General features: G+C 41.7%; 61 protein-coding genes. 44 read left to right on the top strand and 17 right to left on the bottom strand.

All coding sequences use genetic code 11. The features are described 5' to 3' along the window. Positions 1-215: 215 nt before the first annotated feature. On the top strand, positions 216-1,922 hold the full coding sequence (locus BLS59_RS13625; RefSeq protein WP_091149825.1) for a sodium:solute symporter family transporter: 1,707 nt from the start codon (positions 216-218) through the stop codon (positions 1,920-1,922). A gap of 70 nt (positions 1,923-1,992) precedes the next feature. Here BLS59_RS13625 and BLS59_RS13620 read toward each other — a convergent pair whose 3' ends face one another. The 6 genes from BLS59_RS13620 to BLS59_RS13595 form a co-directional block, all read right to left on the bottom strand. Then, entirely contained in the window at positions 1,993-3,372 is a 1,380-nt protein-coding gene (locus tag BLS59_RS13620) for an alpha-amylase family glycosyl hydrolase (protein ID WP_162842629.1), read from the bottom strand. 53 nt (positions 3,373-3,425) lie between these two features. Next, positions 3,426-5,879 (bottom strand): glycoside hydrolase family 31 protein, encoded by a 2,454-nt coding sequence (locus tag BLS59_RS13615; protein ID WP_091149823.1) that lies wholly within the window; start codon positions 5,877-5,879, stop codon positions 3,426-3,428. 192 nt (positions 5,880-6,071) lie between these two features. After that, entirely contained in the window at positions 6,072-7,193 is a 1,122-nt protein-coding gene (locus tag BLS59_RS13610) for a SusE domain-containing protein (protein ID WP_091149822.1), read from the bottom strand. A 5-nt stretch (positions 7,194-7,198) separates the two neighbouring features. Next, entirely contained in the window at positions 7,199-8,692 is a 1,494-nt protein-coding gene (locus tag BLS59_RS13605; RefSeq protein ID WP_091149821.1) for a RagB/SusD family nutrient uptake outer membrane protein, read from the bottom strand. Positions 8,693-8,700: 8 nt separating this feature from the next. Then, entirely contained in the window at positions 8,701-11,670 is a 2,970-nt protein-coding gene (locus tag BLS59_RS13600) for a SusC/RagA family TonB-linked outer membrane protein (RefSeq protein ID WP_091149820.1), read from the bottom strand. Between the two features lie 214 nt (positions 11,671-11,884). Next, the gene (locus tag BLS59_RS13595; RefSeq protein ID WP_205411261.1) at positions 11,885-13,429 is read right to left on the bottom strand and encodes a DUF6377 domain-containing protein; all 1,545 of its coding nucleotides are present in this window, start codon (positions 13,427-13,429) and stop codon (positions 11,885-11,887) included. Positions 13,430-13,653: 224 nt separating this feature from the next. Between BLS59_RS13595 and BLS59_RS13590 the strand changes: the two genes are divergently transcribed. The 3 genes from BLS59_RS13590 (at position 13,654) to BLS59_RS13580 (ending at position 16,879) form a co-directional block, all read left to right on the top strand. Continuing rightward, positions 13,654-14,247: a Crp/Fnr family transcriptional regulator gene (locus tag BLS59_RS13590; protein ID WP_091149818.1), complete on the top strand. Its 594-nt coding sequence runs from the start codon at positions 13,654-13,656 to the stop codon at positions 14,245-14,247. Positions 14,248-14,309: 62 nt separating this feature from the next. Beyond that, positions 14,310-15,119 carry a sterol desaturase family protein gene (locus BLS59_RS13585; protein WP_091149817.1) on the top strand — a complete coding sequence of 270 codons (810 nt, stop codon included), beginning with the start codon at positions 14,310-14,312 and terminating at the stop codon, positions 15,117-15,119. Between the two features lie 56 nt (positions 15,120-15,175). Then, positions 15,176-16,879, top strand: a complete 1,704-nt coding sequence (locus BLS59_RS13580; protein ID WP_091149816.1) for a fibrobacter succinogenes major paralogous domain-containing protein — start codon at positions 15,176-15,178, stop codon at positions 16,877-16,879. Positions 16,880-16,935: 56 nt separating this feature from the next. On the opposite strand, the gene BLS59_RS13575 is transcribed toward BLS59_RS13580, so the two are convergent. Continuing rightward, positions 16,936-17,559 (bottom strand): hypothetical protein, encoded by a 624-nt coding sequence (locus BLS59_RS13575; protein ID WP_091149815.1) that lies wholly within the window; start codon positions 17,557-17,559, stop codon positions 16,936-16,938. A gap of 118 nt (positions 17,560-17,677) precedes the next feature. Here BLS59_RS13575 and BLS59_RS13570 point away from each other — a divergent pair, with 118 nt between their 5' ends. The 3 genes from BLS59_RS13570 (at position 17,678) to BLS59_RS13560 (ending at position 19,958) form a co-directional block, all read left to right on the top strand. Then, positions 17,678-18,529, top strand: a complete 852-nt coding sequence (locus BLS59_RS13570; RefSeq protein ID WP_091149814.1) for a helix-turn-helix domain-containing protein — start codon at positions 17,678-17,680, stop codon at positions 18,527-18,529. Between the two features lie 74 nt (positions 18,530-18,603). Further along, the gene (locus BLS59_RS13565) at positions 18,604-19,314 is read left to right on the top strand and encodes an SIP domain-containing protein (protein WP_091149813.1); all 711 of its coding nucleotides are present in this window, start codon (positions 18,604-18,606) and stop codon (positions 19,312-19,314) included. A gap of 98 nt (positions 19,315-19,412) precedes the next feature. Further along, positions 19,413-19,958 (top strand): pyridoxamine 5'-phosphate oxidase family protein, encoded by a 546-nt coding sequence (locus tag BLS59_RS13560; protein WP_091149812.1) that lies wholly within the window; start codon positions 19,413-19,415, stop codon positions 19,956-19,958. Between the two features lie 206 nt (positions 19,959-20,164). On the opposite strand, the gene BLS59_RS31605 is transcribed toward BLS59_RS13560, so the two are convergent. Next, positions 20,165-20,311, bottom strand: coding sequence for a hypothetical protein (locus BLS59_RS31605; protein ID WP_162842628.1), 147 nt, complete (start codon positions 20,309-20,311; stop codon positions 20,165-20,167). A 277-nt stretch (positions 20,312-20,588) separates the two neighbouring features. Between BLS59_RS31605 and BLS59_RS13555 the strand changes: the two genes are divergently transcribed. Continuing rightward, positions 20,589-21,884 carry a glucosidase family protein gene (locus BLS59_RS13555; RefSeq protein ID WP_091149811.1) on the top strand — a complete coding sequence of 432 codons (1,296 nt, stop codon included), beginning with the start codon at positions 20,589-20,591 and terminating at the stop codon, positions 21,882-21,884. A gap of 93 nt (positions 21,885-21,977) precedes the next feature. Here the strand turns inward: BLS59_RS13555 and BLS59_RS13550 are convergent, their stop codons facing one another. Then, complete coding sequence (locus BLS59_RS13550) at positions 21,978-24,755, bottom strand: ABC transporter permease (RefSeq protein ID WP_240315234.1); 2,778 nt, start codon at positions 24,753-24,755, stop codon at positions 21,978-21,980. Between the two features lie 261 nt (positions 24,756-25,016). Here BLS59_RS13550 and BLS59_RS13545 point away from each other — a divergent pair, with 261 nt between their 5' ends. The 3 genes from BLS59_RS13545 to BLS59_RS13535 all read left to right on the top strand — a co-directional run bounded on the left by BLS59_RS13545 (position 25,017) and on the right by BLS59_RS13535 (position 27,736). Beyond that, positions 25,017-25,658, top strand: coding sequence for a pentapeptide repeat-containing protein (locus BLS59_RS13545; protein ID WP_091149810.1), 642 nt, complete (start codon positions 25,017-25,019; stop codon positions 25,656-25,658). 94 nt (positions 25,659-25,752) lie between these two features. Then, entirely contained in the window at positions 25,753-26,115 is a 363-nt protein-coding gene (locus BLS59_RS13540) for a hypothetical protein (RefSeq protein WP_091149809.1), read from the top strand. A 160-nt stretch (positions 26,116-26,275) separates the two neighbouring features. Next, a complete protein-coding gene (locus BLS59_RS13535) occupies positions 26,276-27,736 on the top strand; it encodes a glycoside hydrolase family 30 protein (RefSeq protein ID WP_091149808.1) in 1,461 nt (486 codons plus the stop codon). A 147-nt stretch (positions 27,737-27,883) separates the two neighbouring features. Here the strand turns inward: BLS59_RS13535 and BLS59_RS13530 are convergent, their stop codons facing one another. Together BLS59_RS13530 and purU are read right to left on the bottom strand one after the other, a co-directional pair. Further along, positions 27,884-28,762: an endonuclease/exonuclease/phosphatase family protein gene (locus tag BLS59_RS13530; protein WP_091149807.1), complete on the bottom strand. Its 879-nt coding sequence runs from the start codon at positions 28,760-28,762 to the stop codon at positions 27,884-27,886. A gap of 99 nt (positions 28,763-28,861) precedes the next feature. Beyond that, the gene (gene purU / locus BLS59_RS13525; protein WP_091149806.1) at positions 28,862-29,686 is read right to left on the bottom strand and encodes a formyltetrahydrofolate deformylase; all 825 of its coding nucleotides are present in this window, start codon (positions 29,684-29,686) and stop codon (positions 28,862-28,864) included. A gap of 96 nt (positions 29,687-29,782) precedes the next feature. On the opposite strand from purU, the gene BLS59_RS13520 reads away from it, so the two are divergent. The 31 genes from BLS59_RS13520 (at position 29,783) to rplQ (ending at position 45,993) form a co-directional block, all read left to right on the top strand. Next, a complete protein-coding gene (locus BLS59_RS13520) occupies positions 29,783-30,013 on the top strand; it encodes a hypothetical protein (RefSeq protein WP_091149805.1) in 231 nt (76 codons plus the stop codon). After that, the gene (locus BLS59_RS13515; RefSeq protein ID WP_091149804.1) at positions 30,003-30,329 is read left to right on the top strand and encodes a type II toxin-antitoxin system RelE family toxin; all 327 of its coding nucleotides are present in this window, start codon (positions 30,003-30,005) and stop codon (positions 30,327-30,329) included. Before BLS59_RS13520 ends, BLS59_RS13515 begins: the two co-directional genes overlap by 11 nt. Before the next feature lie 366 nt (positions 30,330-30,695). Beyond that, a complete protein-coding gene (gene rplC, locus BLS59_RS13510; RefSeq protein WP_091149803.1) occupies positions 30,696-31,313 on the top strand; it encodes a 50S ribosomal protein L3 in 618 nt (205 codons plus the stop codon). 1 nt (position 31,314) lies between these two features. Next, positions 31,315-31,947, top strand: coding sequence for a 50S ribosomal protein L4 (gene rplD, locus BLS59_RS13505; RefSeq protein WP_091149802.1), 633 nt, complete (start codon positions 31,315-31,317; stop codon positions 31,945-31,947). A 2-nt stretch (positions 31,948-31,949) separates the two neighbouring features. Continuing rightward, positions 31,950-32,240, top strand: coding sequence for a 50S ribosomal protein L23 (rplW, locus tag BLS59_RS13500; protein WP_090643376.1), 291 nt, complete (start codon positions 31,950-31,952; stop codon positions 32,238-32,240). A gap of 7 nt (positions 32,241-32,247) precedes the next feature. Next, positions 32,248-33,075 carry a 50S ribosomal protein L2 gene (gene rplB, locus BLS59_RS13495; protein WP_091149801.1) on the top strand — a complete coding sequence of 276 codons (828 nt, stop codon included), beginning with the start codon at positions 32,248-32,250 and terminating at the stop codon, positions 33,073-33,075. After that, a complete protein-coding gene (gene rpsS, locus BLS59_RS13490) occupies positions 33,075-33,341 on the top strand; it encodes a 30S ribosomal protein S19 (protein ID WP_076377419.1) in 267 nt (88 codons plus the stop codon). The genes rplB and rpsS overlap by 1 nt, the downstream gene beginning before the upstream one ends. Before the next feature lie 6 nt (positions 33,342-33,347). Further along, positions 33,348-33,776, top strand: coding sequence for a 50S ribosomal protein L22 (gene rplV / locus BLS59_RS13485; RefSeq protein WP_091149800.1), 429 nt, complete (start codon positions 33,348-33,350; stop codon positions 33,774-33,776). A 6-nt stretch (positions 33,777-33,782) separates the two neighbouring features. After that, positions 33,783-34,691, top strand: a complete 909-nt coding sequence (gene rpsC, locus BLS59_RS13480; RefSeq protein ID WP_091149799.1) for a 30S ribosomal protein S3 — start codon at positions 33,783-33,785, stop codon at positions 34,689-34,691. A 48-nt stretch (positions 34,692-34,739) separates the two neighbouring features. After that, positions 34,740-35,162, top strand: coding sequence for a 50S ribosomal protein L16 (gene rplP / locus BLS59_RS13475; protein WP_091149798.1), 423 nt, complete (start codon positions 34,740-34,742; stop codon positions 35,160-35,162). An 81-nt stretch (positions 35,163-35,243) separates the two neighbouring features. Beyond that, positions 35,244-35,453 carry a 50S ribosomal protein L29 gene (gene rpmC / locus BLS59_RS13470; protein WP_091149925.1) on the top strand — a complete coding sequence of 70 codons (210 nt, stop codon included), beginning with the start codon at positions 35,244-35,246 and terminating at the stop codon, positions 35,451-35,453. An 18-nt stretch (positions 35,454-35,471) separates the two neighbouring features. Beyond that, a complete protein-coding gene (gene rpsQ, locus BLS59_RS13465) occupies positions 35,472-35,726 on the top strand; it encodes a 30S ribosomal protein S17 (protein ID WP_091149797.1) in 255 nt (84 codons plus the stop codon). A 1-nt stretch (position 35,727) separates the two neighbouring features. Next, positions 35,728-36,096, top strand: a complete 369-nt coding sequence (gene rplN / locus BLS59_RS13460; RefSeq protein WP_067059744.1) for a 50S ribosomal protein L14 — start codon at positions 35,728-35,730, stop codon at positions 36,094-36,096. A gap of 2 nt (positions 36,097-36,098) precedes the next feature. Continuing rightward, positions 36,099-36,443, top strand: a complete 345-nt coding sequence (rplX, locus tag BLS59_RS13455; RefSeq protein ID WP_091149796.1) for a 50S ribosomal protein L24 — start codon at positions 36,099-36,101, stop codon at positions 36,441-36,443. Beyond that, the gene (gene rplE, locus BLS59_RS13450) at positions 36,443-37,006 is read left to right on the top strand and encodes a 50S ribosomal protein L5 (protein ID WP_091149795.1); all 564 of its coding nucleotides are present in this window, start codon (positions 36,443-36,445) and stop codon (positions 37,004-37,006) included. The genes rplX and rplE overlap by 1 nt, the downstream gene beginning before the upstream one ends. Next, entirely contained in the window at positions 36,999-37,268 is a 270-nt protein-coding gene (gene rpsN / locus BLS59_RS13445) for a 30S ribosomal protein S14 (protein WP_090643411.1), read from the top strand. The genes rplE and rpsN overlap by 8 nt, the downstream gene beginning before the upstream one ends. 149 nt (positions 37,269-37,417) lie before the next feature. After that, the gene (rpsH, locus tag BLS59_RS13440; RefSeq protein ID WP_091149794.1) at positions 37,418-37,816 is read left to right on the top strand and encodes a 30S ribosomal protein S8; all 399 of its coding nucleotides are present in this window, start codon (positions 37,418-37,420) and stop codon (positions 37,814-37,816) included. 16 nt (positions 37,817-37,832) lie between these two features. Beyond that, positions 37,833-38,390 carry a 50S ribosomal protein L6 gene (gene rplF / locus BLS59_RS13435; protein WP_091149793.1) on the top strand — a complete coding sequence of 186 codons (558 nt, stop codon included), beginning with the start codon at positions 37,833-37,835 and terminating at the stop codon, positions 38,388-38,390. A 5-nt stretch (positions 38,391-38,395) separates the two neighbouring features. After that, positions 38,396-38,746 (top strand): 50S ribosomal protein L18, encoded by a 351-nt coding sequence (gene rplR, locus BLS59_RS13430; protein WP_091149792.1) that lies wholly within the window; start codon positions 38,396-38,398, stop codon positions 38,744-38,746. A 12-nt stretch (positions 38,747-38,758) separates the two neighbouring features. After that, on the top strand, positions 38,759-39,277 hold the full coding sequence (gene rpsE, locus BLS59_RS13425; RefSeq protein ID WP_091149791.1) for a 30S ribosomal protein S5: 519 nt from the start codon (positions 38,759-38,761) through the stop codon (positions 39,275-39,277). Positions 39,278-39,282: 5 nt separating this feature from the next. Next, positions 39,283-39,462, top strand: a complete 180-nt coding sequence (gene rpmD, locus BLS59_RS13420) for a 50S ribosomal protein L30 (RefSeq protein ID WP_076377393.1) — start codon at positions 39,283-39,285, stop codon at positions 39,460-39,462. Between the two features lie 4 nt (positions 39,463-39,466). Next, positions 39,467-39,913, top strand: coding sequence for a 50S ribosomal protein L15 (rplO, locus tag BLS59_RS13415; RefSeq protein ID WP_091149790.1), 447 nt, complete (start codon positions 39,467-39,469; stop codon positions 39,911-39,913). A gap of 7 nt (positions 39,914-39,920) precedes the next feature. Then, on the top strand, positions 39,921-41,261 hold the full coding sequence (gene secY, locus BLS59_RS13410; protein WP_091149789.1) for a preprotein translocase subunit SecY: 1,341 nt from the start codon (positions 39,921-39,923) through the stop codon (positions 41,259-41,261). Between the two features lie 8 nt (positions 41,262-41,269). Then, positions 41,270-42,061 (top strand): type I methionyl aminopeptidase, encoded by a 792-nt coding sequence (gene map / locus BLS59_RS13405; protein ID WP_091149788.1) that lies wholly within the window; start codon positions 41,270-41,272, stop codon positions 42,059-42,061. 63 nt (positions 42,062-42,124) lie between these two features. After that, positions 42,125-42,343, top strand: a complete 219-nt coding sequence (gene infA, locus BLS59_RS13400) for a translation initiation factor IF-1 (protein WP_090643449.1) — start codon at positions 42,125-42,127, stop codon at positions 42,341-42,343. An 8-nt stretch (positions 42,344-42,351) separates the two neighbouring features. Further along, positions 42,352-42,468 carry a 50S ribosomal protein L36 gene (gene rpmJ / locus BLS59_RS13395; RefSeq protein ID WP_074487407.1) on the top strand — a complete coding sequence of 39 codons (117 nt, stop codon included), beginning with the start codon at positions 42,352-42,354 and terminating at the stop codon, positions 42,466-42,468. 73 nt (positions 42,469-42,541) lie between these two features. Beyond that, on the top strand, positions 42,542-42,919 hold the full coding sequence (rpsM, locus tag BLS59_RS13390; RefSeq protein WP_091149787.1) for a 30S ribosomal protein S13: 378 nt from the start codon (positions 42,542-42,544) through the stop codon (positions 42,917-42,919). 133 nt (positions 42,920-43,052) lie between these two features. Next, positions 43,053-43,442, top strand: a complete 390-nt coding sequence (rpsK, locus tag BLS59_RS13385) for a 30S ribosomal protein S11 (RefSeq protein WP_091149786.1) — start codon at positions 43,053-43,055, stop codon at positions 43,440-43,442. A 65-nt stretch (positions 43,443-43,507) separates the two neighbouring features. Next, positions 43,508-44,116 (top strand): 30S ribosomal protein S4, encoded by a 609-nt coding sequence (gene rpsD / locus BLS59_RS13380; RefSeq protein WP_091149785.1) that lies wholly within the window; start codon positions 43,508-43,510, stop codon positions 44,114-44,116. 95 nt (positions 44,117-44,211) lie between these two features. After that, positions 44,212-45,204 carry a DNA-directed RNA polymerase subunit alpha gene (locus BLS59_RS13375; RefSeq protein WP_091149784.1) on the top strand — a complete coding sequence of 331 codons (993 nt, stop codon included), beginning with the start codon at positions 44,212-44,214 and terminating at the stop codon, positions 45,202-45,204. Between the two features lie 213 nt (positions 45,205-45,417). Continuing rightward, entirely contained in the window at positions 45,418-45,993 is a 576-nt protein-coding gene (gene rplQ, locus BLS59_RS13370; RefSeq protein ID WP_091149783.1) for a 50S ribosomal protein L17, read from the top strand. A gap of 243 nt (positions 45,994-46,236) precedes the next feature. Here the strand turns inward: rplQ and BLS59_RS13365 are convergent, their stop codons facing one another. Beyond that, the gene (locus BLS59_RS13365; protein WP_091149782.1) at positions 46,237-47,532 is read right to left on the bottom strand and encodes a TlpA family protein disulfide reductase; all 1,296 of its coding nucleotides are present in this window, start codon (positions 47,530-47,532) and stop codon (positions 46,237-46,239) included. Between the two features lie 292 nt (positions 47,533-47,824). Between BLS59_RS13365 and dnaK the strand changes: the two genes are divergently transcribed. Continuing rightward, positions 47,825-49,741 carry a molecular chaperone DnaK gene (gene dnaK / locus BLS59_RS13360; RefSeq protein WP_091149781.1) on the top strand — a complete coding sequence of 639 codons (1,917 nt, stop codon included), beginning with the start codon at positions 47,825-47,827 and terminating at the stop codon, positions 49,739-49,741. 573 nt (positions 49,742-50,314) lie between these two features. Here the strand turns inward: dnaK and tnpA are convergent. The 4 genes from tnpA to BLS59_RS13340 form a co-directional block, all read right to left on the bottom strand. Next, entirely contained in the window at positions 50,315-50,599 is a 285-nt protein-coding gene (tnpA, locus tag BLS59_RS32255; protein WP_240315232.1) for an IS200/IS605 family transposase, read from the bottom strand. A gap of 31 nt (positions 50,600-50,630) precedes the next feature. Further along, positions 50,631-52,898, bottom strand: a complete 2,268-nt coding sequence (locus BLS59_RS13350) for a glycoside hydrolase family 31 protein (RefSeq protein ID WP_091149780.1) — start codon at positions 52,896-52,898, stop codon at positions 50,631-50,633. A 301-nt stretch (positions 52,899-53,199) separates the two neighbouring features. Then, positions 53,200-54,102 (bottom strand): nucleotidyltransferase family protein, encoded by a 903-nt coding sequence (locus tag BLS59_RS13345; protein WP_091149779.1) that lies wholly within the window; start codon positions 54,100-54,102, stop codon positions 53,200-53,202. A gap of 87 nt (positions 54,103-54,189) precedes the next feature. Beyond that, entirely contained in the window at positions 54,190-55,305 is a 1,116-nt protein-coding gene (locus BLS59_RS13340) for a M42 family metallopeptidase (protein WP_091149778.1), read from the bottom strand. A 268-nt stretch (positions 55,306-55,573) separates the two neighbouring features. Between BLS59_RS13340 and BLS59_RS13335 the strand changes: the two genes are divergently transcribed. Next, positions 55,574-56,494 (top strand): DUF6340 family protein, encoded by a 921-nt coding sequence (locus tag BLS59_RS13335; RefSeq protein WP_143014127.1) that lies wholly within the window; start codon positions 55,574-55,576, stop codon positions 56,492-56,494. Between the two features lie 94 nt (positions 56,495-56,588). On the opposite strand, the gene BLS59_RS13330 is transcribed toward BLS59_RS13335, so the two are convergent. After that, positions 56,589-57,023, bottom strand: coding sequence for a GNAT family N-acetyltransferase (locus tag BLS59_RS13330; RefSeq protein WP_091149776.1), 435 nt, complete (start codon positions 57,021-57,023; stop codon positions 56,589-56,591). Between the last annotated feature and the right edge of the window lie 106 nt (positions 57,024-57,129).

Raw genomic sequence — 57,129 nt, 5'->3', positions numbered from 1 at the left:
TCCCTGCCTTTGCCCACATCCGGCCGCACCCCTCCCAACGGGAGGGAATTAGATAGTACAAGAAAAGTTAATATTAAACAGGCAACCCACGATGGGATTCCGGTTGCTCGTTTTGAAAAATGAATAGAACCGGCGAAAAACAAGTTAAAAACCGAAAGAAATCAAATAAAAACCAGGTAAAAAACTGATTAAACCAAACTAATTTAAACCCAATTATGAATAAATTTTCAACTATCGATTACGTCATTTTCGTGATCTATTTTATTGTAGTATCCAGCTATGGTTACTGGGTGTACAGCCGCAAAAAGACCAAAGGCGTATCTGATAGTCACGACTTTTTCCTGGCCGAAGGGTCGCTTACATGGTGGGCCATTGGGGCATCGCTTATTGCATCCAATATCTCGGCCGAGCAATTTATTGGTGCCAGCGGACAAGGCTTTGCCGTTGGTTTGGCCGTTGCTGCTTACGAGTGGGTTGCTGCCATCGCACTTATTATAGTTGCGGTGTGGTTTATACCCATCTATCTGAAAAACAAAATTTTTACGATGCCGCAGTTTTTACATACGCGGTATAACGAAACGGTGAGCTTTGTAATGGCGCTGTTCTGGTTGTTTTTGTATGTGTTTGTGAATCTTACGTCGATACTTTTCCTTGGCGCATTGGCACTGAACAACCTATCGGGCGGCGATCAAACTACCATGCACTACATTATTATAGCCTTGGCGGTATTTGCCCTGTTTATTACCCTGGGCGGGATGAAAGTGATTGGCTTTACCGATGTTATACAAGTGTTGGTATTGGTGATTGGCGGATTGGCCACAACATATATTGCCCTAACTTTAGTGAGCGATCATTTTGGGTTAGGCAAAAGCGCCCTTGCTGGTTTTAACGCCATGATGAAGGATGCGCCAGACCACTTTAAAATGATGCTTCCCAAACCAAAACCAGGCGCATCGCAGGTTGAGATCAATAAATATCTTGCGTTGCCGGGTATTGCCATGTATTTTGCCGGCCAGTGGATAGTGAACCTTAACTATTGGGGTTGTAACCAGTACATTACCCAACGCGCGCTTGGTGCCAATCTTAAAACTGCACGTACGGGCATCCTGTTTGCGGGTTTAATGAAACTGGCTATGCCCATAATTGTGGTATTGCCGGGTATTGCGGCTTACGTGTTGTATAAAAATGGTGGCTTACAGCAGGAAATGGTTTCGGGCGGGCATTTTAATTCTGATAATGCTTATTCGGCTGTACTTGGGTTTTTACCTACCGGCTTAAAAGGCCTTTCGGTCGCAGCGCTTACCGCGGCAATTGTAGCCTCGCTTGCGGGTAAGGCTAACAGTATCTCTACCATTTTTACGCTTGATATTTACAAAAAACATATCAATAAGAATGCCGACGAAAAGAAAATGGTTAATGTAGGCAGGCTTACCATTGTAGCTGCCCTCATATTATCTATTATGCTTACCTGGAAAGATCTTTTGGGTATTGGTGGCGAGGGTGGTTTCACCTTTATTCAAAAATATACCGGCTTTATCAGTCCGGGTATATTTGCCATATTTATATTGGGTTTCTTTTGGAAACGTACTACAGGAGCCGCTGCTATTGCTGGTATATTAACGGGCTTTGGTATGTCGGTATTGTTTAACAATTTTGCACCGAGATTATTTGGTCACGAAACTTTCCTGTATACCGCGTTTCCAAAAGGCGACGGTACTTTTGAAATTCCGTTCCTGATATGTATGGGCTTGTCGTTCCTGTTCACCGTTATAGTGATGGTGGCCATTAGCCTTGCCGGACCTAAAGTAAACGCTAAGGCACTGGCTATCGACAGCAGTATGTTTAAGATCGAAAGGTCGACTTTGGCATTAATAGTAGTAACCCTTTTATTACTTACTATGCTTTATGTGAAATTCTGGTAGATGATATAAACCTATAAACAGAAAAAGCGGGCTTGCCCGCTTTTTCTGTTTATAGGTAATCCGGTTTACTTTAATTCTTTTTCAGCAACACATATGCGTAAGGCTGAAGTGTTAGTGTTGTGGTTAATGTGGTGCTGGCGTTGGTAAGGCCGTTTGTCCAGCTGGTATTTTGCAGGGCTGTAGGCAGGTTGTAAGTGCTGATGCTGTTTTTGGTGTTTACCAGTACAACTACATCATCCGTGCCCGATCTTTTCTCGAATGCTACCACATTAACATCGTCATAAGCCGTTAGCGCCCCTACTTTTACCGCCTCGTGAGCTGCGCGGAAGGCAAGGATCTTTTTGTAAGCGGCTATCATATCCGGGTTGGCAGTATAATCAACAGTTACATTATTGAAAAAGTTGATGGGGTTGGGGTAGCCAACTTCCTGGCTGCTGTAAATGAGCGGTATACCGCCCATATTAGCCGCCAGTGTAAATGCTGCCAACGCACCTTGCTTGCCGCCGTATTCGGTAATTGTGCTGCCATCGCTTGAGGCATTGTCATGGTTGGTGATATACCTTAGCTTTATTCCCGGCGATGGCAGGGATGCAATTTCGGTAGTGTTCGTACTGAATAAAGAGGCTGGCGAAGATGAGCCTGAAAATAAACTTTTAAGCGTACCGTAATAACTAAAAGCATAGCTCAATTGAAAACCAGAGGTAATCTCTGCACCTTTGGTACCTTCAGCTAAGTAGATCAATTTGTGAGTGGTAATGGTATTAAGGGTATCAAGCGCCTGTTTCCAGAAATCGGCCGGCACGTTATCGGCAAAATCGCAGCGGTAACCGTCAACATTGGCCGCAAAGATCCAGTATTTCATGGCTTTTATCATGGCTTTGCGCATCGGGGTGCTGTTGTAATTTAATGCCGCAACATCACTATAATTAGTACCCGGCGGAATAATGATATTACCTGAAGCATCCTGCTGATACCATGATTTATTTTCTATCCAGGGGTTATCCCATGCGGTGTGGTTGGCTACCCAATCCAGTATTACAGCCATGCCCAGGGTGTGTGCTTTGGCTACATAGGCGCGTAGATCGTCAAGTGTACCAAAGCTGGCGTTTACCTCGGTATAGTTTTTTACAGCATATGGCGAGCCCGATGCTTTTAGTACGCCGATGGGGTAGGTAGGCATCAGCCATACTACGTTTACACCAAGCGCTTTAATAGAATCTAACCGGGCCATTGCACTACTAAGACCAACAGGCGAATAGGTGCGCAGGTTAACCTCGTACATTACAATATCCTTTGATGACGGTACGCCGCTGTAGGGTGTGCCATATTGTGCAGGATCGTTGCTGGTTACCGGTGGTGGGGTAACTACAGGATCGGGTGTGGAGCCCGACTTTTTGCCGCAGCCCAGTATCGAGCCTATCAGCATAATTAATACTATTAAAGCGTTCATTTGTGATCTTTTATTACTCCTGTTCATACTCACTTTCCTTTATATTATATTATTTAGAAATTTAATTGAATTCTGTTTGCCGCGTTGCCAATGGTAACATATTTAACCGGGCAGGTTTCGGAAGAGGCTGCGCTTCCCTGCGGATCGGTATTGGCGGTCGCGCCTAAAAATGCTATGGCGCTGTCCTGCAGGTTCAACTTATCATTACCGGTTTTTACCGATGCCGATTGCTGAAACCCGTGTAATACTACTCTGATATATTTAAAGTGCGATTTATAATTGCCATCGGCCTTATCAAAGGTAATGGTATGTTTATCGGGATCAAAGGTGATGGCGCGTTTGTAAAAATCGCCTTTTTGGTAACCAAAGCTTTTGCCATCATCTTCATAATATACGTAATGATTGGCCTTGCTGCCGTTGTATACGTGTACCGATAATGTATCCGTAGGCATTTCAGAAGTAGATTGTACCAATGACTGCATTGGGATAATGCTGCCGCCTTTTACGAAAACAGGCAGTTTATCAACTTTTAGGGGGATGGTAACTTCCTGCCCGCCTTTTTGCTCAGTACCGGTGTATAAATCATACCAGTTACCTTCGGGGAAGTAAACTTTACCAAACGCGGCGGTGCTTTCAAAAGGCGCTACCATAATGCCGTTACCAAACTCATACTGGTTTTGGTATGTAGCATCCATCACTTTAGGGTCAAACGTGTAATTGATAGCCAGCGAACGCATCACCGGCATGCCGGTTTGAGTTGATTCATAAAATGACGAATAAATATAAGGCATCAGCTCATAACGCAGGCTGATGTATTTACGCACAATATCAAGCACATCCTCACCAAACGCCCATGGCTCGGCGGCCCGAGTATTCAGCGCGGTGTGGTTTCTGAAGTAAGGGATAAATGCGCCAAGTTCCATCCAGCGAGTGTATAAGGAGGTAGTAGGGTTACCGGTAAAACCGCCTATATCCATTCCCGTAAATGAAATACCGCTCATGCCTAAGCTGTTCAGCAATCTTACGCCTTGCAGCATGTGGTCTTCTTCGGCACGGTTATCACCCGTCCAAATGGCTGAGTAGCGTTGCATACCTGCAAAACCTGAACGGCTTAAAATAAACGGACGCTCCTTAAAGTTTTGCAATGCGCCTTCATAGCTTGAACGTACCATTTGCATACCGTAAACGTTGTGCGCCTGCAGATGGGTTGTTGGTTTGCCATCGTAATCAAACAAAACGTTATCCGGGATCTTTTGCCCCCAGGTAGCAATTTCATTCATGTCATTCCAAATCCCGCTCACGCCAGATTCTGCAAAGAATTTTACCTGGTTGCGCCACCATGCACGACCTTTTTCGCTGGTAAAATCAGTAAAGTTGCACCAGCCCGGCCAAACCTGCGCGGTGTACTGGGTACCATCGGGGTATTTAATATATACATCTTGTTTTAACCCGCTTTCGTAAGCAGGAGCTCCTTTTTCAACTTTAATGCCGGGGTCAACAATAACGGTTGTTTTAAAGCCCATTTTGTTGAGGTTGGCGTTCATCCGGGCCGGATCCGGGAAGCGGCTCTTGTTCCAGGTGAATAACTGGTAGCGGTCCATGTAGTGGATATCAAGGGTGATGCCATCGGCGGGGATGCGTTTTTCGCGCAGGGTTTGGGCAATGCGCATCACCTCAGCTTCGGGGTAATAGCTGTACCTGTTTTGCTGATAGCCTAATGACCATAGTGGTGGCAAAGGCATACGGCCAGTAAGGTATGTATATGATGATATAATATCGGCCATTTTTTTATGGTAGATGAAGTAGTAGTTCATCTCGCCGCCGCGCGCGCCGAACGACGAAAAGCGGTTGTTACTGGCGCCGAAATTAAAATCGGATTGGTAGGTATTATCTAAAAAGATACCGTAGGCCAGCCCGTGGTGGATGCCGGCGTAAAAGGGGATGGTTGAATAAAGCGGATCGGCAAGTACACTGTAGCCATATACGTCCGAGTTCCAGTTGGTGTAGCCGTTGCCCTTACGATCAAGGTTACCGGTTTTTTCGCCGAGGCCCACAAAATGCTCATCATCCTGCATTTTTTTGTAGGTAGTAACAGATTCACCAATCCATGAGGTACCTAAGCCCTGCTCATCCTGGCTTATTGCTTTGCCATCGGTAGTGTAAAAGGCTATGCTGAAAGGCTTTTTTTGAATTACTGCTTTTAGCGAGTCGGTTAGTAGGATTACCGCGTCATCTGTTTGGGTGATGTTCACCTTTGTTTTTTGAGGTGTACCGGTAACGGCATAAGAAAAATCGGCACCCAATGGTTTTTTATCCAAACGTACACGAATTATTGCTGGGCTGTAAGCGGCTATTTTGCCGTAAGCATTGGTGGTTTTGAAGGTTATATCCTGATCGCCTATGGTAACATTTTCAAAATTACCCGGCGTTAACACTGGTGACTGCGCCATCAAACGCGGCATATTCAAAACACACGCAAGCAAAAATGTGATCTTAATATATTTCATGAATAAATCTGGTGATGAATTGCTGTTTCCATTTAAAGTGTAGTTTTTTACTGCAATAAATTACCTGTATACCTGTAAATAAGGCATCGGAGGATGGAGTAAAAAAGTACATCGGGCGGGGTTATAGCAAATTCAAATTAGCTGTTTTGTTATTAGTAAATAAGGCAGTGCATGAGCACTGCCTTATTGGAATTAGTTTTTGTTTACGTAATAGTAATAGGCATTAGGGTCATGCACATCCAGGTAAATGGTATAAGTACCATCCTCTGTAACACTAAGGTTTTGTACTGCACCATTGTATGGGTATGCAGGGTTATCTGCATAAGCAAGCCTGCCGGTAGCAGGGTCAACGCCGAAATCAATTTTCCATTCTTTGTTGGCTCTGAATTTGAACGAAGCATTGGTTTTCATGACAGCTGTAACCTTCCAAACTTGTTTAACCGGGTCATAGCTCATTGGGGTATCATTATCCCAACCGCCTGGCGTGGCATCGCCAATAATTCCAAACACAACCGGCGTAGCCGACCATGTAAGTGCAGTAGTATTAGCTATCAGCTGGTAAAAGCCCGGGCCAGGCAATACTAAATCACCTTTTGTACCATCGGTTGTTAACAAGCCTGCACCACCATCGCCATAGTTGGTATGGTTCCAGTCAGGATCGCTGGTGAATTTGAAGTGATAAGCGGAGCCATCGGCACTTTCGGGCATGTATATGTAGCCTTCGTAAATGCCATCTTTTTCGGCTGCTACGGTACCAGCTGTTGGCGGCGACCAGCTTTGATAAAAGCCAGGCAGGTGCAACGTTGATAAACCAAGGCTTGCCGGTGGCGGCGGAGGTACAAAAACAACAATTTCTACATAAGGGCTTACCGTAACGGTTATCGCTTTCGAAAACACATTCCTATCCTGGTAGGCCAGGATCCTGAACACCATTTTAGCGGTATCATTACCAGCCAGGCCAACTTTAAGCGCCAGCGCGTTTAAATCTGAACCTTTGTAGGTTTTGGTTAGTATATCATCACCAATTAATATTGATTGTGCTTTTCCCCAAGCGGTGGCGCCAACCGTATCGGTAGGAACATCGGCCTGCAGGGTGTAAGTTACGTGCGATTTGTATGGATATACTACGGCAGGCCAAGTGAATGTAATTACATTAGCATCATCTGTGCTTTTTGTAAGTATAGCCGTATTTGTTGAGGAAGCAAGCGGAGCGTTAAAACTTACCGGTTGTAACGTGGTTAAAGCAGCCTCCTTATGACAGGCAACAGCCAAACAGGCTATTGCTATTAAAGTAGAATTGATTAATTTTTTCATGATGATCAATTAGTTGGATAACCAGGATTCTGTTTCAACTTAGGATTTACAGTAAGTACTGCCGCCGGGATAGGAAATAACTTCATATACTCAGCACCGGCAGACACAAAGCCATGCGGTAATAAATATTTGCCAAACCTTATCATATCCTGCCTGCGGTGACCTTCCATGTTAAGCTCAAATCCTCTTTCGTTGTAAATGTCATCAAGCGTAGGGTTGGCGATATCACCTAAACCTGCCCTTGTTCTTATCTGTTTCAGGAACGGCTCGGCCGCTGCAGAATTTCCTAACCTAACATTACATTCTGCCTGCATTAACAATACATCGGCATAACGATAAATAGGAAAATCGTTTGAGCCCCCGCTTGCGTCATTTGGTGCCACGGTTAAAAACTTGGTATTCCTGATACCTTCATTCGGTCCCGCGCCCGGGTCAATAAGTGAGCTAATATCCTTAGTATAAGTAATATTACCAGCCTGCGGCCCAACCAGGAATTGTTTTTTCCTGATGTCCTTATCGTCAAACTTATCATAATACTCCGATGGGATCACCGTACCATTCCAGCCATTAAAGCCAATAAGGGCCGTGCCGTTGGCGCTGTTTAAGCTGCGGATGGTGTAAATGTTACCGCTTATGATGTTTTCAGTGATGTACTCGGCCAAAATGGTTTCATCATCGGGGCAGGTATTTCCAAAAAGTTCATAATAAGTATTGCCATTTGGGCTGGCTGTGTTAGCAGTTGCAGGGTGTAATGTAAAACCGCCGGATGCTACTTTGGTAGCTGCTGCCAGGGCTTCGGCCCAATGAGGGGTGCCGGTGTATACTTCGGCGTTCAGATAAACTTTGGCCAATACCATGTATCCGGCCCATTTATTGAACCTGCCATAATAAACACCGCCCTTTGTTTCAGATAGCAGATCAACATTGGCCTTAAGCTCGGTAACTATAAAATTATAGATATCGGCCCGTTTGGTTTGCTGAATGGTGTTCGGGTCTGTATTGTTATCAGTATAAAAAGGTACATCGCCAAAATCATCTATCAACAGATAATAAAACCAATCGCGCATTACTTTAGCTTCCGCAATCTTCGATGGATCTGCTTTTGCAGCAGTAAGCTGTGCAACCGCGTCATTTGCACTGTAAATAGCGCCGTATAACCAGTTCCAGGTATTGTTGGTAATGCCAAGGCTTGTTGGTGCTGTACGGGTGTATAGCTGTGCAAAGTCAAGCTGCCAGTCGCCGGTATTACGGTGAGGTATTACCTGCTCGTCAGATGAAAAGGAGTTAAGGTCATACCAGCAGTTATCGCGGCCGGCATAGTTTGAACCCCAGGTACCGGTAATTTTGGCAACCACAATAGCCAGCGCGTTATCTGCACCTTTTGGGGTTGCGGCAAACGCAGCCGCGGGATATTTATCATATACAGTTTCGTTAACCTTGGTACAGCTTTGAGCAGCAAGGCCAACAATGAACACACTAAAAATCAATAATTTTTTCATGATCTAAATTATTTTAATATCACATTTAAACCTGCTGAAAAGGTGCGGGTACGTGGGTAGATCCCGTAATCGCCACCTGATGAACTGCCTCCGCTTGCATCAACCTCTGGATCTAAACCTTTGTATTTGGTTATCAAAGCAAGGTTTTGACCGGTTAACGATACCCTTAAAGCGCTGATGAATTTTATATTGGTTACATTGATCCTGTAGCCTAATGATAAATTCTGGAAACGCAGGTAATTACCACTTTCCAGCCACTCGTCTGACTGAACTGCCGATGAATGGATGCCTGTGGCAATGGCACTTTGCAATAGGTTTTGCTTACCAAGATTTTCTAACATGCTTAGTTTTGAGCGCAAGCCGTTAAAAACCTTATTGCCGCCTGCACCGCGCCAAACCATAGATGCATCAAAGTTTTTATAGGTAAAGCTTGGCGTAAACGCATAATTGTATTTAGGCAAGGACTGACCGGCATTGTACCTTATTTTGCTTTGTGCCGTAGCGTCAAAGCTGCCATCGGCATTTTGACCAGCAAAGGTTTCAACACCGTTGGAGTTTACACCTGTGTGCTTGTAAATAAGGTAAGTGCCAATTGGCTGTCCTTCTACAAGCCAGGCATTAGTGCCCCACGGCTGGTAGTTTGTACTTTGCTGTATACCATCAATTACGCCGCTAAGTTTTAACACTTTGTTTTGCATTAATGATCCGTTACCGGCAAGCGTTAAGCTTACATCTTTGGTTTTAATAACCGCGTAACTCAATGAAGCTTCCAAACCTTTATTTTGTAAGGTACCTGCATTTGCAAAAATGTGGTTAACCTTAAATGGCCCGGATATGTTTACGTTGTAGTTGTACAGTAAATTAGTAGTTTTTGATGTATAGGCTTCAACTGTACCGGTAAGGCGATCATTAAACAAACCAAAATCCAAACCTAAGTTTGTTTCACTGCGAGATTCCCACCGCAGATCGGGGTTGGCGTTTTGGATGTAATCATAAAGTGAGATCTGTTGCCCGCCAAAATAGGTGGTTGGGTTATTGGTAGATAAGCCGTACAATGAAATAGAACCCTGAACAGGCAAACCCTGCTGGTTACCGGTAACACCGTATCCGCCGCGCAGTTTAAGCATGCTGAAAACTTTTTGGTTAGCCATGAAACTTTCCTGGTCAATACGCCATGCGGCCGATGCCGAAGGGAAATAACCGAAATGGTGGTTGGCGCCAAATACCGACGAACCATCGGCACGGAAACTTGCAGTTAAATAGTAGCGGTTATTATATGAATAATTAACCCTGCCTAAATACGAAACCAGTTTCCTGTCGTTTTTATAAGATGAAACATCGCCGTTTTGTGCGCTTGCCAACGTACCTAATTGTAAGCCATTATAAGTAGCAATATCATTTGCAAAGCCCCTTGCAGCAGAATAGCTACCAAAGTAAGTTTGAATTTGATATTCGTAAACAGCGGTAGCATCAATATGGCTCAAGCCAAAATCGCGTTTGTAGCTTAAATTGATATCCATCAATTTTTCGTCGGTATGGTCATTATTGATGTGGGCCTGCCCATTATAGGTAACCGCATCAGTAATGGTCGACGCAACGGGGGCATAATAACCGGTGTTTTGATTAACCTTTCTCCAGCTGCCAAACCAACCTGCCGATAACCCTTTGTAGATATCAAGATCGGCCCTTAAACTGCCAAACAATTCATCCTGGTTAACAACGTTACTAACCGTTTTTGCTATAGCATAAGGGTTGGTATAATGAAACACGTTAGGATCGGTAAAGTAGGTTCCATCGGTATTGTAAACCGGATCGGTTGGCCTTGCAATATATGCCTGGCTAATAGTATTTGATGTAAATGCCGCGTTACCAACACCTATTGGGCTGTAATTAGCGTCATTTACGCCGGTGTTTACATTCATGGTAAGCGTTAATTTATCATCAAGCGCTTTTTGGGTAGCTACAATCCTTGCTATATATTTTTTATAGTTTGAACCAAGTACTACCCCCGTTTGGTTAATAGCACTTACCGAAGCACGGTAATTAAAACCATTTGAACCGCTGCCAAAGGCAAGGGTATGATTTTGGGTTACGCCGTTACGGGTAAGCAGGTTATACCAATCTGTATTGGAACCATGATTTGCCGAAACGTCAACACCTTGCAATTCGGCCTGTTTGGTCCACTGAGATGCGGTAAGCTCCTGTAATTGCTTAGGTATCACATCTAACGACGTGTTTTCATTGTATTCAACAGTTGCTTTGCCTGCCGCACCTTTTTTGGTAGTAATAATAATTACCCCGGTAGCGCCGCGTGAGCCGTATATAGCTGTGGCAGAAGCATCTTTTAAGATATCTATGGAAGCAATTTCACTGGGTGGCACTTGGTTTAAAAATTCCATATTACCCTGTACGCCGTCAACCACAACAAGTGGATCATTACCACCGCTTAGGGATGTTATACCACGGATGCGGATAGAAGGCGCTACGCCAGGCTCGCTACCAACTTCGTTGATATTTACACCGGCGGCTTTACCTGCAATTTGCTGCAACGGATTGGTTACCGAGCCGGGGTTAAGATCCTTAGCCCCAAGGTTTGCAACTGAACCGGTCAGGTCGGTTTTTTTAACTGTTCCGTAACCTACAACCACAACCTCGGTTAATGATTTTGAGTTTGGAACTAATTTAATAGCAGCGGTTTCATTGGCTTTGATAACCAGGTTGGCTACATCATAACCAATAAAAGTTACCTGGACTGTTAATACCGACTGATTGTTACCCACAAGGCTAAATACCCCATTTGCATCTGTAACTGTCGATTGATCTGTTTCCTTTACGTGGATGGTGGCGCCAGGCAATGGCTGGTTAAGCTCATCAACCACTTTACCCTTGAAAACGCTTTTTTGCGCAAATGCAGAAGAAAACGCACAAATTAAAAATAGTACAGTCAAGCCGTACTTGAATAAGTAAACTTTTTTCATTGAATATTGGTTTAAAAATTGGTTTATACTGAACCTGGCTTATGGCGCCAAATCCGAATCAAATAAAAGGAGGTATTTCAGCAAAATCAATACGCTGTAAGGCCAATATAGAAAGTATAAAGTAAATATTGGATTTAACTAACTGTTAATCAGTTTATTGAATAGCGTTTTAATGCCTCTTAATATAGATTAATATAAACCCGCGGAGAGGGGATTATACAGCTTCGATGGCCATTATCTGGTCTTCAAACTCGTCGTTAGTAATAAATGATTTGTTTTTAATGCGGTTTTTGTAGGAGTAGATAGTATTGACAGAATAACCCAGCAATTTAGCAATGCGGTCGTTATCATGAATGCCCATTCTGATGAGGGCGAAAATACGGTGTTCGGTGCTCAATAGCTGTCCTTCGGCAATCAAAATCTTATCCTCTTTATGAAACAAGGAATCAAACTTGTCAATAAAATCGGGGAATAGTTGCAGGAAAACCTTATCGAAAGTATGGAACAGCTGATGCCTTTCATTTTCGAGGTTAAGGCTTTTTATGGCGGCCTGCGCATCTTCGTATCGTTTGCTGCTCAGCTTTTTATCAAGCGATTTTTGGAAACTCTCCAGCTTATCAATATAAATGGAGTTGATGTTAAAGTAATAACCAATGTATTCATTCTTGATTTTGTTGGCCGTACTTAAATTTCTGTTGAGGCCTTCAAGCGCCTGGTTGCTTTCTTGTAATGATACATTGGCCTCTTTAATGAGGTTATCGGCAATGCGTAATTTTTTAAGCTGTTTAAAAATGATGTAGGCAAACGCTATCACAAACAACACCAGCACCGTAATTATGGATGCATAAATAACCAGCGACCGCCGTTGCTGTTCTACCGTACTGATGCGCTGTGCCTCAATAATGGGTAGTATACTGCTAATGGCTACCTGCCTGTGGCGCGCACCGTAAAAGGTGGCATCGTCCATAGCTTGTTTTATGTAGATGAAGGCGTTGTTGAGGTCGTTTTTGTGGTATAAAACATCGGCCAGCTTATAAATAGCAACCGTTTCTTTTGTGGCCGACTGGATATCGGCAATTGCTGCCTGTATCAGCAGTTCCATTGATCTGTCCTGCATGCCCTTTCGTTCATAAATGTAACTGAGCGAACAGGCGCTTACTGCAAACTGGTTAGGGGTGAGGTTTTTGAGCTTTAGTAATTCTTTGTAATGTTCAATGCCCTCGTCAAAACTGCCGGTGCGCAGGTCTTTAAGACCTCTTAGTGCATAGTAATCATAGGTGCCTGGCTTGCTGAGGGCAATTGCCGAGTCTATACACCGGATGCCGGCAGGGTTATAAATTGCAGAGTAATCATTATTGCGGTCAAAATCCGACAGGTCAAAATAACTCCTGGCCTTTAAAAAATAGTATTCTATCTTGTTATCGTCACAGAGATCTTTTAGGTTGATGCCATTGAGGGTTTCCAGGGTTTCTTTAAACATGCCCGATGAAATGAGCGTAAAACCCAGTTCCATTTTGGCAAAGGCTATGCGGGCGGGGTCTTTAAACTGGTTGGCCGTTACTTGCAGCTTTTTAGCATAATTATAGGCCGAATCATAGCTAAAATTCTTGTACTCGTTATACAGGTGCTGGTACAGGTCGTATTTTTTATTGGTATCGGTTAGCTGCCCAAGCTGTTTGTGTATTTTTTCAATGCGGGTAAGTTTTTCTTCAACGTAGGTTTCTTTGTTGGCTAAAACAATATTAAGCTTATTAAGCATTGAATCTGTAACAGCGCTTTGCGCATAACCTGTACTATATAAACCTGATAATAAACAAAATAAAAAATATAACTTTAGCTTCATTATAGCCCGGGCGGTAATTGGATGTTATGTTAAAGATACGTAAACATAACAAAATACCCGCTCGCGCGGTTATAATAATATCAGGGTTGATAATAATTTATAGGATAGCTTTACCCAAACTCAATAATTGAAACCCACCCATGCTCAACAGCGATGACATCAGCTTTTATCTTACCCGTTTTAAGGGCCTTAGTATAACCGATGCCATAGCTTTGTTTAAGCTGGCCCAAACAAAGAAACTGGCTGCCGGCGATATCTATATCCACCAAAATTCAAATTACCAAAAGGTGGCTTTTATAAAGAAGGGACTTATACGTATGTATCAGTTAAAGCCCAGCGGCGATGAGGTAACGCTGATGCTGCGCTGGGAAAATAAGTTCATCGCATCGCATGATAGTATTATTTTACAACAACCCTCGCGCTTTATATACCAGGCGCTGGAAGATACCGTGCTAATGGAAATTGATTACCGGAAAGCCCAGCCGCTAATGGAAAACACCCCTAAGCTATCTGCCCTGCGCAACGAGTTCCTGCTGGCCATGCTGGCCGAAAGTATGCACCGGGTTGAATCATTTATCATGCTTTCGCCCGAAGAGCGGTACCTGCAGCTTGTTCGCGAAAAGCCGGATATTGTAAACCGCGTGCCCGATAAATACCTGGCCACCTTGCTGGGTATTACGCCGGTATCGTTAAGCCGCATTCGCAAAAGAATTGCCACACCGGCCAAGCGTTAATTATCCTTTGTTAATTTCTGGTCGTTTTGGGTTGCCTACCTTTGTAAGGTTAACCAGTCGTTATGGAAAAGGCACTGCATGTATTCGTTACAATATTCAGTATATCGGCCGTTAGGTACTTTGTTATAGCCGGGGTCCCCTTTATTGTTTTTTATAAAATATTAAATACATGGTTCGGCAAATCAAAAATACAAAGCAGACTGGCTACTAAAAGTGATTTTTTCAGAGAGGTGGTGCTATCTATGCAAACCACCATTGTTTTAACTATACTGGCCTATGTTGTACTGTACACTCCATTTAAAAACTATACCCGTATTTATACCAATATAAATGATTACCCGATGTGGTATATCGGCGTAAGTATCCTTATTGCCCTCGTAATTCATGATACTTATTTTTACTGGATGCACAGGTTACTGCATGTTAAAAGGGTTTTTCCTTATACACATTTGCTGCACCATAAATCGGTAAGTCCATCGCCCTGGGCATCATACTCCTTTCATTTTATAGAGGCGTGGACGGAAGGATTGGTACTGTTTGTTATTGTTATGATAGTTCCCATGCATCAAATTGGGATTGTACTGTTTACTATTATAGCGTTTATGATAAATGTTTACGGGCATTTGGGTTATGAAGTGGCGCCAAAAAGGTTCAGGCATTCGTTCCTGTTCCAGATACTAAACTCATCTGTTTATCATAATCTGCACCATAGCAAATTCAAAGGGAACTATGGGCTGTATTTCAGAATATGGGACAGGCTGATGGGTACTGAAAACCCGGACTATGTTAAAGAGTACGACCGCATACAGGCACAGCGCTTTGGTGCTGAAGATGTGCCTGCAAATAATAACGTCAAAGAGCATTTCGTTTAACAAATTAATAATCAAATATTAAAGTCGTAATATTATCTTTGAGGAAAATATTATTGATGAAATTTTCTTGTAATGCCCTGCTGTTTAGCCTTATGATTATGTTGTTTGGCTGTGCTAAAAAAGACAAGGTAGCCCCTCCCGACCCTGTATCACCAAACCTTTCGGCATTTACTATCCCCGCAAAAATTTATGGCGATGTGCCTTTTGATATCATAGCGCCCAAAAGCAATAGCACCGGGGCGTTCTCTTACACCAGCAGCAATCTTAAAGTAGCCACAATATCGGGTAAAACAATAACAGTAAAAGGTTCAGGATCGTCGGTTATTACGGCTATCCAGGCAGCGGCGGGTAATTTTACTGCCGATTCTATGAAGTATACCCTTAACGTGGGACTTACTGCACCAACCCTAAGCGGATTTACTATTCCCAATAAAAGTGTGAACGATGCTCCGTTTACGCTTACGAATCCAAAAAGTAATAGTCCCGGCGTGTTTACCTTTAAAAGTAACGATACCACAAGGGCAACTGTAACTGGTAATAAGGTTACCATTAAATCGGCAGGTTCATGTACTATAGTCGCTATCCAGGCGGCATCTGGTAGTTACCGGGCCGATACCATACAGGCTACGTTTAATATAGCCGGACTGATTATGCCAACGCTAACCAACTTTGTAGTACCAACAAAAAAAATAAGCGATCCCGTATTTACGCTAACGGCTCCTAAAAGTAATAGTGTAGGTGCATTTACCTATAAAAGTACCAATTTCACGGTGGCAACGGTATCAGGCAATCAAGTAACTATAAAGGGTATTGGCAAAACAGATATTATTGCAACCCAGGTCGCTACAGGTGCTTATTCAGGCGCAAGTATTTCGGTGATATTTACAGTTGTGGATCTGCCCACGCCAACTTTAAGCGGTTTTACTATCCCCGCTAAAAAACCAACCGACGCACCATTCACGCTGGTTGCACCCAAGAGCAACAGTACAGGCGCGTTCACTTACAGCAGCAGTAATACGGCTGTTGCTACCATAACGGGCAATAAGGTAACTATAAAAGGTACCGGGCAAACGCAGATCATTGCTACGCAGGCACGTACCATTACCTATGCATCGGAGAGTATTGCGGCAACTTTAACGGTAAGCGGTACATTGCCACCAGGTTCGGTTATGGATGTGGATGGTAATGTTTACACCACCGTAACCATTGGTACGCAAACGTGGATGGTAGAAAATCTTAGGGTTACCCATTTTAACGAGGGTTCGTCTATATCAAATTTTACCAGCGATAAAGATTGGCAAACGCTTACACCCGGCACCAGCGCGTATTGCGATTATAACAATGATGCCAATACAGCATTGGTTTATGGCAAGCTCTATAATTGGTATGCGGTAACCAGCTTACGCGGACTTGCGCCAAAAGGCTTTCATATACCAACAGACGCCGAGTGGACAACCTTATATAATTATCTCGGCGGAGTTCGTGAAAGCGGTGGTAAACTACAGGAAGTGGGCACAGCGCATTGGGAAACACAGGTGACGGCCACTAACAGTACTAAGTTTACGGCGTTACCGTCGGGCGCCCGCAATAACGAAGAAAGTGCATCTTTCAGTGGGTTACGTAATGACGCCAATTGGTGGAGTACCACGGCCAGTAGCAGCACCAATGCCTGGTATTACAATATATACATAAAAGGATATTTTGAACGCCACGATGTACAGAAAACCGCAGGCTTCGCGGTTAGGTGTATCAAGGATTAACGGGAAGCATTAAAACCTAAATAAATAGCCCTGCCATTTTTGGCGGGGTTTGCTGTTTAATAATAGCCTGTTTTGTATTTGGTTAAAAAGGTATCACCTTTTAACTTACGGTACATGCCCAGGGTTTCTTCTATCAAATTGTACAACAATGGATGCGACGCTGCGTTTGGCGAATGGGCAAATATTTCGCGGTTTGTATTAGCAGTGCTGATGCTGAACCTGAATTGTATGCCATCTAAAACATGACGGTGCTTATTTACTTCGGTGTTTTCAAGAACGCTGGTACTTGCTGCTCCTATTTTATTGAGCAGATTAGTATAGGCGGTATCTGTTTCTGCATTAATAATTATACTATCGCGGCTATAGTATGATTGTTTTTTTATCAGTGTATTTATCTCAGCCTGCATAGTTTGCGCGGTAGCATTATCAAGATTTTTTGCTTTTATCCCTGAGGCAAGAGTCACAAAACGTGGGTTATTATTCAGGTTGGTATAGCTTATACTATCCAACACCGTATAGGCCAGTGTTATTACGTTGTTATGCCGGGTAATATCAATCAAAAATTCATTCCGGTTTAATACAGGATGTGCGCTAATGTTTATGGTAATATCGTTATTGCTTTGGGCTTTTAAACAGTTGCCAAGCAATAAGAGGATCAATAGCGATAAAAGCGGTTTCATTTTTATTGAGGATTGAAATAATGCAACAGCAAATATTCGGCATATAATTGACGATTTGAATTTTACCACCAGTTTTTAACTTTTTTTAACCAAATAGCCTAACTTGCAGCTACATTTCATGAAAGATATTCCTGTACATCAGTTAAAAGAGCGGGTAAGCTCGGGCCTGGATATATGGCATTTTGTTCCGGGTGATGAACCCGACGAAGAAGATACGCTGGGCGCACACCGCGATGACCATTACATATTTTTTGTTTTAGAAAGCGGTTCAGCGTCCCTTATGGTCGATTTTCAGGAATTTGCCTTTGTAGCGGGTTCATTGTATTACCTGTTGCCAGGCCAGGTGCATCACCGTATCAATGCCGGGGTTTCTTACGGTTGGTTCCTTGCTGTCGATTCGTTGCTTGTTACACCAGATTATCAGCAGGTGTTTGAAGATCACTTGCAATTGCAGCAGCCTTTTTCCTTAAATCCGCAGCAGCTTAAACAATGCCAGGATGTGCTTTCGCTGCTCTATGAAAAATATTTTGAGGACGATAAAAATCCGTTTTATTTGCCGGTGGTGCATTCCTTGCTGCAATCATTTGTTGGTATGGCCGCAGGTTGCTATAGTCAGCTTAATGATAAGCGCTTGCAAAGCTCCCGCCCATCGCAATTGGCGCAGCAGTTTAAAAAGCTATTGGCTTTGCACATCCGCAAGGTAAAAAGCCCCTCTGCCTATGCGGGTATGTTGAATGTATCAGAAACATACCTTAATGAAGCACTGAAAAAAATAACCGGCTTTTCGGTAAGCTACTGGATTCAGCAGGAAGTTATATTAGAAGCCAAGCGCCTGCTGTATTATACCGAAATGAATGTAAAGGAAATAGCCCACGACCTGGGTTACGAAGATCATGCTTATTTTTCGCGGTTATTTAAGAAAGCGGAGGGCATTACGCCGTTAAGCTTTAGAAGTAGTTACCGTAAATAGTCCAATCATTACCGCAAGGCTGCCATTGCTGCAGGGGTAAATACCGTGTTTCTTTGTATTATTAAAATAATAACATGGAAACATCCACTTTACAAAAACTGAAGAAAAAGGCAGGCAGGTTGTTTGAGAACCGACTGCAAACAGGGCGCGTACTTGATATAAGGCTATGGGAACCATCCACCATTATTGAGATAGATCTGCACCTGCCCTCTGCCGAAATGAGCCAATGGAATGAGATCCCCTATATAAAATTTAAAGTTGCTGACCTTACCTACCGCGATTACACCCCATCGGGCTGGGATGCTGAAACCCGCACCTGTACCATTTATGTTGATGCGGCGCACAGCGGCCCCGGCAGTAACTGGGCGCGCAACCTTATTAAAGGCGATACGGTAAGCTACCTTAAAACAGGCACCACCCATCAAAGCCCCACCGCTACATCGGCCGTTGTTGCCCTTGGCGATGAAAGCAGCATGGGGCACCTGCTGGCGCTGCAGCAAATGGTTTTGCCCAATACCCGCTTTTCGGGCGGTATTGTGATAGGTAACGAGCATCACCGCAAACTGTTTAACGAATATTTTTGGTCGCCGCTGGAGCCGGTTGCCCGGAAAGATATGTTTGGTCACCATAGCCTTATTGAATGGGTGCTCAACCAGCATTACAGTTTGGATAATACCGTTTTTTATCTTGCAGGTAATAATACTATGGTAGCGCAACTGCGAAAAATGCTTAAAGGGCAGGGTTACCCATCGGGGCAAATTAAGGTGCAGGGATTTTGGTCGTAGCCTCCTTGCTTAACGGTAATTTAGCCTGTACTTAACTATTTATCAATATAGTATTTGGCAATAATGCTTAACTTTAAATAAGTTAAATACATTACATCATGGGCAAGTTTTTTGATGACATACAGCCCCCGCACCGCGCCTTTATTGAAAAGCAAAAAATGTTTTTTGTGGGTTCGGCCCCGCTTAGTGCCGATGGGCACGTAAACCTGTCGCCAAAGGGGCTTGATTGTTTTAAGGTACTATCCGCAACGCGGGTAGCCTATATGGATCTTATTGGAAGTGGTAACGAAACATCGGCCCATATTTTGGAGAATGGCCGCATTACTTTTATGTTTTGCGCCTTTGATGGGCCACCCAATATCCTGCGGCTTTATGGCAAGGGTTATGCCATTTTACCCGGCGATGAGGAATGGCCGGTTTTGGCGCCCAATTTCGAAATTCTGCTGGCCACCCGGCAGATTATAGTAGCCGATATATACCAGGTGCAAACATCATGTGGTTTCAGCGTACCGTATTATAACTACATTGGCGAGCGCGACCAGGCCTATAAATGGGCCGCCAACAAAGGCCCCAACGGATTGGAAGCTTACAAACAGGAAAAGAACCTGGTTAGTTTGGATGGTTTGCCTACTGCATTGAAGTAGAGTATCTTAATAATCCTCATCACTCGCTCGCCATAAAGCAGGGTTATTTCTTACGCGGCTTAAATTCTCAATCAGTTCCTCTACTTCGTCGTTAGTTAGTTCCTGTTTCGTGCCGGAGGTGTAGGTGAATAAATGATCGGGTTTTTCAAAGGCTATATTGCCTAAATAATCCGGATCTTTTACCTTATCTGCAATTGGCTTTTTACTTAATGCGGATGTAGATCACCCTTGGCACTGTCTATATAAACGTTATAATTATAGCTGATCACCGGGCGCCCGTCAAGGTGTACCTGTGTGTCGGGTATCACCTTCAAGTGAAGGTGATTGACCAATGTGAAAAATAGCGGTTTCATAAGAGGATTATATTAAGCAAAACCTGTAGTAATTAAAAAGGTTTCATTTTCATTATTTATATAATAGGGCATTGTGCTTTATTCAACCGTATTTTTTTAAGTTTATAAATCGTTAAGAGGAGAGTTAAGAAGCACCTCAAGCAAACATTCAATAATTCTGCAAAAATCCTCTGTGTAAATTTGGAAATATATTTAATGTATGTATGTTTGTACATAATAAGTGATTGTTTTCACTTGCTATTGCATAACCAACTATTTATCGTTAACTCCCTTATTTATGAAGCGATCGTTATCTGCTTTTCTTATTCTATTATCTGCGTGTGCGTTAAACACCCGGGCACAAACCAACAATACCCAGCTTGCAAAAACTATTTTGGCTGATGCCCGCTTAGATACTATACAAACGCGTGGATTAAAGTTGCTTTCTGGGTTTTCGGCAGGTACATCCTATGCCGAAGTTTGGATCAGGGATTTTAATACATTTATTAAAGGCTCGCTAAAGATGCATCCCAAAGAAGAGGTAAAAAGTAAGCTCCTGATGTTTTTTAAGATCCAGGGTGCAGACGGTAATATAGTGGATGGTGTTGTTGACAGCGCCACGGCTAATGTAGGTTACGCCTATCGTTATTCGCCGTTATTGCGTGGCTGGGCGGCACATAAAAATACCGTGGAAACCGATCAGGAATCGTCATTGGTACAAGCCGTAAAAAAATACATTGATGTTACCGGTGATGTCACCATCCTTAATGAGGTTATTGGCGATAGAACCGTTTTGCAGCGCATGGAAGATGCGTTTAATTATATTCAAAAAGATAGATGGTCGGCAAAGTACGGTTTGGTAACCGGCGCCACCACTATTGATTGGGGCGATGTGCAGGCCGAAGGTGGCTGGGGCGTAGCCATTAACGATAAGACCAAGTGGAGTATAGATATTTATGATAACGCTATGTATGTAAAGGCACTTCATGATTTTATAGCCATGAAACCCAAAAACTACAAAAGCACAAAAAATTGGGCAGCGGTGTCAGCGGGCATCACCAAAAATGTGCGTAAGCATTTGTGGGATGCTACAGCGCAAAAATACCACCCGCATATTTATTTAAACGGGAGCCCTTTTCCGCCGAGTTTTAATGAAGACCAGATCCTTTATTTAGGCGGATCTATCTGCGCTATACAGGCCGGGTTTAACACACCTGCCGAGGTTAAGGAAATAAACCGCCAAATGCTGGCTGCCGCAGCCAAAGAAAAACATGCTACCATTGGTATTACTGTTTACCCGCCGTATCCAAAAGAAGTGTATCCTAACATGGCCCCCTACAATTATCAAAACGGTGGCGACTGGACTTGGTTTGGCGGCCGTATGATTGCCCCGTTGCTATCATACAATATGCCAACAGATGCTTATAATGAACTGTCGCCCATGTTGGACAGGGTTATTGCCAACAAAGGTTTTTATGAGTGGTACAACGTACAAACCGGCAAACCAGAAGGCTCCGGTGATTTCAGGGGCGAGGCAGGTGTATTGTACGAGGCTATCACTGCCATAAAGCAATGGGCCGAAAAGAATAAATAGTCAGGTGCTATCTATATGTCCAATAATAAAGCCGGTCCATTTATGGGCCGGCTTGTTTGTGTGAGGTTAATTGGGTTTGAAAATATCGGGAGCTTATTCGCTTCTTAAACTATCTATAGGGTTGGCTATCGCCGCTTTAATGGATTGAAAGCTCACCGTAAACAGGGCTATCACTATGGCCACCATACCTGCCAATGCAAAAATTTCCCAGCCAATGCTTATCCGGTAGGTGAAATCCTGCAGCCATTTGGTCATGGCCCACCATGCTATTGGCGATGCTATAACTATAGCTATAAACACAAGCTTTATAAAATCAAATGATAATAACCGGGTGATATTGACAGTGCTTGCACCTAATACCTTACGGATGCCAATTTCTTTACCGCGTTGCTCGGCCATAAAGGCGGCTAAGGCAAACAGCCCCAGGCAGGCCACTATAATAGCCAATATAGCAAAGCTGGTGAATATGCGGCCCATGCGCTGTACATCGGCATACATGCTGGCAAAACGTTCGTCCATAAAATTGTAACGGATAGGTTGATTAGGGGCAAAGCTTTTCCAGGTAGCGGTAATATCTGCCAGCGCCTTTTTCATATCGCTGCTTTTTACCTTAACCGATACAATGGAAGGGCTGTTGCTCAAATGAAACACCATACCTTGGATACCATCACGCATAGATTCAAAATTAAAATCCTGCACTACGCCAATAACCAGCATGGGTGCGCCGTAATTGGTGATCCGTTTGCCAATGGGATTTTTAAGGTTAAGTTTGTTGGCCAGGGTTTGGTTAATGATAACCGCTTGCGAATCGGTTTTCATAGTAGGGTTAAAATTGCGCCCGGCAACCAGTTTCATACCCATTGTTTTAATATAATCGGCATCTATATCCCAAAACTGCGAGCCAACACCAGCTTCTTCTTTTCTTTTACCCTCATTATAAAACATGTTGCCGTTGCGTTTGGTGCCAGATACAGGCAGAAAATCGCTGATAGATGCACTTTTTACCGATGGTAGTTTTAGTAGTTCGTTTTTAAAGCTCAGCACCTGGTTATCTAAGGTATTGGTGCCTTGTATCATCACAACCTGGTCTTTTTCAAATCCTACTTTTTTGTTGAGGATGTATTTCATCTGGTTATAAATGATAAACGTACTGATGATGAGGATTATAGATGTAGTGAACTGAAAAACAACCAATCCGTTGCGTAGTATCGAACTTTTGCTGCCGACGCTTAGTTTTCCTTTCAATACTTCGATAGGTTTAAAAGATGACAGGTAAAAGGCCGGGTATATTCCCGCTATAACCCCAATAACTATAGCTGCAATCAATATGGTGGGCACAAGCCACCATTCCTGCCAGGGCATAGTAAGTGATTTTGATGCCAGTACGTTAAAGTAGGGCAACAATACCGCGGCCAAAACCAGCCCCAGCGCAAACGATAGAAAGCTGAAGAGCATTGATTCGGTTAAAAACTGCGCTATAAGGCCGCTGCGCTGCGACCCCACAACCTTACGCAAGCCCACTTCCTTTGCGCGGTTGGCAGATTTGGCTGTAGACAAGTTGATGAAATTTATACACGCTATAACTAATATAAAACCAGCCACCGCGCCAAAAAGCCATATAAATCGCATATCGCCATGTGATGCGCCATCATGAATGTCATACGATTTTAGGTTAATATCGCCGATAGGTTGAAGATGTAAAAAAGATTTGCTGCTTACCGTACTGGCGTTTTTGTCGCCGCTTTTTATCATCTCGGGTATTACATAGGTTTTAAGGATGCCGGCGGTCAGCTTTTTTTCAAGCTGTGCTATATTGGTGCCTTTTTTTAGCAAAATATAATTGCTGTAATTACTCGCTCCCCAATAGTTTTGCTCGCCATTCCAAAATTCAATTCCTTTAAGGGTTAGCAGGAAATCAAAGTGGAGATGCGAGGTTGCCGGAAAGTTTTGCATTACAGCGGCAATGCGATAAGGTTTTTCTTTGTTGTTATTTAAATACATCACCTTGCCAACCGGGTTTTGCCCCGGGAAATACTTATCGGCCTTATCCTTTGATATCACCATAGTTAGGGGCTCGGTAAGGGCATGGCGTGCATCGCCAAAAAGCATGGGGATGTGCAGGATATCCAAAAATGGCTGATCGGCATAGGCAAAACCTTCTTCATGGGTATTGTCGGCAGCATCGGCGCGCTTTAACTCATTAGCGCCCGCACCCCAAAAAAGTGAGTTGGGCATCAATCGGCCTGCGTTTTCAACTTCTGGAAAATCCGACTTTAGGGCCAGGGCCATAGGTGCCGGGAAATCCACACCTTTTTCATCCCTGCCTCCGTCTTTGTACTCGCCTATGAGCCTGTACAGGCGGTCGCTCTCGGGGTAGTATTTATCAAAGCTTGTTTCGTTGCGGATGTACAGGGCAATTAAAAGACAGGCAGCAATACTCAGTGCAAAGCCGCCAATTTTTATGGCCGAATACATTTTTTGTTTAAGTAACTGCCTTACAGCTATCTTCAAATAGTTTTTTATCATGGCAATGTTATTAGCAAAGTGAATTAAAGGTTGTTTTTTAATAGCGACAATGGCTTGTTGCTGAATGTTTAGCTTTCTGTCAATCTTGTTTTTTATCAAATCAAAATCCGGCATTTTGTCTTCGGTTGTGCGGCTTGCGTTTTTTAATCCTAAAAGCAAATCTATGGTTTCGTTGGCCTGCTGATGTTCCGTGTCGTCATTAGCCCAGTTAAACAGCATGTTTAGCTTGGTCTTTATCAGCGGATTTTTTTGCAGCAGTTCCTCCAACTCCAGAAGTTCTTGTCCGGATGCCTCATTGGTCATTTTTTTAACCGTTAGGTTCCAGATATGATCTTCTGTATTCATGAGCTAAGCGCTGAAAAATGGATTTTGGATGTTAATGTAAAATATACACATATAAAATATGTGCCATTAATATAAATTACTGATAATCAAATATTTGTAATATTTTTCAACTTTCACATGTTCGGATACGTACAGCCGTTGTCCGGTAACGTTGCAGCGGTAGCAGGGGGAGATGTCGTAGATGCACCGCTAAATTGTCTTTTGCAGGCATTGCCATTTGTTTAGCTAATGCCGAGCTTTGATTAAACCAAACATAAAACGATGGAAAGCAATAATATAGAGCGGGTTGTTATTAAACAAGCTCAAAAGATACTTGAAGTAAATGAAGCCAGGCTGGATGGTTCAACCTTTGGCATAATGATGATGAACAATGCCAGTTTTAACAACGTAAGTATACAAGACCTGAAAATACACGATGCCGACCTAACCGGGCTGGAAATAAGTAATGCCCGGCTTGGCGGTGCTTATTTCCATAATATAGGTATGCCGCCAAAGGGGCATCCCGCTTATAAAGAAGGTGCCCAACAACGCCCCCTGCGTTTTGAAGATTGCAATTTACAAGGCACCACGATAACCAATTGCAACCTTAGCAATGTGGCAATTACAAATGTGAATATACAAGACCTGAAAATACACGATGCCGACCTAACCGGGTTGGAAATAAGTAATGCCCGGCTTGGTGGGGCCTACATCCATAATATAGGTATGCCGCCGAAAGGGCATCCCGCTTATAAAGAAGGTGCCCAACAACGCCCCCTGCGTTTTGAAGATTGCAATTTGCAAGGCACCACAATAACCGATTGTAACCTCAGCAATGTGGCAATCACCGATAGTAACACAACAGGGATGACCATAAACGGCATTTTGTTGGCTGATCTTTTATCGGCTTATAACAAAAGATAAAATAAATTAATAAAATATATGGTACTATGTATTGTATAGTACTGTGTTTTGTATTAGCTTTGTGATGTACATGGATCATTAAAATATATTCATCATGAAAAAACTACAATTATTAATAGCAGTTGCCGGTATAACTATGCTTACTGCCTGCCACATCGGTAATAAAAGGCATACCGTTATTGTGGAGGATAACAACGGCGCCAAACTCCGGATTGAATACGTGGGACAGGCATATTTTACTGCCGATAAAACTGGTATTAAAAGTATCTCGCCAAACGGTTACGTAAAATATAGCCGCGGCGACAAGGAACTGGTTGCCGAAAGTGACCATAGCGGTAAAATCACCTACGAGGTAAATGATGGTGGAAAACACACCATGCTTACCGATGATGACAAGAGTTTTTTGGCCGATGCCGTTAAGGATATGGTAAGGCATGGCCATAATGCCGACAGATGATAGCACTTTCTGCTTCATATTTAACAAGAAAGCCGCAGCATATAAATTAAATAATTGCTCAAAATGGTATATTAGGGCCGATCAATTGGGTTTAGCTTGAGAACCCGGTTGATTAACCGGCTAGCAATAGTGATAGCCGGATTAACCAATTTATTAGATCATGAAAAAGCAAATTTTAGTTACCTGCTTTATTGCAGGCGGTCTTGCGAGGGCTGTCTCAGTAAATGCCCAGGGGGCTGCTCCGTTTTCGGCAAACAACAAAACTGTAAAAGTTATTGTGTCTGAAAAGGTAGCAGGTTACAAATTTACCCCTACAGAAACCCTCCAATTTAAAGACAGCCCTCAACCTGCCGAAACAGATGTATCTGTTTTTGTTGATCCGGCAAAGTCATTCCAAACCATGCTGGGCATCGGCGGCGCATTAACAGATGCCTCGGCCGAAACGTTTTACAAACTGCCCAAAGACAAACAAAAGGAATTTTTAACGGCTTATTACGATAAGGAAAAGGGCATTGGCTATACCATGGGCCGCACCAATATCCAAAGCTGCGATTTTTCCAGCAGTAGCTACGGCTACGTTAAAGAGGGTGACGCCGATCTTAAAACTTTCGATATAAGCCATGATAAAACCTACCGCATACCTTTTATTAAAGCAGCTACAGCGGCGGCAGGCGGTAAACTAAACCTGTTTGTATCGCCCTGGAGCCCGCCTGCGTTTATGAAGGATAACAACGACGTACTGCATGGCGGCAGGCTTAAACCCGAGTTTGACCAAAGCTGGGCAAATTTTTATGTGAAGTTTATAAAAGCTTATGAAAAAGAAGGCGTACCTATTTGGGGCCTTACTGTACAAAACGAACCTATGGCCAAACAAACCTGGGAATCATGTATGTATACTGCTGAAGAAGAACGCGATTTTGTAAAGAATTTTTTAGGCCCAACGTTGCAGAAACAAGGCCTGGCCGATAAAAAACTTATTGTATGGGATCATAACCGCGATTTGCTTTATCAGCGTGCCAGTACTATTCTGGAAGATCCCGAAGCCGCCAAATACATTTGGGGAGTTGGGTTTCACTGGTATGAAACCTGGACAGGTGCCGGGCAGCAATTTGAGGCTACACGCCGGGTGCATGAATCGTTCCCTGATAAAAACCTGATCTTTACCGAAGGCTGCATCGAGAAATTTGATATCGCTAAGATCAACGACTGGGCAATAGGCGAGCGCTATGGCTTATCTATGATCAATGATTTCAATGCAGGCACCGTAGCCTGGACGGACTGGAATATCCTGCTTGATGAAAAGGGCGGCCCTAACCATGTAGGTAACTTTTGCTTTGCCCCCATACATGCCGATACTAAAACAGGTAGCCTTATATATACTGCATCATATTATTACCTTGGTCATTTCTCTAAATACATTCAGCCGGGAGCCAAACGCATCAGCGCTGTTGCCAGCAGGGATAAACTGTTAACCACCGCATATCAAAATCCCGATGGTAAACTGGCTATAATAGTAATGAATCAAACCGACGAAAAAATTGATTACAGTCTTTGGATAAAAGGCAAAGCGGCAAAAACAACAAGTCTGCCGCATTCAATTGCCACTTTGATAGTGGAATAGGGGAGATGAGAGGCAAGAAGTAAGAGTCAAGAATCAAGAGAAAAGCTTTGCACAATAAAAGTGCAGCTATCTTGATTCTTGACTCTTACCTCTTGATTCTTTTTTAAAGCAGCTCTCTTGATTCTTGACTCTTATTTCTTGATTCTTTTACTTGTGCTCTACCACAATCATAACCGGGTAATGGTCTGATGGGAGTTTGATCTCGTATTTCTTCTTTTTACGGTTTAACGACCAATAGGTATCGGTAAGGATGCCGTAGCGTTTTACGGTAAAATCATTACTCAGGAAAATATGGTCTATCCGGCCTATGGGCATTTCTGTAAGCTGAAAATTATTGAAGGTGCCGCTCGCTGCATCCGTTAATGGCGATAGCTCGAAAGCATCTTTCAATACGCCCGATGTATTGATCACCGCATAGCTGTCTGATGTTTCATCTACATTAAAATCGCCCGATAATATGACCGGCGCGGTGCCTGCAAGCTCTTTAGCTTTTGCAAGGGCCAGTTTTGCACTTTCCCTGCGGGCAACTACACCAATATGATCCATGTGTAGGTTAAAATAGAAAAACTTGTAGCCGGTTTTTATTTCCTCGAACGCACCCCACGAGCAGATCCTGGGCAGTACGGCATCCCAGCCTTTATTGGGTTTGTCGGTTATGGTAGAGAGCCAGAAATCGCCGTGGTTAAGTAATTTAAATTTATTGGTCTTATAAAATATGGCCGAAAACTCACCTTCGGTTTTACCATCGTCCCTGCCTATACCGGTGTAAGCATAGCCAGGCATGGCCGCAGTTAAATTTTGCAGTTGGTGGTAAAGGCCTTCCTGCGTGCCAAAAATATCGAAATCGTGAAACTGGATAAGCTTAGCTATAACCGGCAGGCGCTGTTTCCAGCCGTTGCCGCGTACCGAATCATCATTAGTAGTATTATCATTTCGCAAATTATAGGTAGCCACCGTAAACTGTTGACCAAAAACTACTGTGCAGGAAACAACCGCAAACAGAACAATAAGAATAAGCTTTTTCATAATTGGTTTATAGATGATGTAATAGCACAAATGTAAATGGTAATTATTAATACAGTGTTAAAATAGCCATCGATAGTTTAATTTATTGAGATGCAAGGCTTAGGAAAAAACAACTGTTTTGTTGCCGTAAACAAATACCCTATCCTCAAAAACCAGTTTAAGTGCATTTGCCAGTACAGATGATTCTATCTCCTGGCCGGCTTTAACCATATCTGTGGCGGTAAAAGAATGATTTACGGGGATGATCTGCTGGGCAATGATGGGCCCTTCATCCAATTCGTTGGATACAAAGTGGGCAGTGGCGCCGATGAGCTTTACCCCGCGTTCAAAAGCCTGGCGGTAGGGATTAGCACCAATAAACGCCGGCAAAAATGAATGGTGGATATTAATAACCCGCATCGGGAACTTAGTCACAAAGCCCGGCGACAGGATACGCATGAATTTGGCCAGTACCAGGTAATCTGGCGAGTATTGGTCTATTACATCGGTAAGTTTCTGTTCAAACTCGGCTTTGCTGGGCTGTTCATGCGGGATGTGGTAAAAGGGCATATCAAAGCGTTGACAAATATCCTGCAGCGTGGCGTGGTTACCTATAACGCATTGCACACTTGCACCAAGCGTGTTAAAAAAGTTGCGGATAAGTATATCGGCCAGGCAATGGTACTCTTTAGTTACCAGCACTACCACTTTTTTATGAGGGATAGGGTTTACCGAAATGGTGGCCCCTTCGGGCAGCACCTCTTTTAAAGTAGCTTCCAACCCGGTATCGTCACCGTCTTCTACCTGCAGGCGCACGAAGAAAATATTTTCGGCTTTGTCCACATGCTCGCGCATAGAAACAATGTTGAGCTGATGTTTGGCTAATATGGTTGAAATGGAACCAACAAGTCCCACCTGGTCTTTACATTGGATAACAATAATCATGGCTTAATGATACAAACAATTTGCGGGAAAAAGGAGTGATATACTTGTAAATTATAACGACCGTTATATTTATTATAAAATGTTTAAATTTGTTATATGACAACGCTTACGATAGAAATACCTGAAAGGGTGGGAAAAACATTGGCTGATCTAGTGGAACAATTAGGAGGCAAAGTAATATCTGTAACGGAAGATGTAAAGCAGAGCCGTGCTTCAAAAAAGAAACAAATACTGGATGATGTTGAAGAATCTATGAAATTTGTTAAACTACACGAGGAAGGTAAAGCTGAAGCTAAAACATTAGAGCAGTTGCTTAATGAGCTATAAAATTCTGCTAACCCCTTCGTTTGAGAGGGAACTTAAAAAACTCTCAAAAAAATACTTATCTCTAAAAGGCGATCTATCTGTATTATTGACCTTATTAAAAGAAGATCCCACCACTGGTAAATCTTTAGGCAATGATTGCTACAAAATAAGGTTAGCTATATCCTCAAAAAATAAAGGTAAATCTGGTGGTGCAAGAGTAATTACTTATGTGAAAATAGTTGATGAAGTTATTTATCTGATTTCGATATACGATAAGTCTGATACCGATAGTATTTCGGATAATGAGATACTGAGCAAGATGAAGTTGTATAAATAGTAAGATCATTCTATCAGATGCTTAAATTACTCCGGCTCTCATAAGGCTTCTCCACTGTGCAATCGTATAGCCTCTAAAGAAAAAATTAGAAACTTTTTCCCTTTCATTGTACACTTTGAATCCGATAAAAGAGCCGCCTTTCTCATCTCAATAAGCAGCCTTTTCACGCCTAAAGCAAACCACTTCACCTTCAATGCAATAGGTTAAAACCGCCTGTTAAAACATGTATACAAAAATTATAAAAAAATAACTCATTAACTATTTGATAATTACTGTAAAGTTTCTATCTTTGCCGTCCCTTTCGGGGGGAATAATATGTCTTGAACGAAGCCCTACTGCTTCGATGGACACAAACAAATTAAGAAAATGTCAGGAATTATTGGTAAAAAAGTAGGAATGACCAGCATTTTCGATGAAACAGGGAAAAATATTCCTTGTACAGTAATCGAAGCTGGCCCTTGCGTGGTAACACAAGTTAAGTCTGTAGATACAGACGGATATGCTGCTGTACAGCTGGCATATGGCGACAAAAAGGAAAAAAACACTTCTGGTCCGTTAAAAGGACACTTCCAAAAAGCCGGTACAACCCCAAAACGTAAACTCGTTGAATTCAAATCTTTCGAGGATGAAAAATCATTAGGTGATACAATCACTGTTGATATTTTCGCCGCCGGAGATTATGTGGATGTGGTTGGTACTTCAAAAGGTAAAGGATTTCAGGGTGTGGTAAAACGTCACGGTTTTGCGGGTGTGGGTATGCAAACTCACGGTCAGCACAATCGTTTACGTGCACCGGGTTCCTTAGGAGCGTCATCATGGCCGTCGCGTGTATTTAAAGGCATGCGCATGGCAGGTCAAACCGGTAACGTACGTGTTAAAACACAAAACTTACAAGTGGTTAAGGTTTACGCTGAGCAAAACCTGTTGGTTGTTAAAGGTTCCATCCCAGGAGCTAAAGGTTCATTCGTAATAGTTGATAAATAAGATGGAAGTTAACGTATTAAACGTATCAGGTAAAGAAACAGGTGCCAAGGTGCAGCTTCCTGAGTCGGTATTCGGTATTGAGCCCAACGATCACGCTATTTATCTTGATGTTAAGCAGTATTTAGCTAACCAGCGTCAGGGTACACACAAATCAAAACAGCGTAATGAAATTGCAGGTTCAACCCGCAAGTTATATAAACAAAAAGGTACAGGTGGTGCCCGTGCAGGTAGCGTTAAATCTCCGTTGTTCAACGGTGGTGGTCGCGTTTTCGGTCCGCAACCACGCGATTACAGCTTTAAATTAAACAAAAAGCTTAAATCACTGGCCCGTAAATCGGCTTTATCATACAAAGCAAAGGATAACAACATTTTAGTATTGGAAGATTTTAATTTTGATACCATCAAAACTAAAAACTACATTAAAATGGAAGCCGACCTGAATGTTACTGATGACAAAACGTTATTAGTAGTAGCAGGTGTGGAAAACAACAATGTGTATTTATCAAGCAGAAACCTGAAAAAAACTAAAGTTATTTCGGTTGAGCAGCTTAACACTTATGATGTGTTAAACGCTGGTAAACTGTTACTAACTTCAGGTGCTCTTAAAACTTTGGAGGAAGCATTAGCTAAGTAATTATGGAAATTTTAAAGAAACCCCTACTTACTGAAAAAGTAACTCAATTAACAGAGAAACTTAACCGTTATGCTTTCAAAGTTGATCACAGAGCAAACAAAATTCAGATTAAAGGCGCCATTGAGGCAATGTATGGTGTTAACGTTAAGGCGGTAAACACTATGAAATACGTCGGCAAACTTAAAACTCGCAACACTAAGGCAGGCGCCGTATCTGGCCGCGCTGCAACTTACAAAAAAGCGATCATTACGTTAAATGACGGACAAACAATTGATTTTTACAGCAATATATAATTAAGAGATGGCAGTAAAGAGATTTAAACCGGTTACACCGGGTACCCGTTTCAGAGTTGACGTATCTAACTCAGATATTACAACAAACGTTCCTGAAAAATCGTTGGTTGTATCAGCCAACACAAGATCGGGCGGTCGTAACAACAGCGGTAAAATGACTATGCGCTACATGGGTGGTGGTCATAAACAAGCATATAGGTTAATTGATTTTAAACGTAATAAGTTTGATATCCCGGCAAAAGTTGCAACTATTGAGTATGATCCTAACCGTTCTGCACGTATAGCACTGTTACATTTTGTTGATGGTGAAAAACGTTATATGATAGCACCGGAAGGCTTAACAGTTGGTACGATTGTTACATCTGGCGAAGGTGCCGCCCCGGAGGTTGGTAATACCATACCTTTGAAAAACATCCCGTTAGGTTCTATCATCCACAATATTGAGTTAAACCCAGGCCAGGGTGGTGTTATTGCCCGCAGCGCCGGTACTTACGCTCAGCTTTCTGCACGTGATGGTAAATATGCCATCATCAAATTGCCTTCAGGCGAAACACGTATGATATTGTCAACTTGTTTGGCAACTATCGGTACCGTTTCAAACGGCGAAAGAGCAAACGCGGTGTTAGGTAAAGCTGGTCGCAAACGTTGGTTAGGCCGCAGGCCGCGTGTTCGTGGTGTTGCCATGAACCCGGTAGATCACCCTATGGGTGGTGGTGAGGGTAGAGCCTCAGGTGGTCATCCACGTTCACGTAAAGGTTTGTTAGCAAAAGGCTACAAAACACGTGATAAGAAAAAAGGGTCGGATCGTTATATCATTGAAAGAAGGAAAAAATAATGGCACGTTCAATTAAAAAAGGACCTTATATTGATCATAACCTGGAAAGAAAAGTTCTTACCTTGAATGAATCAAGTAAAAAATCAGTTGTGAAAACATGGTCACGTCGTTCCATGATCTCTCCTGATTTCGTTGGTCACACATTCGCAGTACACAACGGTAACAAGTTTATCCCGGTGTATGTAACAGAAAACATGGTTGGTCACAAGTTGGGAGAATTTGCTCCAACCCGTACATTCCGCGGTCACGCAGAGAAGAAAAAATAACAGGCAATGGAAGCAACAACAAAAATCAAAAAGTCTGTATTAATCAGGCAACAAAAAGAAGCTGCTAAGGCCCTTGTAGGCGGCGCTTCGGTTGCCAAATTACAGGACTGCCCAACTTCACCACGCAAAATGCGTTTGGTGGTTGATCTGATCCGCGGTGAAAACGTTGAGAAAGCGTTATACATATTAAAATTCACTAACAAAGAAGCTGCTATTCGTGTAGAGAAACTTTTGTTATCAGCCATTAAAAACTGGGAAGCAAAAAACGAAGGCAAACGTGTTGAAGACAGCGGCTTATTTGTTAAAGAAATATCAGTAGGTGGTGGTCGCCAGCTAAAAAGGTTACGCCCTGCTCCGCAAGGAAGAGGATACCGTATCCGCAAACGCTCAAACCATGTAACCATTATTGTGGATAGTAAAAACGTTAATAATTAATTTGAAATGGGACAGAAAGCAAATCCAATAGGAAACAGGTTAGGAATCATCAGAGGATGGGATTCTAATTGGTTCGGTGGAAATCACTATGCCGACAAATTAGTTGAAGACGAAAAGATCCGCAAGTATCTTTCAGCTCGTATAGCTAAAGGTGGTGTATCTAAAGTGGTTATCGAACGTACATTAAAACGCATTACTGTAACTATCCACACTGCCCGTCCGGGTATTGTGATTGGTAAAGGCGGTGCTGAGGTTGATAAGATCAAAGAAGAGTTGAAAAAACTTACCAAAAAGGAAGTTCAGATCAACATATTTGAGATCAAACGCCCTGAGCTCGACGCACAATTAGTTGCAGAAGGCATTGCAAAACAACTGGAAGCACGTATCTCTTTCCGTCGTGCCATGAAAACTACAATTGCTTCAACCATGAGAATGGGTGCTGAAGGAATCAAGATCATGACATCAGGCCGTTTAGGTGGCGCTGAGATGGCACGTAGCGAACAATATAAAGAAGGAAGAATTCCTTTGCATACTTTCCGTGCCGATATTGACTATGCATTAGCAGAAGCTTTAACCACTTATGGTAAAATAGGTGTTAAAGTGTGGATTTGCAAAGGCGAAGTTTACGGCAAACGCGATCTATCTCCAAACATTGGCGGTACAAGCAGCAACAGCGGTAAAGGTGGTCGTCCAGATGGTGCTCCGGCATTTGGTGGAAGAGACAACCAACGCGGTGGCGAACGTGGCGGTGAACGCAGAGGCGACAGGAAACCAGGTGGCGACCGTAGAGGTGGTCCGGGTGCAGGTGGCAACAATGGCCCACGTGGTGGCGGCAACAGCCGTCCGGGTGGTGCAGGTGGCAGCCGTCCAGGTGGTCAAGGCGGCAACCGTCCAGGTGGCCCAGGAAAGAGATAATAATTAAAGTAGAAGAAAAATATCGTAACGATATAAAAGCTTAAGAAAATGCTACAGCCAAAAAGAACGAAGTTCAGAAAGATGCAAAAAGGCAGGATGAAAGGTTTAGCCACTCGTGGTGCTGAACTTTCATTCGGATCTTTCGGTGTAAAATCACTCGAAGCGGCATGGATTACCAGCCGCCAGATCGAGGCTGCACGTATCGCTGTAACACGTTTTATGAAACGTGAAGGCCAGGTATGGATAAGGATATTTCCTGACAAGCCTGTAACCAAAAAACCAGCAGAGGTACGTATGGGTAAAGGTAAAGGTGCTCCGGAATACTGGGTTGCAGTAGTGCGCCCCGGAAGGATCATCTTTGAAGCCGAAGGAGTACCTTTGGAAGTTGCTAAAGAGGCTTTACGCCTTGCAGCACAAAAACTTCCGGTACAAACAAGATTTATAGTACGTAGGGATTACGTAGAAGCATAAATAAGTCAGCGGTTTTGAGTTTGCGGTTATCAGTTTGGTATAGTAGGCTTGGAACTAAAAACTCAAAACAATAATAGAAAAATGAAAAACTCAGAAATTTTGGAGCTATCAACTGAAGAATTAGTTGCAAGGATCACGGAGGAAAGGGCAAACCTTACCAAATTGAAATTTGCTCATGCTGTTTCGGCTATTGAGAATCCAACCCGTATAACAAAGGTACGCAAGGGAATTGCTCAGTTAAATACTGAATTAACAAAACGCAAAGCGGCGTCGGCTTCTGAAAAGAATTAATTTTTAGCATTCAGAAAAATGGAAAGAAATTTAAGAAAAACACGTACCGGCCTGGTAGTTAGCAATAAGATGGAAAAATCTATTGTAGTTGCTGTTGAGCGGAAAGTGAAACACCCGATCTACGGTAAGTTCGTTAAGAAAACTACCAAATTTATGGCTCACGATGAAACCAATACTTGTGGTATTGGAGATACCGTATTGATTATGGAAACACGCCCGCTGAGCAAGAGCAAAAACTGGAGATTAGTTCAAATTATAGAAAGGGCTAAATAAGATGGTACAACAGGAATCAAGATTAAACGTAGCCGATAACAGCGGAGCTAAAGAAGTTTTAGTGATCCGCGTATTGGGTGGTACCGGTAAAAGGTATGCCTCAATCGGCGATAAGATAGTAGTTACCGTAAAAAGCGCGATACCATCAGGTAACGTGAAAAAAGGTACCGTATCAAAAGCCGTAGTAGTACGCACCAAAAAAGAGATCCGCAGAAAAGATGGTTCATACATCCGTTTCGACGATAACGCAGCCGTTTTGTTAAATAACCAGGATGAACCAAGAGGTACCCGTATCTTTGGCCCTGTTGCAAGAGAACTGCGTGAGAAACAATTTATGAAAATTGTATCATTAGCACCGGAGGTATTGTAATCATGGAAAAGAAGAAACACGTACAACCAACTAAATTAAAGATCCGTAAAGGTGATTTAGTAAAAGTTATAGCCGGTGATTCAAAGGGAACACAAGGCAAAATCGTTGAAGTTATAATTGACAAAGGCAGGGCTATTGTTGAAGGTGCCAATATGGTATCAAAACATACTAAGCCTAATGCTGCCAATCCTAACGGTGGAATTGTAAAGCAGGAAGCTGCTATACATATTTCAAATCTGGCACTGGTTGATCCTAAAACAGGTAACACAACCCGTGTAGGCCGTAAGAAAAACGATGCCGGTAAATTAGTAAGGGTATCAAAAAAATCAGGGGAGGAAATTAAGTAATGACTTACATACCAAGATTAAAAACGAAATATAAGGACGAAATTCGCACCGCGCTGAAAGATAAATTTCAGTACAAAAGCGTAATGCAGGTTCCTAAATTAGAGAAAATTGCCATTAACCAGGGTGTAGGTGGTGCTACTACCGATAAAAAACTTATCGAAAACACCATCACTGAGTTAACTACCATCACCGGTCAGCAGGCAGTATCTTCAAAATCTAAAAAAGATATCTCAAACTTTAAATTGCGTAAAAATATGCCTGTAGGCGTACGTGTTACCTTGCGTGACAACACAATGTATGAGTTTTTGGATCGTTTAATTGCTGTTGCCCTGCCACGTATCCGTGACTTTAAAGGTATCAACGATAAAGGTTTTGACGGAAGAGGTAACTATACTTTAGGTATAACAGAGCAAATTATATTCCCTGAGATTAATATTGACAAGATCAATAAAATTCAAGGTATGGATATTACCTTTGTAACCTCCGCAACAAACGATGTTGAAGCATTGGAGTTGTTGAAACAATTTGGATTACCATTTAAAAATCAAAATAGCAATGGCTAAAGAAGGTGTAAAGGCACGTGAAGTTAAACGCGCTAAATTGGTTGCTAAATACGCAGAGAAAAGAGCAGCCCTTAAAGAAGCCGGCGATTACGTTGGCTTAGACAAATTACCTAAGGCTTCGTCACCGGTGAAATTACACAATCGTTGTAAATTAACCGGCCGCCCACGTGGTTACATGCGTCAGTTTGGTATTTCACGCGTAACATTCCGTGAAATGGCTCTTGACGGTAAGATCCCGGGAGTAAAAAAAGCGAGCTGGTAAGCAAACTTTAATGTTTAAAAGTAAAAATTCAAAACATAACTCAGTTTCGTTTTGAATTTTTACTTTTGCACGTTGAAAAAAAATGAATTAACCGATGGAAGGTCGCCCCGGATGTTACGGGAAGGAAACCACTGTCATAACACAATAAAATGAATACAGATCCAATCGCAGATTATCTTACAAGAGTAAGGAATGCTATTAAAGCCAACCATAGGGTTGTTGAAATTCCTGCATCAAATCTGAAAAAGGAAATCACTAAGGTGCTTTTCGACAAAGGTTACATTGCCAATTACAAGTTTGAAGACAGTACAGTACAAGGCACTATTAAAGTGGCTTTAAAGTACCACCCGATAACTAAAATTTCTGCTATCCGTAGCATTACGCGCATCAGTAAACCAGGTTTGAGGAAATACGCAGGCATGGATAACTTGCCAAGAGTATTAAATGGTTTAGGTATCGCCATCCTGTCAACTTCAAAAGGCGTAATGTCTGATAAAGAAGCACGTCAGCAAAATGTTGGTGGTGAGGTTTTATGCTACGTTTATTAATAGGAGAAATTAAGCAATGTCAAGAGTAGGAAAAGCACCGATAGCACTGCCACAAGGAGTTACTATTACCGTATCAGCAGATAATGTTGTTACTGTAAAAGGCCCTAAAGGTGAGTTGCAGCAAGCGGTTGATAGCGATATCACCATTGCACAGGAAGACGGTCAGTTACTGGTTCAACGCCCGTCTGATCAAAAGCGTCATAAAGCATTACATGGTTTATACCGTGCGCTTTTAAATAACATGGTTGTAGGCGTAACAGAAGGTTACAAAATACAGCAAGAATTAGTAGGTGTGGGTTACCGTGCTACTAATACAGGTAATACATTAGATTTAGTGTTGGGTTACTCTCACCACTACGTATTTGAATTACCAACAGAAATTAAAGTTACAACCACTGCTGATAAGGGTAAAAACCCAACTATCATACTTGAATCAATTGACAAACAATTAATTGGCCAGGTAGCTGCAAAAATACGTTCGTTACGTACTCCAGAGCCTTACAAAGGTAAAGGTATTAAGTTTGTAGGCGAGATATTGAGAAGAAAAGCAGGTAAATCAGCATCTAAAAAATAATCGTCATGGGAGCTAAATTATCAAGAAGAGACAGGATTAAAAAAGGCATCAGAAAACGCCTTTCAGGATCAACAGAGCGTCCTCGCCTGTCAGTATACAGGAGCAATAAAGGTATTTACGCGCAGATCATCGACGATTTAACCGGTAAAACTATCGTATCGGCTTCATCTTTATCAAAAGACTTTGCAGCAGATGGTACAAAATCTGATCAGTCTGTAGCTGTAGGTAAACTGGTTGCTCAAAAAGCACTGGCTGCAGGTATTAAAGATGTGGTTTTCGACAGAAACGGTTACTTGTACCATGGTCGTGTTAAGTCACTGGCCGAAGGTGCACGTGAAGGTGGTTTAAACTTTTAATCGAACAGAGAAATGTCAACAATCAACATAAAAAGAGTAAAAACAAGCGAGATCGAATTAAAAGACCGCTTGGTAAGCATACAGCGTGTTGCCAAAGTAACCAAAGGTGGTCGTACTTTCAGCTTTTCTGCTATCGTAGTAGTAGGTGATGAAAACGGTGTTGTAGGTTACGGTTTAGGTAAAGCTAAAGAGGTTACTGAAGCAATTGCTAAAGGTATTGATGATGCTAAAAAGAACTTGGTAAAAGTTCCGATTATCAACAACACTATACCTCACGAGCAAATTGGTAAATTCTCTGGTGGTTTCGTTTTCTTGAAGCCAGCAGCAAATGGTACCGGTGTTATTGCGGGTGGTGCAATGCGTGCAGTGTTAGAGTCTGCAGGGATCCACAACGTGTTAGCAAAATCAAAAGGTTCATCAAACCCGCACAACGTGGTTAAAGCAACCGTATCTGCATTATCACAATTACGTGATGCGCATACAGTAGCACAACAACGTGGCATTAGTTTAGGTAAAGTTTTTAACGGATAATCGTCATGGCTAAGATCAAAATAACACAGATTAAGAGCGTGATCGACAGAAGTGAGCGCCAAAAAAAGACAGTCGAAGCCTTAGGCTTACGTAAAATTAACCACAGCGTGGAAGTTGAAGCCACGCCTGCTATAATTGGTATGGTTAGAAAAGTTAATCACCTGGTAGCGGTAGAAAATATTTAATATCATGAATTTAAGTAATCTTAAACCTGCAGAAGGTTCTACTAAAAATAGAAAAAGAATTGGCCGTGGTACAGGTTCTGGCCGTGGCGGTACGTCAACCCGTGGCCATAAAGGTGCCGGTTCACGTTCAGGTACCAGCACTAAGGTTGGTTTTGAAGGCGGTCAGATGCCTTTGCAACGCCGTGTGCCTAAGGTAGGTTTCAAAAACCCTAACCGTGTGGAGTATACAGGTGTAAACCTTGATGTACTTCAGGAATTAGTAGAGAAATATACACTTGCAAAAGTTGATTTCGCTACTTTGAAAGAACATGGTTTAGTTTCTCGTAACGACCTGGTTAAAATCCTGGGCCGTGGCGAACTGAAAGCCAAATTAGAAGTTGAAGCACATGCATTTACTGCTACAGCTCAAAAAGCTATTGAAGCAGCTGGTGGTACCATAGTTAAGCTATAATTTTAGGATGAAGAAATTTTTCACCACATTATCCAATATCTGGAAAATCGAAGATTTGAGAGTGCGTATTATTAACACACTCTTATTTCTTTTAATATATCGCGTAGGTTCATACGTGGTGCTGCCAGGGGTTAATTACGCATCTGTAGCTGACCAAAAATCAGAAGGATTAGTAGGATTGCTGAATATGTTTGCAGGAGGTTCGTTTTCGCGTTCCTCTATTTTTGCATTGGGTGTAATGCCTTATATTTCGGCTTCAATTGTGGTGCAATTGCTGGGTATAGCCGTTCCTTACTTCACCAAACTTCAAAAAGAAGGTGAAAGCGGCCGTAACAAACTAAACCAGTGGACGCGTTACCTAACAATAGGTATTACTGCTGTTCAGGCAATTGCCTATGTAGGGTCACAAATCACTCCAGAGGCGCGTTTATTCACCGGTCCGGTGTTTACCATACTTAACACATTTGTTTTAACAGCAGGTACATTATTTGTAATGTGGCTTGGCGAAAAAATAACTGATAAAGGTATTGGTAATGGTATATCGTTGATTATAATGGTGGGTATCATAGCCCAGTTGCCAGGCGCGTTTTTAACGGAATTCCAGTCACGTACCAGTGGTGCAGGTGGTTTGGTAACGTTTGTGGTTGAAATTGTAGCACTTATTGGTGTGGTAATGTTCACTATACTTATTGTACAAGGTACCCGTAAAATTGCGGTTCAATATGCAAAACGTATAGTAGGCAACAAACAATATGGCGGTGTACGTCAGTACATTCCCTTAAAGGTGAATGCAGCTGGTGTAATGCCAATCATATTTGCGCAGGCATTAATGTTTATACCAACAACAATACAGCAGTTTTTTCCTAATGTATCATCAAGTGGTATTTTAATTGCCTTATCAAATTACAACTCGTGGCAGCACAATTTGTTGTTTGCAATATTGATCATCCTGTTTACCTACTTCTACACAGCAATTACGGTTAATCCTAACCAGATGGCTGATGATATGAAGAAAAATAGCGGCTTTATCCCCGGTATTAAACCAGGTGCAGCAACAGCGAGTTTTATTGATGGTGTAATATCAAAGATAACTTTACCTGGATCTATATTCCTTGCTATTGTAGCAATCATCCCGGCAATTGCCAGTTTGGTAGGTGTATCTCCAATCTTCGCAAGATTCTTTGGTGGTACTTCACTGATCATCCTGGTAGGTGTTGTTCTGGATACATTGCAACAAATAGAAAGTCACTTGCTGATGCGCCATTATGATGGTTTAATGAAAACCGGACGAATTAAAGGACGTACAGCAATGCCAGCTGCTGCCGGAACAACTCCGACAGCGATCTAATATTAGGAATGTCAAAAATCATTTATAAGTCTGCCGAGGAAATAGAGCTCATAAGAGCAAGCGCACTGCTGGTGTCCAGAACACATGCTGAAGTTGCTAAAGTAATAGGCCCAGGCGTTACAACTATTGAACTCGATAGACTTGCTGATACCTTTATACGCGACAACGGCGGAATTCCTACTTTTTTAAATTACGGTGGATTTCCATATTCCCTCTGCATATCGCTCAATGATCAGGTAGTACATGGTTTTCCCGGAAAGCATGTTTTGGTGGAAGGTGACCTTGTATCTGTTGACTGTGGTGTTACCCTGAATGGATTTGTAGGCGACTCGGCTTACACCTTTGCCATTGGCGAGGTGAGTGACATGGTTAAGAAACTTATGCGGGTAACCAAAGAGTGCCTTGACTTAGGTGTTGCAAAAGCTGTAGTAGGCATGCGCATAGGCGACATAGGCTACGCGATACAGGAACATGCAGAGAAGAATGGCTTTGGTGTAGTAAAAGAGCTTGTAGGGCACGGTGTTGGCGTTAAACTGCACGAAAAACCCGAAGTGCCTAACTACGGTAAACGTGGTGCAGGCATTAAGCTTGAAGAAGGTATGGTGATTGCCATTGAACCAATGATAAACGCAGGCCGTGCCGGTGTTAAGTTTTGGGATGATGGATGGACAGTGTCAACATCAGATAAAAAACCATCTGCTCATTATGAGCATACGGTAGCTGTAGGCAAAGGTAAACCAGATATTTTATCAACGTTTGAATACGTTGATAATGTTTTAAAAGAAAAGAGTAATAATTAAATAATTTTTATTAATTTTGCATCCCGGTTTTAGGGCGGATAATTAAGTAATAATCAACAAAATATGGCTAAACAATCTTCGATTGAGCAAGACGGTACAATTAGAGAGGCATTGTCAAATGCAATGTTCAGAGTTGAACTCGAAAACGGCCATGAGATTATTGCGCACATATCCGGCAAAATGCGTATGCACTACATAAAGATTTTACCTGGCGACAGAGTAAAACTGGAAATGAGCCCGTACGATTTATCAAAGGGTAGAATAACTTATAGATATAAATAAACAAAGAGATGAAAGTTAGAGCATCCATTAAAAAACGCAGCGCTGATTGCAAGATCATTCGCCGTAACGGGAAACTTTATGTTATTAACAAAAAGAATCCTAAATACAAACAGCGTCAGGGATAATTAAAAAAAATGTGATAATTCGTACAACGGTGGCCCGCCGTTCGGTTATCATCTAAAAAAACAAACTATAAATATGGCAAGGATTTCAGGTATAGATTTACCGAAAAACAAAAGAGGAGAAATCGGACTTACTTACATTTTCGGTATAGGCCGCTCAACAGCTCAAAGAATTTTAGCTGAAGCAGGTATCGATGTGAACATTAAAGTACAAGACTGGACCGATGAGCAGTTAACCTCAATTCGTACAATCATTAACGATCAGATCAAGGTAGAAGGTTCACTTCGTTCAGAAGTTCAACTTAATATCAAACGTTTAATGGATATTGGTTGTTACCGTGGTACACGTCACCGTAAAGGTTTACCATTACGTGGTCAGCGTACTAAAAACAATTCACGTACCCGTAAAGGAAAACGTAAAACAGTTGCTAATAAAAAGAAAGCTACTAAATAATAAGTGAATAGTGATTGAAGAGGCGGTGAATAGTCGCTTTGCAGATCATTAGGATTACCTCATTTGAAAATAATAATTAATGGGTCCGGATTATTCGTTAGTTCAGTAATTCATTAATTCAACAAGTAAAAAAATGGCTAAGAGCAAAAAAGTAACCAAAAAGCGTATTGTAATTGTTGAGCCGGTTGGCGAAGCACACATCAACGCTACTTTTAACAACATCATTATTACCCTTACCAACAAAACAGGTCAGGCCGTTTCATGGTCATCTGCTGGTAAAATGGGTTTTAAAGGTTCAAAAAAGAACACACCTTATGCAGCTGGTCAGGCTGCTGCCGATTGCGGTAAAGTAGCTTATGATTTAGGCTTACGCAAGGTTGAAGTATTTGTAAAAGGCCCAGGTGCCGGTCGTGAGTCGGCCATCCGTACCTTGCAAACTACAGGTATTGAAGTTACCACTATAAAAGACATCACACCGCTTCCACACAATGGTTGCCGTCCGTCTAAAAGAAGAAGAGTTTAATTAACAGATTTTAAAGCTAAGATTCAGCAGCTAAAGGCTGCCTGATACTTTAAGAACACACAAAAATGGCTAGATATACAGGACCAAAGTCCAAAATTGCACGTCGTTTCCGTGAGCCGATCTTCGGTCCGGATAAAGCGTTAGAACGTAAAAATTACCCACCGGGAATGCATGGCGCTTCAAAACGTCGTGGAAAACAATCTGAGTATTCAACTCAGTTGATGGAGAAACAAAAAGTAAAATACACTTATGGTGTATTAGAGCGTCAGTTCGAAAACTTGTTTCACCGTGCATCGGCTAAAGAAGGTATCACAGGTGAAAACCTCTTGAAATTCTTAGAAGCCCGTTTAGATAATGCAGTTTTCCGTTTAGGTATTGCACCTACACGTTCAGCAGCACGTCAGTTGGTAAATCACAAACACATTAATGTAAATGGTGCAGTTGTAAACATCGCATCTTACGCATTAAAAGCTGGTGATGTGATCTCGGTTCGTGAAAAATCTAAATCATTGGAAGCTATCTCAACATCGGTAGCCGGAAGAAGAATCAACAAATACAGCTGGTTAGCATGGGATGCAAATGAATTAACAGGCACATTCCTAAACTATCCTAACCGCGATGAGATCCCTGAAAATATTAAGGAAAACCTAATCGTTGAGTTATACTCAAAATAATAAAGATAATTATCCAGGGGATGGTTGGCATATTATGTCAATCATTTTCGTGGTTTAAATCAATTCAATTAGTAAACAATAAATAAAGGATATAAATGGCAATTTTAGCATTTCAGAAACCTGACAAGGTTATCATGCAGAAATCGAATGATTTTGATGGCACGTTTGAGTTTCGTCCGTTAGAACCAGGCTTCGGTGTAACCATAGGTAATGCTCTACGTCGTATCTTACTATCATCATTAGAAGGTTTTGCTATTACTTCTGTTCGCTTTTCAGGAGTGATGCACGAGTTTTCAACCATCAAAGGTGTTGTTGAAGATGTTACCGAGATCATCCTGAACCTTAAACAGGTTCGTTTCAAAAAAACGGGTGAATCTGGCGACAGCGAAAAGATATTTGTTATCATCAATGGCCAGGATGCTTTTAAAGCTGGAGATGTTTCTAAATTCTCTAACAACTTTACAGTATTAAATCCTGATCTGGTTATCTGTAACATGGATTCGTCTGTAACGCTTGAAATTGAGCTTACAGTAGCAAAAGGCCGTGGTTACGTTCCAAGCGAAGAAAACAAAAACCCTGATGCTAACGTAGGTGTTATCGCTATCGATTCCATCTTTACGCCAATCAAAAACGTAAAATACACCATTGAAAACTATCGTGTTGAGCAAAAAACTGACTATGAGAAATTAGTTTTGGATATTGCTACTGATGGTTCAATTCACCCTGAAGATGCATTAAAAGAAGCGGCTAAGATCCTTATCCAGCACTTTATGCTATTTAGCGATGAGAACATGATGCTTGAAGCACAGGCTAAAGAAGAAACTAAAGAAGTTGATGAGGAAATTTTGCACATGCGCAAGATCCTTAAAACCGAATTGGTTGATCTTGACCTTTCTGTACGTGCATTAAATTGCCTTAAAGCTGCAGATATCCGCAGCCTTGCCGATTTAGTATCGTACGATGTTGCTGATATGTTAAAGTTCAGGAACTTTGGTAAAAAATCATTAACTGAAATTCAGGACCTGGTTAAATCAAAAGGCTTATCTTTTGGTATGAACCTGTCTAAATTTAAGTTAGACGAAGAATAAAGATATAAGATGTTAGATTTGAGACATGAGATTTATCTCGCCTCCGATCTAACATTTTTTATTTAATAATAAACGGGATTCAGGATAACGGGTTTAGGACGAAAGTCTCAAATCTCATATCTAACATCTCAAATCTAATACACAAATAGCGAAGGCATAATTCCGAAGGCTTGAGTAATCGCCAGACGGTATGCACGTGAAATAACAATAACAATGAGACACGGAAAAAAAAACAATCACTTAGGCCGTACTACCAGCCACCGCAAAGCGATGCTGTCAAACATGGCAACTTCGCTTATCCTGCACAAGCGCATCACAACAACATTAGCTAAAGCAAAAGTTTTACGCGGTTATGTTGAGCCTTTATTAACAAAATCAAAAAGCGATACTACGCACTCACGTCGTACAGTATTTAGCTACCTGCAAGATAAGGATGCAACTACTATCCTTTTCCGCGAAATTGCTGAGAAAATTGCAAATCGCCCGGGTGGTTACACACGTATCATCAAGTTAGAAAACCGTTTAGGCGATAACGCCGAAATGGCAATCATTGAACTGGTAGATTATAACACTGTTTACGGTGCAGATACTGCAGCAGCAACAGCTAAAAAATCAACCCGTCGTCGTGGTGGTTCAACTGCAAAAGCAAAAACAGCTGCACCAGTAGCTGCTGAAGAAGTAGCAGTTGCCGAAGAAGTTAAAGCACCGGTTGCTGAAACAGCTGAGGCTCCAGCCGCTGAAGCTCCTGCAACACCAGAAGCAGAAGAAAACGCTGAAAAAGGAGAATAATTTTTCCCTTACAGATATGGAAAGCCCCACTCATTCGAGTGGGGCTTTTTTTGTGGGCTTTTGTCTTAACCAGGATTTATAGAATTAGGGGTTACTTGACTTATCCCTTTGTGCACTGTCCGAAATCTTTAAATTTAGATGGACATGTAGGTAGTCTTCAGCCTGAAGGGGTTGTCCAAAGTCATATACTTTGGACGGATATTGATGTAGTTTTCAAACTACATCAATATATCAAATTAAACATTATTTCTGATTAGCTGAGAAACCAAATATTGCTGAAAGTTTACGCTCAATTTCTGGCAGATAGAGCGTTCCTGTATTTTGAAATATTATTTTGCCTTCCGGATTAAGGATAACAAAATTAGGTATGCCCGAATCTCGAAAATTATACTTTACCGGTTTATCAGGTATAACGGAGTTCCATAACAGGCTGTCTTTCCTGGTCATCTCTAATGCCTTCTGTTTTGCATTTTCTAAATCTTCATTAATGCTTATAATGGAGAAGTCCTTATCTTTAAATTTATTATAAATCTTTTTTAATACCGGTACCGCTTCCCTGCATGGCACACACCAGGTGGCCCAAAAATCAAGTAGCACATACTTGCCTCTAAAATTATTCAATTCAATCTGTTGCCCGTTTTGGTTTTTGCCTTTGAAATTTGGTAAGTAGGTGTTTACTTCGGCGCCTTCAATATGTGTCCCAGATATGTCTGCTATTCTCAATTCGTTTTTGCTGCTGTCGGCAGCTATCAACTGGTAAAACTTGCTATTATATTGAAAAACGTCGCCAGGTTTATAGGGCTTTGACGAGATTTTTTCTCCCGGAAGCCGAACCCGAAAAATGAATTCATTACCAGAATGTTTCTCAATATAAATCAAACAACCTTTAAAGGCTGTACGCCATGTGTTTTCAATAGTAGTGTACTGTATAAAAAGCTTTTTCTGCAAACTGTCAATAGAACTCATTGAAATACTGCTGGGAAAATAGGGGAACAACAATACATTCATAACGTTGAGTGTATCACCTTGAGCTTTGTGCATAAGGGTAATGTTAATATTAAACCTTAACATTTTCTTATTGCCGCCTTTTTCATCCAGCTCTTTGCTGTTAAATGATATTACGGGGTCATCGGTAAAATCATTATTAAAATTTATATCTGTTATAAAATAGCGTTTGTAGCCATCATCATAGCATAATGTTCTTAAATTTTGCCCCTGTGTAATGCCGGATATTTTTTTGATAATGTTAGTTGCCGATGTACTGACTATCCATCCTTTATAAGGAAGCTTGAATGTACTTATCACATGAGCTTTATTGATATCTTTAGGTAAAACAGACTGTGAAGTATTAGATTCATCCGGAAGATTCAAACTAATACTTGGCATCCAAGATGTATCATATTGCATTAGCTTTTCATACTTTAATTTTATTGTATGATCATTGGATTGTGAGCATACTTTACCGGTTATTAATAACATTAAACCGGTGAGTACGATAAAAAATCTTGAAGTGCATTCATTGGCTGTTATGTATTTCATTTTATGGTTTATGGTTTAAATTGTTTTCTTACAATTTATAGTTTATAGAATAATTAATTTTAATTAAAAATGCGCAAACGTTTGTGTTCATAAATTATTAAAATACTATGGGTATCTGATACTGAAGTGCACCATATCACCAATCTAAACCCTGCCAACCTGTCACCACCAATCCCCGCATTTCTGACGCGTTATTTGCCATCCTGACTTTATCGTCTGCCAAACACATATTGGCACAAACGTTGTTAAATAGGTGTTGTAGTAAAATATAAAATCAAGAAAAAATAATCATATGTCTAAAATAATTGGAATCGACTTAGGAACAACAAACTCCTGCGTAGCTGTAATGGAAGGTAACGAGCCTGTAGTTATAGCAAACAGCGAGGGCAAACGTACTACGCCGTCCGTAGTAGCTTTTATTGATAACGGTGAGCGTAAAGTTGGTGATCCTGCCAAACGTCAGGCTATCACAAACCCTACTAAAACTATTTCTTCTATCAAACGCTTTATGGGTAACCAGTTTAACGAGGTTACTACCGAAGCTGGACGCGTACCTTACAAAGTGGTTAAAGGCGATAACAACACCCCGCGTGTTGAAATTGGCGACCGTAAGTACACTCCGCAAGAGATCTCTGCAATGATCCTTCAGAAAATGAAGAAAACTGCCGAAGATTTCTTAGGAACTGAAGTTACTGAAGCGGTTATTACTGTACCTGCTTACTTTAACGATGCACAACGTCAGGCTACTAAAGAAGCCGGTGAAATTGCTGGTTTAAAAGTACGTCGTATTATTAACGAACCTACTGCTGCTGCCCTGGCTTATGGCTTTGATAAAGCACACAAGGATATGAAAATTGCAGTTTTTGACTGTGGTGGTGGTACACATGACGTATCTATCCTTGAATTAGGTGACGGCGTTTTTGAAGTAAAATCAACTGATGGCGATACGCACTTAGGGGGTGATGACTTTGACCAGGTAATTATTGACTGGTTAGCTGACGAATTTAAAGCCGACGAAGCAGTTGACCTGCGTAAAGACCCAATGGCTTTACAACGTTTAAAAGAATCTGCAGAAAAAGCTAAGATTGAATTATCAAGCTCTGCCCAAACTGAGATCAACCTGCCATACATTACCGCTGCTGACGGTGTGCCAAAACACTTGGTTAAAACTTTAACCCGTGCTAAATTTGAGCAACTGGCTGATAGTCTTATCAAACGTACTATCGACCCATGTAAATCAGCATTGAAAAATGCAGGTTTAAGCACTTCAGATATCGACGAAGTTATCCTGGTAGGTGGTTCTACACGTATCCCTGCTATACAGGAAGCTGTTGAAAAATTCTTTGGTAAAGCACCGTCAAAAGGTGTTAACCCTGATGAAGTTGTTGCTATTGGTGCAGCTATTCAAGGTGGTGTATTAACAGGTGAGGTTAAGGATGTGTTGTTGTTAGATGTTACCCCACTTTCATTAGGTATTGAAACTATGGGTGGTGTAATGACAAAATTAATTGAATCAAACACAACTATCCCAACCAAAAAATCTGAAACTTTCTCTACAGCATCTGATAGCCAGCCATCTGTTGAGATCCACATATTACAGGGCGAGCGCCCAATGGCTGCGGGTAACCGTACTATAGGTCGTTTCCACCTGGATGGTATTCCACCAGCACCTCGTGGTGTGCCACAGGTTGAGGTAACTTTTGATATTGATGCCAACGGTATATTGCACGTATCTGCTAAAGATAAAGCAACCGGCAAAGAGCAAAAGATCCGTATCGAGGCTTCTTCGGGCTTAACTGATGCCGAGATCAAAAAGATGAAGGACGAAGCCGAAGCAAATGCTGATGCTGACAAAAAGGCAAGAGAAGAAGTTGAAAAATTGAACGGTGCCGATGCCCTTATCTTCTCGACAGAAAAACAACTGAAGGAATACGGTGATAAGATCGGTGCTGACAAAAAAGGCCCTATTGAAGCTGGTTTAGCCAAGCTTAAAGAAGCTTATTCAGCTAAAGATTTCGATGCTATTGAAACTGCTCAAACTGAACTTAACGCTGCATGGGCTACTGCATCTGAAGAGATGTATAAAGCTGCTGCTGATGGTGGACAAGCTCAGCCAGGTGCCGAAGGCGCTCAAGGTGCTGGGCCACAAGATCATGGCGACACCGTAACAGATGTTGACTTTGAAGAAGTTAAAGACGAGAAAAACTAAGCATTAGTTTTAATCATATTAAAAAAGCCCGGTTGGATTTTCTAACCGGGCTTTTTTATGGGTGAACTTTCCTATGTTAATTTACGAGGCACCTACGGAGCCACGCTGCAATTTTTATTTTGCTATAAACACGAAGCTCCGCTGGAGCAAAAAGAAGACTACTTGGCTTTTTGAAGAAGGTGCCTTGTAGCTATATTAAATAAACCCTTTATCGATTTAAGACACGGAGGGGTATCGTGTTTGAAACCAATTATAAAATCTTCCCGGCTCCGTAAGTAATTATTAAAGAAACTTAAGGGCAAGTAAGTTTAGGACTCCAGAGGAGTATCGTGTTTATAGCCAACCATAAAATCTTCCCTGGCTCCGTAGGTGCCTCCTCTTAATTATGGTGTTTACCTACTCTATAAAACTAAACAAATATTGTTCTTCAAACGGAACTTCGAATTTTGTTAATAGCTTTATGTACTCTTCTTTAAACGATTTTTTTCGGTGATGTATTTCCTGATTTAGTACATATTTTACAACCGCATCAATATGAGAATGAGAATATGAAAATACTCCATAGCCTTCCTGTCAGCTAAACCTGCCCTTTACCCAGTTTTTACTATTGATAAATTCATTGCTTTCAACCTTGATCTCCTTTACAAAATCGGAAATTAAAATATTGGGTTTAAATCCAACAAATATGTGTATGTGATCTGGCATGCAATTAATAGCGAGCATCTTCGCCTTTCTGCTTTGAACTAACGCGGTGATATATTTATGTAACTCCTCTTTATTATTCATTGAAATAAGACTTTGTCTGTCCTTTACAGCAAAAACAAATTGAAGATAGATTTGCGAAAATGTATTAGCCATAACAGTTTATTAAACTAATATAGTGTTTCTCTCAGAATATCACTTCCATTTCGCCATCCTTCAGATCTAATAACACGTTCTTCAATTTAACGCGGTCAAAGCCATGTAACACAAATTTCACTTTGTGAAATCTTGAACTAAAAGTTCCTTCGACCGCAGATAAACTTACTGTCTTTTTAATCGGATTGAACCTAATGGTGCGTTTATAAAATGCGCCGTTTTCATAATCATATGATAGCCCATCATCTTCATAGTAAACAAATTCATTAGCTTCCTTACCGTTCCAAATATGGATCTGAAGGATGCCATCGCCACTGTCGGCCGTACTTTGAGTTACGCTTTGCATAGGGATTATAGCCCCGGCTTTTGCAAACACCGGCAAATCTGTCAATGGCGAAGGTACGTTCACAGTTTTGCCGCCTTTATATTTTTCATTGCTGCTTAACCGGTACCAATTACCTTTTGGCAGATAAACATCGGTTGTAGTTTTAGTGCTTTCAACAGGGGCAACCAACAGGGCATCGCCAAACATAAACTGATTTTGGAAACGGGTGTCGTAAATCAGTTCATCAAAAGGCTTATAAATTGCCAACGTGCGGCTAATGGGCAGGCCGGTAGTATGTGATTGATAAAAGCTGGAATAAATATATGGCAACAGTTTATAACGCTGTTCAATATCTTTTTTGATGATTTGCTCGTTAGCCTTATCCCATTGCCATGGCTCGCGCATTTTGCTGCCTTTTATCGCATGATTACGGAACATAGGAGTATATGTACCCAGCGAGTTCCAGCGCACCATCAACTCCGGCGTAGGGTCGCCGCTAAAGCCGCCGATATCAACCCCTGTGAATGATAAGCCCGTAATGCCTAAACTGTTTACTAAACGCTGGCCTAATAACATATGTTCATCTGTACCGGTATTATCGCCCGTCCATACGGCAGCGTAGCGTTGCGTACCCGAATAGGCGGCACGTGTTAATACAAACGGCCGTTTATTGCCCAGGATTTTGCGTGTGCCATCATAAGTGGCGCGGGCCATTTCCATGCCGTAAGCGTTCCTTACCTCGGGCATGTACTTATCACCAAATTTAACTATCCAGGGCATGTTCTGTCCCCAGGCGGCAGGTTCATTCATGTCATTCCAAAAACCATCCACACCGGCGTCTGTTAAAGCTGTAAAAGCCGCTCCCCACCATTCCCGCACATCTTGTCGGAAAAAATCGGGGAAATGGCAGCGGCCGGGCCAAACATAACCCGTGTAATTTTCTCCGTTGGGATATTTGGCGAAATAATCATTAGCTAAACCCTCATTATATTGCTGATAATCTTCTTCTATTTTTATTCCCGGATCAACAATGGTTACCAGGCGGAACCCCATACTTTTCAACTCATCCATCATCGATTTAGGGTCGGGAAACGTTTTTTTGTTCCAGGTGAAGATCTTGAAACCCTCCATATAGTCGATGTCGCAATACATCACATCTGCGGGAATCTTCTTTTTGCGAAAGGTTTTGGCAATATCCAGCACTTCTTTTGCGCTCATGTAACTCCACCGGCATTGCTGATAGCCAAGGCTCCACAGCGGCGGCATTTCCATGCGACCAGTGAGCCAAGTGTAGTCTTCAATTATTTTGGCTACACCTTGCGCGCCGAAAAAATAATAATTCATATCGCCGCCATCGGCACCAAACCAGCTCATTTGCTCGTCGGTAGTCGCCCCGAAATCGAAGTAACTTTTGTGTGTATTATCGAAAAACAGACCATACGTTAAGCCACTGTGCAGGCCAATAAAGAACGGGAAGGTTTTATACAGGGGATCGCTATACAAGGTATAATCCACCGCATCAGTATTCCAGTTGGTATATACCGTGCCGCGACGGTTGAGATTACCCGTTTTTTCGCCCAGGCCGATAAATTTTTCATCGGCATATAATTTACGGTATGTAATCACACGCTCATTTTGCCAGTTGGTACCAAAACGTTCATCATCTTCACTCAGGGGTTTACTATCGGCGGTATAAAAATTAAATCTTAACGGAGATTTATTGATGCGGAGTTTTAAAGCAGAGGTATTGATCTCGATAGTTGTTGCTGATTCATCGAGTTTGAAATCTGTTAACAGCTGCTGAATCACCGCAAAGGAGGTATCAGCTTCACTATGCTTTTTACTGATGTTAATTCGTATAATGGTTGGACTGTATAGATAAACCCGCGCTTCGGCTTCAGCTGTTTTTATGGTTAGTGTGCCGTTTTGCTGTTTAAACTCGGTAACGCTCCCTAATATTTCTACTTGCATCATGTTTATTGAACACCTGCAATGTTTTTTTAGTTTGGGAAAGAGTGAGATTAAAACATATAGCTATCGTTTAGGAAGCAGAAAGGCATACTGGCGCGGACTTTCAGTCCGTGACTTAGCATTGCGTCGGCTTTCAGCCGGCACATGAATTAAGCTGGAAGCTTAATTCATGCTTTCACACGGGTTATGCTGCGCTAAACCCGCGCGAGTGGTTACGTTTTGATAATAAACATTGGACAAAAGAGTTCTTAACCAAAAAATCCCGCCTAAGCGGGATTTTTAATATTATAATGGGACAATAGAATTAATCCCAAAGATTAGCCGGATAGGTGCCATTGGCAACCAGGTCGGATATTGATTTTTGTACGATTGGTTTATCTTCTTTATAAGTTACGCCAAACCATTTTGAGCCGGTTGGGATAACTTTGAAAGATGCCGTGCCCGCTTTTATCAGTTCATCGGCAACCAAGGGAATAAAAAATTCCGATTTTGGATTGTTCTCGTTAGCATCAACAAAAGTCCTGAACATTTCTTCGCTTTGTTTGAATACTGCCGGTGTAAAGCCCCAGAAGTTCATAGATACGCGGGTATCGCTTGGTAAGTCATGCTCGCCGGTGGTATCTTTATAAGCTACACTGCCGTCTTCTTTAAAGTAAACTTCGGTACGCTCATTGATCTCTACCATGTTACCCTCGTCATTAACTTTACAAACACCACGAGATACCGAACCATAGTCAGACAAGGTTCTGTCTATCTGGTAACCGATCAGTGAGTAAGTATCATCTTTAACTTCGGTAGTTAAAAATTTGGCCATTTTTTCAAATGAATCATAGCCGTAAAAATCATCGGCATTGATAACGCAAAATGGTTCGTTTATCTGGTTACGTGCTGCAAGTACCGCATGGGCAGTTCCCCATGGTTTGGCGCGCTCAATGGTTTTATCTATACCAAAAGGTTTAAGATCAAAGCTTTGAAAAACGTAATCAGTTTCAATGCGGCCTTTAAGCTTGGGCTCAAAAATGGCTTTAAAGTTATCGGCAAATTCTTCGCGGATAATAAAGCTCACTTTACCAAAGCCTGCCTTTATGGCATCGTAAATAGAATAATCAATAATTGTTTCGCCGTTTGGGCCAAAGCCGTCAACTTGTTTCATGCTGCCGTAGCGGCTGGCCATACCTGCGGCCAAGATCAGTAATGTTGGTTTCATAAGGATGTGTATGGGGGTATTTAGTTCAACTAATATTGTGTATTTAGGAATGGTTTGTGTTTGAAAATGTTTTAAAGAAGCGATAAATTATTTAATGTACCTGAAATCCTGACCGGCTTTAATATTCAGCAAAGTTTCATAAATAAGGCGGATCACGTTATCAACGTCCTCTTTGTGGATCATTTCTACGGTAGTATGCATATAACGCAAAGGCAATGATATTAATGCCGATGGTACGCCATCATTTGAATAGGCAAATGCATCAGTATCTGTGCCAGTTGAGCGTGAAGATGCCTGGCGCTGGAAAGGAATCTCCGCTTTTTGCGCGGTTTCAATCAGTACCTTGTTCAGGTTATTTTGCACTGCAGGCGCGTATGATATCACCGGACCACGACCACAAGCCAGATCACCCTGGGTTATCTTGTTAATCATCGGGGTTTGCGTATCATGTGTAACATCTGTTACTATCGCTACGTTTGGTTTTATTTTGTGGGCTATCATTTCGGCGCCGCGCAGGCCAATTTCTTCCTGTACTGCGTTCACAATGTAAAGGCCAAAAGGCAATGTTATATTATTTTCTTTAAGTAAACGTGCTACCTCGGCAATCATGAAACCACCCGCACGGTTATCCAACGCACGACCAACATAATAGCGGTCGTTAAGGATCATAAATTCGTCTTCATAGGTTATAACGCAACCAACATGAATGCCCAGTTTTTCAACCTCATCTTTTGAAGTGCAGCCGCAATCAAGGAAAATATTTTTTATGGTAGGAGCCTCTTCCTTTTCGCCGCCGGTGCGAGTGTGGATAGCGGGCCAGCCAAATACTGCCTTAACTATACCGTTATCGGTATGAATGTTTACTCTTTTTGATGGCGCTATCTGGTGATCAGAACCACCATTTCTAATTACGTATATTAAACCGTCATTGGTAATGTAGTTTACAAACCAGGAGATTTCATCCGCATGTGCTTCAATAACAACTTTATAATCGGCTTTTTGATTGATGATACCAACTGCTGTACCATAATTGTCAACGTAATAATCGTCAATATAAGGCTTCAAATAATCAAGCCATAATTCCTGGCCTTTCCATTCAAAACCGGTAGGCGAGGGGTTGTTTATATATTTCTCAAAAAAAGAAAGGGAAGTTTCGTTTACTACTGAAATATGGGGTGTGGAATCTGATTTTTTTTTAGCCATGTTTGTTTAAGCAACCTTATATTAAGCAATAAGCAAATATAACAAAGCTGAATGGTAAAAGTTTAAAATTCACTGCCATATTTGAAACAAATATGCGTTTTTGTTATTAATTTAATACTATCACTACATTTTTAACGTTTTTTTTACAAAATGTAAAACATATACCCCTTTAATTAAGCAATTGTGATTAACTGTATGTTTTACATTATTTCATTTTAAATTCATTCCTGCTTTTTAATTTTACATCACTAATAATTTGCTTTCTGCCGTGAAACATTATAGTCTTATTTTTCTCTTTTTGGTGGCATGTTTAACATCATGTACTGTTGTTCAATATGTAAATGTGCCGGTAAATTACGGCCCCAAAATATTTTTTCATCCGGATACTACCCATGTTTTGGTAATTAACCGTTACAATGTAGATTCAACGAAGTTCAAAAGCCGGAAGAAGCTGGGCGTATTTAAAGCCGGTGCATACAGCGCGGTTAAATGCGCTGCTACCCAAATAGGCTTTTTAGCGGGAGTGAGGGTAACAAACCTGGTGGATTCCACTAATTTTGTTGCCAATACAGATTCAATTAAGGCGCTTGCCGAAAAATATAAGGCCAAATACATACTAGCACTTGATAAATTCAATGCAGGTATTGCGCTTGAAAATGTGGCGAGTTACGATGGTGGACAAACCGCCTATTACAATACTATTGTGAAAGTTGGCTTTACGCTATACGAAAGCAATGGAATTTACTTTAAAAAACTCGATGGCGCGGCAAATGATCCACAGTCTGATGGGGAATATCCAGGTTTAATGGCTTCGTTATTTGTGCACCCTACTATCGGCGCTAATGGCTTTTCTATCAATAATTCAGCGTGTAATGCTACGTTAGATGCGTTGAAAGACTATCTGCCCTATACGGTAACCAACACAAGACCGCTTTATACTGATGACGACGATCTTAAAAATGCCGCAAACCAGATACTTGCCGGGAAATTTGATTTGGCTTTTAAAATACTGAATCCGCTGATTGATGGTAAAAATCCATCGACCGCCAGCAAAGCTGCCTATAACCTGGCCGTAGTTTACGAAGCGCAAGGCGATTTGGACGAAGCTGAAACCCTGGCCAAACTATCTAACCAAAAACAACAGAACGACTACGCCATAAAGCTTATTGCCGATTTGATAAAGGAGTAGGTTTGAGATGTGCAGATTATGGATGTGCAGATTACAAATTTCAGATGTGCAGATTATTTATTTATCTGCACATCTGAAATTTGCACATTTGAAATCATTTATTGGAGTTCATCTGCACATCTGAAATCGTCTTCTCCAATATTTCATAATCAAAACCATGTTTTGAAAATAGCCGACCGGTGTGCGTAAAGTCTGCTTTAAGATAAAAGCCGATGGCTGATACCCTTGCATTACACCACAATCGTTTGCCGCCGTTTAAAGCGGTAAAATTCGTAATGTAATTAAGCAGTTCCCTACCGATGCCCATGCCCTGCACGCGTTCATCTACAGCAAATTTCCTAAACTGGTAGTCATCGCCACGCGGAAACAATGATACTACGCCCACGATTAAGTTGTCTTTAAAGGCGGCAAAGTGAAGGCCGTTATCATCTTCGTCCATTTTCATTTCAGAAAGTTTCGATTGTGGATATAGCACCTGTTGCCGCAAGTGCCAGGTATGTTCGGGACGAATCTGCTCTATGTAAGTCATAGGTGAAAGGTAAAAGGATAAAGGTAAAAGGTTTTCTTGTTGATGAAAAGAATTAATATCGAACACTGAATGATAAATGTCGAACGCCAAAGTATACCTACACTTC

The organism is Mucilaginibacter pineti, assembly GCF_900101875.1.
In the GTDB taxonomy this organism is placed as follows: domain Bacteria; phylum Bacteroidota; class Bacteroidia; order Sphingobacteriales; family Sphingobacteriaceae; genus Mucilaginibacter; species Mucilaginibacter pineti.
Note: the sequence above shows the minus strand (reverse complement) of the source record. Positions and strands in the feature narration are given on the sequence as shown.

Excerpts from the sequence above, each read along its gene's own strand:
- rpsD (WP_091149785.1), top strand. The coding sequence starts at position 43,508 with ATGGCTAGATATACAGGACCAAAGTCCAAAATTGCACGTCGTTTCCGT.
- secY (WP_091149789.1), top strand. The coding sequence starts at position 39,921 with ATGAAGAAATTTTTCACCACATTATCCAATATCTGGAAAATCGAAGAT.
- BLS59_RS13580 (WP_091149816.1), top strand. The coding sequence starts at position 15,176 with ATGAAATTTTCTTGTAATGCCCTGCTGTTTAGCCTTATGATTATGTTG.
- BLS59_RS13515 (WP_091149804.1), top strand. The coding sequence starts at position 30,003 with ATGAGCTATAAAATTCTGCTAACCCCTTCGTTTGAGAGGGAACTTAAA.
- BLS59_RS13520 (WP_091149805.1), top strand. The coding sequence starts at position 29,783 with ATGACAACGCTTACGATAGAAATACCTGAAAGGGTGGGAAAAACATTG.
- BLS59_RS13340 (WP_091149778.1), bottom strand. The coding sequence starts at position 55,305 with ATGGCTAAAAAAAAATCAGATTCCACACCCCATATTTCAGTAGTAAAC.
- rplB (WP_091149801.1), top strand. The coding sequence starts at position 32,248 with ATGGCAGTAAAGAGATTTAAACCGGTTACACCGGGTACCCGTTTCAGA.
- rplV (WP_091149800.1), top strand. The coding sequence starts at position 33,348 with ATGGAAGCAACAACAAAAATCAAAAAGTCTGTATTAATCAGGCAACAA.
- BLS59_RS13555 (WP_091149811.1), top strand. The coding sequence starts at position 20,589 with ATGAAGCGATCGTTATCTGCTTTTCTTATTCTATTATCTGCGTGTGCG.
- rpmD (WP_076377393.1), top strand. The coding sequence starts at position 39,283 with ATGGCTAAGATCAAAATAACACAGATTAAGAGCGTGATCGACAGAAGT.
- BLS59_RS13345 (WP_091149779.1), bottom strand. The coding sequence starts at position 54,102 with ATGAAACCAACATTACTGATCTTGGCCGCAGGTATGGCCAGCCGCTAC.
- BLS59_RS13605 (WP_091149821.1), bottom strand. The coding sequence starts at position 8,692 with ATGAAAAAATTATTGATTTTTAGTGTGTTCATTGTTGGCCTTGCTGCT.
- purU (WP_091149806.1), bottom strand. The coding sequence starts at position 29,686 with ATGATTATTGTTATCCAATGTAAAGACCAGGTGGGACTTGTTGGTTCC.
- BLS59_RS31605 (WP_162842628.1), bottom strand. The coding sequence starts at position 20,311 with ATGAAACCGCTATTTTTCACATTGGTCAATCACCTTCACTTGAAGGTG.
- rplD (WP_091149802.1), top strand. The coding sequence starts at position 31,315 with ATGGAAGTTAACGTATTAAACGTATCAGGTAAAGAAACAGGTGCCAAG.
- BLS59_RS13535 (WP_091149808.1), top strand. The coding sequence starts at position 26,276 with ATGAAAAAGCAAATTTTAGTTACCTGCTTTATTGCAGGCGGTCTTGCG.
- BLS59_RS13375 (WP_091149784.1), top strand. The coding sequence starts at position 44,212 with ATGGCAATTTTAGCATTTCAGAAACCTGACAAGGTTATCATGCAGAAA.
- BLS59_RS13590 (WP_091149818.1), top strand. The coding sequence starts at position 13,654 with ATGCTCAACAGCGATGACATCAGCTTTTATCTTACCCGTTTTAAGGGC.
- rpsS (WP_076377419.1), top strand. The coding sequence starts at position 33,075 with ATGGCACGTTCAATTAAAAAAGGACCTTATATTGATCATAACCTGGAA.
- BLS59_RS13330 (WP_091149776.1), bottom strand. The coding sequence starts at position 57,023 with ATGACTTACATAGAGCAGATTCGTCCCGAACATACCTGGCACTTGCGG.
- rpsQ (WP_091149797.1), top strand. The coding sequence starts at position 35,472 with ATGGAAAGAAATTTAAGAAAAACACGTACCGGCCTGGTAGTTAGCAAT.
- BLS59_RS13570 (WP_091149814.1), top strand. The coding sequence starts at position 17,678 with ATGAAAGATATTCCTGTACATCAGTTAAAAGAGCGGGTAAGCTCGGGC.
- rpmC (WP_091149925.1), top strand. The coding sequence starts at position 35,244 with ATGAAAAACTCAGAAATTTTGGAGCTATCAACTGAAGAATTAGTTGCA.
- BLS59_RS13620 (WP_162842629.1), bottom strand. The coding sequence starts at position 3,372 with ATGAACGCTTTAATAGTATTAATTATGCTGATAGGCTCGATACTGGGC.
- rplW (WP_090643376.1), top strand. The coding sequence starts at position 31,950 with ATGGAAATTTTAAAGAAACCCCTACTTACTGAAAAAGTAACTCAATTA.
- rpsK (WP_091149786.1), top strand. The coding sequence starts at position 43,053 with ATGGCTAAGAGCAAAAAAGTAACCAAAAAGCGTATTGTAATTGTTGAG.
- BLS59_RS13365 (WP_091149782.1), bottom strand. The coding sequence starts at position 47,532 with ATGAAATACATAACAGCCAATGAATGCACTTCAAGATTTTTTATCGTA.
- rplO (WP_091149790.1), top strand. The coding sequence starts at position 39,467 with ATGAATTTAAGTAATCTTAAACCTGCAGAAGGTTCTACTAAAAATAGA.
- rpsE (WP_091149791.1), top strand. The coding sequence starts at position 38,759 with ATGTCAACAATCAACATAAAAAGAGTAAAAACAAGCGAGATCGAATTA.
- rpmJ (WP_074487407.1), top strand. The coding sequence starts at position 42,352 with ATGAAAGTTAGAGCATCCATTAAAAAACGCAGCGCTGATTGCAAGATC.
- BLS59_RS13550 (WP_240315234.1), bottom strand. The coding sequence starts at position 24,755 with ATGAATACAGAAGATCATATCTGGAACCTAACGGTTAAAAAAATGACC.
- BLS59_RS13575 (WP_091149815.1), bottom strand. The coding sequence starts at position 17,559 with ATGAAACCGCTTTTATCGCTATTGATCCTCTTATTGCTTGGCAACTGT.
- rplQ (WP_091149783.1), top strand. The coding sequence starts at position 45,418 with ATGAGACACGGAAAAAAAAACAATCACTTAGGCCGTACTACCAGCCAC.
- BLS59_RS13530 (WP_091149807.1), bottom strand. The coding sequence starts at position 28,762 with ATGAAAAAGCTTATTCTTATTGTTCTGTTTGCGGTTGTTTCCTGCACA.
- BLS59_RS13560 (WP_091149812.1), top strand. The coding sequence starts at position 19,413 with ATGGGCAAGTTTTTTGATGACATACAGCCCCCGCACCGCGCCTTTATT.
- rplN (WP_067059744.1), top strand. The coding sequence starts at position 35,728 with ATGGTACAACAGGAATCAAGATTAAACGTAGCCGATAACAGCGGAGCT.
- infA (WP_090643449.1), top strand. The coding sequence starts at position 42,125 with ATGGCTAAACAATCTTCGATTGAGCAAGACGGTACAATTAGAGAGGCA.
- rpsM (WP_091149787.1), top strand. The coding sequence starts at position 42,542 with ATGGCAAGGATTTCAGGTATAGATTTACCGAAAAACAAAAGAGGAGAA.
- BLS59_RS13595 (WP_205411261.1), bottom strand. The coding sequence starts at position 13,429 with ATGCTTAATAAGCTTAATATTGTTTTAGCCAACAAAGAAACCTACGTT.
- tnpA (WP_240315232.1), bottom strand. The coding sequence starts at position 50,599 with ATGGCTAATACATTTTCGCAAATCTATCTTCAATTTGTTTTTGCTGTA.
- BLS59_RS13540 (WP_091149809.1), top strand. The coding sequence starts at position 25,753 with ATGAAAAAACTACAATTATTAATAGCAGTTGCCGGTATAACTATGCTT.
- rplX (WP_091149796.1), top strand. The coding sequence starts at position 36,099 with ATGGAAAAGAAGAAACACGTACAACCAACTAAATTAAAGATCCGTAAA.
- rplC (WP_091149803.1), top strand. The coding sequence starts at position 30,696 with ATGTCAGGAATTATTGGTAAAAAAGTAGGAATGACCAGCATTTTCGAT.
- BLS59_RS13600 (WP_091149820.1), bottom strand. The coding sequence starts at position 11,670 with ATGAAAAAAGTTTACTTATTCAAGTACGGCTTGACTGTACTATTTTTA.
- rpsH (WP_091149794.1), top strand. The coding sequence starts at position 37,418 with ATGAATACAGATCCAATCGCAGATTATCTTACAAGAGTAAGGAATGCT.
- BLS59_RS13615 (WP_091149823.1), bottom strand. The coding sequence starts at position 5,879 with ATGAAATATATTAAGATCACATTTTTGCTTGCGTGTGTTTTGAATATG.
- rplE (WP_091149795.1), top strand. The coding sequence starts at position 36,443 with ATGACTTACATACCAAGATTAAAAACGAAATATAAGGACGAAATTCGC.
- rpsN (WP_090643411.1), top strand. The coding sequence starts at position 36,999 with ATGGCTAAAGAAGGTGTAAAGGCACGTGAAGTTAAACGCGCTAAATTG.
- rplF (WP_091149793.1), top strand. The coding sequence starts at position 37,833 with ATGTCAAGAGTAGGAAAAGCACCGATAGCACTGCCACAAGGAGTTACT.
- BLS59_RS13565 (WP_091149813.1), top strand. The coding sequence starts at position 18,604 with ATGGAAACATCCACTTTACAAAAACTGAAGAAAAAGGCAGGCAGGTTG.
- BLS59_RS13545 (WP_091149810.1), top strand. The coding sequence starts at position 25,017 with ATGGAAAGCAATAATATAGAGCGGGTTGTTATTAAACAAGCTCAAAAG.
- dnaK (WP_091149781.1), top strand. The coding sequence starts at position 47,825 with ATGTCTAAAATAATTGGAATCGACTTAGGAACAACAAACTCCTGCGTA.
- rplP (WP_091149798.1), top strand. The coding sequence starts at position 34,740 with ATGCTACAGCCAAAAAGAACGAAGTTCAGAAAGATGCAAAAAGGCAGG.
- BLS59_RS13625 (WP_091149825.1), top strand. The coding sequence starts at position 216 with ATGAATAAATTTTCAACTATCGATTACGTCATTTTCGTGATCTATTTT.
- rplR (WP_091149792.1), top strand. The coding sequence starts at position 38,396 with ATGGGAGCTAAATTATCAAGAAGAGACAGGATTAAAAAAGGCATCAGA.
- BLS59_RS13585 (WP_091149817.1), top strand. The coding sequence starts at position 14,310 with ATGGAAAAGGCACTGCATGTATTCGTTACAATATTCAGTATATCGGCC.
- map (WP_091149788.1), top strand. The coding sequence starts at position 41,270 with ATGTCAAAAATCATTTATAAGTCTGCCGAGGAAATAGAGCTCATAAGA.
- rpsC (WP_091149799.1), top strand. The coding sequence starts at position 33,783 with ATGGGACAGAAAGCAAATCCAATAGGAAACAGGTTAGGAATCATCAGA.
- BLS59_RS13350 (WP_091149780.1), bottom strand. The coding sequence starts at position 52,898 with ATGATGCAAGTAGAAATATTAGGGAGCGTTACCGAGTTTAAACAGCAA.
- BLS59_RS13610 (WP_091149822.1), bottom strand. The coding sequence starts at position 7,193 with ATGAAAAAATTAATCAATTCTACTTTAATAGCAATAGCCTGTTTGGCT.